Origin of the sequence: Rossellomorea aquimaris (assembly GCF_020171925.1) — a bacterium.
Classification (GTDB): Bacteria; Bacillota; Bacilli; order Bacillales; family Bacillaceae_B; genus Rossellomorea; species Rossellomorea aquimaris_F.
Genome location: NZ_JAIVAR010000007.1, coordinates 115,344 through 173,014, shown reverse-complemented (window position 1 = coordinate 173,014; position 57,671 = coordinate 115,344). Strand labels below are relative to the sequence as shown.

Here is a 57,671-nt window from a genome sequence, read left to right as displayed (position 1 = left end):
GCGACAATCATTCCAGTAATCGTATAAATGCGTTTAAGGCTCATAAGCTCCCTCCCTTTCTTATCTCTTTAGCTGTTCTGTACTATATACGGATACCAATACAAAATGGTTTCAGGAATATGACAAAAAGGGGAGAGAGAGGAAAAAAGGCAATGCGAAAAGGCGAGAACGGGGTTGGTTCTCGCCTTTTCTTCACTCCTTGGATGAAGGGGTTTCATCTATTATAGTATCACCTGTTTATTAATCCTTTTTTAACCCTTTGTAAATAGAATGTAAAAAAACAGAAATACTACCTTATTCTCCGAAGGTTTGTTCAGGGAATATTTTGTATAGAGAAACCGTGAATGACGTGCCTTTATTCACTTCACTTGTCACTTCAATTCTGCCTTCATGTGCTTCTATGATATGTTTGACAATCGCAAGTCCCAGTCCTGTACCACCAGAGTTACGGCTTCTTGCTTTATCTACCCTATAGAAACGCTCAAAGATCCGAGGCAGTTCCTCTTCACTGATTCCGATTCCGTTGTCGATGATGGAAACATGTACCTGATCAGCATCTTCGTCTGTAGAAATGGTGACATCCCCACCCATCGGTGTATACACGATGGCGTTTGAAATCAAATTGATGAATACTTGCTTCAATCGGTAAGGATCAATTTCCGCGACTCCTTCAGCCCTGAATCTGGTATGGATGGAAATCCCCTTTTTATCTGCCTTATCCTTCAAAATAGGAAGCACTTCACCAACAAGATCGGATACATTCTGCTTCTCGATGGAAAGCTCAAATCCATGTTTTTCGATTTTACTTAATTCAAGAAGGTCCTGAATCAATGATTGCAAACGATCGCTCTCGGTCAAAATGATTTCAAGGAAGGACTTCAATGTTTCCTTATCATTCATGGCTCCGTCCAGTAACGTTTCAGAGAACCCTTTGATCGAGGTGATCGGTGTCTTCAACTCATGAGATACATTTGCTACGAAATCTTTCCGCATTTGCTCAAGGTTCTTGAGCTCGGTAATATCATGAAAAACGACGACGATCCCTTTCCACTCATCATTTTGCCCAATGATCGGAGCACCATAGACTTCATAATGCTTTCTCTCAAGTCGGTGAGGCAGGAGGATCTGTTTTCTCACGCGATCTTCAGTCATGAATATTTCTTCTACCAGCTTGTTGACCTGCTGATAATGAATCACTTCATGGTAGCGTACCTTCTTCAATTGACTTTCCTTCAAGTTAAAGAATTCCCTGAATGTACGGTTCGTCAAAACGACAAAACCGCGTTGATCAATCAACAGCAGCGCACTTCCCATATTTTCAACCAATGTTGTCAATCGGTCATGCTGCATCTCTTGCGAAGTGACCATTTCCTGGAGGTTCCGCGCCAATATATTGATCGACGTACTCAGCATACTGGTTTCATCCAATCGGTCCTCATATGTTCTTGCCCTGAAGTTCCCCTTTGCAAGTTCGATTGCGACATTCGTCGCGGACTCGATTGGTCTAGTATATCTCGCCGTGATCCTGGAACCGAGAATAATGATGAGAATCAATGCGAGACCGAGGGAGATCGTCAGGACCAGCCAAATTTGACCGGTACCCTTTTCAAGGGCATCTACTTCCGTACTCATGATCAAAAGGCCGTTTATCGATTGATCTTGCTTTTTAAGCGGGTACCAATAATACCTATATTCTTTTCCGGAAATGACTAGTTTTTTATTCTTATCCTTCACATCCCATTTGTCACCGATCTGATTGATCATCTGCTTTTGGTGACTGTCAAGGACCGGATTAACAGACTCGGTATCCTCGATGACGCTGCCTGATTTATCAAGGATGGTGATCCGGACATCCAATATATCACTTAGTTCCTTGATCATGGACGGATCAATGTCGTTCAGACTGCCATTCTCCTGAATTGAGCTGGCCAGTAACCTCGATTCCTTTTGGATCCTTGAATTAAAGGTGTCCATGTAGAAGTTCTTGAAGATTTGTCCCAAAACGATTCCGAGACCGATCAACACGATGATGATTAACGTAATGAGTGCAAAAAGCAGCTTGGTCCTGAATTTATTCATCGAGCTTTTGGCTCCTCCAGCTTATAACCGAGACCACGGATTGTTTTGATGTAGACTGGCTTCTTCGTATTAGATTCTATTTTTTCCCGAAGGTGGCTGATGTGCACATCGACAATCCTTGTATCGCCTGCAAAGTCATAATTCCAAACGGCACTTAGAAGCTGGTCCCTCGTAAGGACCCTTCCTTTATTGTTCGTCAAATACAGCAGCAGTTCAAATTCCTTCGGTGTAAGCTCCAGTAGTTCACCTTGGAAATATGCTTCATACTGCTCTGGGTATACCTTCAATTCTCCTACTTCTTTATAGTCATCCGTCTCCTCGACTGCCTCAGCCGGTTCCACTGGCGTCTGACTCCTCCTCAAAATCGCTTTTACCCGGGCGACAACCTCTCTCGGACTGAATGGCTTTGTCATATAATCATCAGCGCCAAGTTCCAGGCCTAGGACCTTATCGAACTCATCATCCTTTGCTGTCAGCATGAGAATCGGGATATTGATTTTTTTCTGTCTCAGTTCCTTGCACACTTCAATCCCATCCATTTTAGGAAGCATAAGGTCGAGGATCATCAAATCAGGCAGCTCATCGACCGCCATATCCCTCCCTGCTTCACCGTCATTCGCGGTAATGACCGAATAGCCTGATTGCTCCAAATTATACTTCAACAGTGTCGCGATCGATTGTTCATCTTCTACTACAAGGATTTTTTTGCTCATTTAAAGTGCCTCCACATACCAAAGAATTAACCCCATCATCCAACGTATTTATGTAATTGTATCTTCATTATAATACAAACCTGCAAGCTGACCATACCATAAAGTTATGATTAGTATGTGCATAATAAAAAAGAGCTATGAATTCATAGCTCTTTTAATACGATGGGCCTCCATTATCAATGGACGTTGATGCACTGATGTGATTAAAAATTCTCCAGCGTATGACTGTTCATCTTCTCAAGTTTATGCGGAGGACACACCTTGATAGTCCCATTTATCACTTTCTCGTCGTCTTCATTCACTGCAGTCACTGTTATCGTGACAGTATGGGAAGAGGGCTCAATTTCTGTCACTTCGAACAGGAATTGGATCGTCGCATAATGGTAAACGGGCTTCGGGAAGTCAATATTCTGTTCGATGATATGGGAGCCTGGTCCCGGTAAGTATTTGGATACTGCAGATGTGATGATTCCTGTAAGCATGATGGATGGAACGATTGGTTTCTTGAATGGTGTCTGGGAAGCATAGTCATGTTGGATGTATAATGGGTTTGCATCATTGGTTAATCCAAGATAGAGAAGCAGTTCATTGTCCTCTATTTTTTCCGTAAGGGTCAATTTCTCCCCGATCGACATTTCCTCGATTTTTCTTCCCAGTTTTCTTTTCTTGCCCAATAACATAAGAAGCACCTCCATATGTAAACGCATACATTTTATAATAATGAAAATTATCATTATTATCTGTATATTACTATAATATCACTTTTAGCGTTTCCATACAAAGGGATTTTACACATAAATATCCCCTTCGAACACCGCTGTTGATTTCCGTGCAAGATTTCGCTTTCCGCGGGTGACCCGTGAGCCTCCTGGGTCTCACATTTGCCACTTCTCCCGCAGGAGTCTTCGTCTTGCACTACAATCAACAGCTGGAATCTATTTATAACAATTTTCAGTTCGTTGCTCTATTGAATAGCTTCTCATTAAAACATACAAAAAAAGCCAATTCCATTTCAAGTGAGTGGAATTGGCTAATTTATGATTTTTCACGCCAATGACGACATGACGTTTTTGACGGAGTCTGCAGATTTGGCCAGGGCAGCCTGCTCTTCTTCAGTAAGCTCCAATTCGATGATTTTTTCGAGTCCGTTACCACCTAGGATGGTCGGGACTCCTAGATAGATCCCTTCGAAGCCGTATTCTCCTTCAAGGTATGCGATTGCCGGGATGACCCTGCGCTGATCTTTCAGGATGGCCTCCACCATCTGAACCAGGGAAGCAGCCGGGGCATAGTAGGCTGACCCATTGCCCAGCAGGCCGACGATCTCACCCCCGCCTTTACGGGTGCGCTCAACGATGGCATCCAGACGGTCTTTCGGGATCAATGTTTCTAATGGAATTCCACCAGCATACGAGTAACGGATTAACGGGACCATGTCGTCTCCATGTCCACCTAAAACAAATCCTGTCACATCCTTGACGGACAGATTCAATTCTTGTGCAACGAACGTACGGAAACGCGCGGTATCAAGGACACCTGATTGACCGATTACGCGTTCCTTAGGGAAACCTGATTCTTTGAAGACCGTGTATGTCATGGCATCCACCGGATTGGTCAGTACGATGATATAGCAGTTCGGAGAATATTTGACAATTTGCTCTGTTACAGATTTCATGACCTTCTGGTTTGTCTGAACCAGGTCGTCACGACTCATTCCAGGTTTACGCGCGATTCCGGCCGTGATGACGACAATATCAGAATCCTTTGTGTCTTCGTAGCTTGAAGTACCAATGATATTTGCATCAAACCCTTGAACCGGACTTGCTTCAAGCATGTCCAAAGCCTTCCCTTTTGTGGGATCTTCATTTTGAGGAATATCAACGAGCACAACATCACCAAGTTCTTTTTGCGCTAGCATGAGAGCAGTCGTTGCACCGGTAAAACCTCCGCCAATCACTGAAACTTTTCTGCGTTTAATTGTCATCATGGTTCCCCCTGTTCATTTTAAATTATGTAAGACAGAAGCACTCCTAAAAAAGGAATGCTTCTGATGTTAGGTTTATTCCATATTTTCGATTAATGCAGTTCCGAATTCAGAACATTTTACTTCCGTTCCACCTTCCATCAGACGGGCAAAGTCATATGTCACGACTTTAGAAGCAATGGTCTTTTCCATTGATTTCATGATTAGGTTAGCCGCTTCAGTCCAACCAAGGTGTTCAAGCATCAACACTCCTGAAAGGATGACTGAAGATGGATTCACTTTATCCATGCCGGCATATTTAGGAGCCGTTCCGTGAGTCGCTTCGAAGATGGCATGTCCAGTCTCATAGTTGATGTTCGCACCAGGCGCGATTCCGATTCCACCCACTTGTGCTGCAAGTGCATCAGAAATGTAGTCACCGTTCAGGTTCATCGTAGCGACTACATCGAACTCTGCAGGACGAGTAAGGATTTGTTGTAAGAAGATATCAGCGATTGAGTCCTTCACGATGATCTTGCCAGCAGCTTCAGCTTCTGATTGCGCTTTGTTTGCTGCTTCGATCCCTTCAGCATCCTTGATCTTATCGTATTGAGCCCAAGTGAATACTTTATCCCCGAACTCTTTCTCTGCAAGCTCGTAACCCCAGTTCTTGAATGCACCTTCAGTGAACTTCATGATGTTCCCTTTGTGTACAAGCGTCACTGATTTACGTCCTTCTGTGATGGCATAATTGATCGCCGCACGTACAAGACGTGAAGTACCTTCTTCAGATACAGGCTTGATACCGATTCCTGATGTTTCAGGGAAGCGGATTTTGTTTACTCCCATTTCATCTTGCAAGAATGAGATCAGTTTCTTGACTTCATCAGAACCGCTAGCATATTCGATACCAGCATAAATATCTTCAGTGTTTTCACGGAAGATGACCATGTCAGTGTCTTCTGGACGCTTGACCGGTGAAGGAACACCTTCGAAGTAGCGTACAGGGCGCAAGCATGTGAACAGGTCCAATTCTTGGCGAAGGGCAACGTTCAATGAACGGATTCCGCCACCAACAGGCGTTGTAAGTGGTCCCTTGATCGCAATGAAGTACTCATTGATTGCTTCAAGTGTTTCATTAGGAAGCCATTCACCCGTTTTGTTGAATGCTTTCTCCCCTGCATAAACTTCCTTCCACTCAATCTTACGCTCACCTTTGTAAGCTTTTTCAACAGATGCATCTAATACTCGCTGAGCAGATGCCCAGATATCTGGACCAGTACCGTCACCTTCGATAAAAGGAACGATTGGGTTGTTTGGCACGTTAAGCTGGCCGTTTTGGTTTGTAATCTTTTCACCTTGTGTCATTATGTAACCTCCATTTTTCTTCATGGTCAAAGGGGGATAACCCATAAGTGCTACTTGGCAATCAGAGTCATTCCCCTTTCTATTTATTACACCAATATTTTTACTATTTGTAAATATCGATGATCAGCTTCTTTGATCTACAGGAACATATTGTTGCTTACCAGGCCCGATATAATCGGCACGAGGACGGATTAGACGGTTGTTTGAATATTGTTCAAGGATATGGGCAAGCCATCCGGATACACGGCTCACAGCAAAGATCGGCGTGAATAAGTCATGATCGATGCCAAGGCTGTGATAAACAGATGCCGAATAGAAATCAACATTTGGTGGAAGGCCTTTATTCGCCGTGAATACCTCTTCGATCTTCGCGGACATTTCGTAATACTTGCTTTCCCCTCTAAGCTCGGTAAGCTTCTTGGACATTTCTTTAAGATGCTTGGCACGCGGATCTCCCTGACGGTAAACACGGTGTCCGAAGCCCATGATCTTTTCTTTCTTATCAAGCTTATCCAAAATGTAGGATTCAGCATTTTCGACTGATCCGACTTCCGTGAGCATCTTCATGACCTGTTCATTGGCTCCACCGTGAAGAGGTCCTTTCAATGCACCGATTGCAGCGGTTACACCTGAATAAACATCAGAAAGTGTAGCCACACAGACACGTGCAGTGAATGTGGAAGCGTTTAACTCGTGGTCCGCATGAAGGACAAGCGCTTTATTGAACGCCTCGATTTCGATTGGTTCCGGCTCTTTCCCTTTCAGCATGTACAGGAAGTTAGCAGCAAATCCTAAGTCTTTGCGTGGTGCAATCGGTTCCTGTCCATTACGGATGCGTGCAAAGCTTGTCACGATTGTAGGGATCTTAGCCTGAAGGCGGACTGCTTTCATGTAATTCGCTTCTTCCTCCATCACGTCTGCCTGATCATCATATAATCCGAGCAATGACACTGCAGAACGCAATGCGGCCATTGGATGCACTTCTTTGATATTGTACATCTTGAAGTGTTCCAGTACTTCTTGAGGAAGCGCCATATTTTCCGCAAGCTGATCCGTGAGCTCCTGAAGCTCTGATTTCGTTGGGAGTTTCAGATGCCAAAGTAAATAAATTACCTCTTCGAATGTAGCATTATTTGCTAGATCATCAATGTTGTAACCGACATATGTAAGGGTGTCATCGATGATGGAACTGATGGACGATGTAGTCGCTACAACTCCTTCTAATCCGCGAGTCGCTGTCATAATAATCTCTCCTTTGAATATATTTCCCTTCTACCCATTTTCATATGAGTATGAAACCCCGAAAGAAAATTTGGTTCGGGCTTGTTTAATAAAAGTAAATGAATTACCTGTAGTGGGTCCTTGATCATTTCAATTCGCACGCTGAGCGATTGCTCAATCCCGGCACAAAAAATGATTCCCTGTGCCATAATCAACGCTGGCAGGGAAAACAACGAATGGGATGCGCTTACATTTTCTATTATAAACAATTATCTGACATTTGTGAACGGAAACGCTCGAATTTATATGAAATTATTTTACTAGAAAAATAAACCTTTTGAACTTCAGTGAACTAAAACATCATCGGATCCGCACTTCCAAGGTACATTCAGCACTACTAAAATAGCATTCGCTCACCTACTTTAGAAAATTAGAACTTCCTTTCATTTCCTGTCTCTTATAAAATAGAAAGTAATAGAGAAACAGTAGGGGGATCTTCCGTTGAATGTAGATTATGTGTATAGGACCATCCGCTTCTTCGTTGTCGTCTGCATCATGATAGTATCGATCGTTTCCTTGTATTACATCTGGAAACTTGCCTATCCCTTCGTCATTGCAGTAGGGATATCCTTAATGATCAATCCATTGGTGAACTGGCTCGAATCCAAGGCCAGGCTACCGAGGGTATGGGCTGTCGTTTTATCCCTTTTCTTGATTGTAGGCGTATTCGCCGGCCTCATCACTTTATTGATTGCAGAAATCGTGTCTGGTGCAGGCTATCTATCCGAAGTGTTACCCGATCATGTTCAAACGCTGGTGACATACGCAGAAAACTTCATCGTCGGGCAAGTGATTCCTTTTTATCATCAACTTGCAGGTTTATTCAATAATCTTGATTCAGGTCAACAGAACACCATTTTGACTAATATCCAAACAGCTGGAAGCAAGATCGCACAATCAGCCGGTGACTTCCTGCAGAATTTTTTCGAAAAGCTTCCACAGCTTATTTCATGGATACCGAACGCAGCTTCTGTTCTTATTTTCTCAGCATTGGCGACATTCTTCATCAGTAAAGATTGGTATAAATTGTCCGCCAAGGCTGAAAAGATTATTCCGGGAAGAGCGATGTCCAGCGGCAGAACGGTCTTCATCGATCTAAAAAAAGCTCTATTCGGCTTCATCAGGGCTCAATTCACCTTGATTTCCATTACAGCGATCATCGTCTTGATCGGGCTGATCGTTCTACGTGTTGACTATGCCATTACGATCGCCCTGGTTAGCGGACTCGTGGATATCCTGCCTTATTTGGGGACAGGGGCGGTCTTTGTCCCTTGGATTGCGTATGAGTTCATCATCGGGAATGTCGGACTCGGAATCGGACTGTCGGTGCTCTATCTCATCGTTGTCGTGCAACGTCAGATCATGGAACCAAAAGTGTTATCATCGAGTATCGGCCTGGACCCACTCGCGACCCTGATCGCTCTTTTTGTCGGATTCAAGTTAATTGGGTTCCTGGGCTTGATTGTTGGTCCGGTCGTCCTTGTGATCCTCTCCACCTTGAAGCGAGCCGGTGTATTTGAAGACACATGGAAATTCATCATGGGGGCTAAATGAGGTACAGGAAATGCACCAAGTAAAATATGGGATTGATGTTCGTCCATGATAAAAAAGGCACCGTTTCGGCAATATGAGCCGAAACGGTGCCTTTAAATGTTATCGGTATATAATGATGTTCCCCTTGTTGAACCATCTTTTGAAAAGCTTATAAATGAAAGGCTTGAATAGTTTACGAGTCGGTGGCAGGAGTAGCAAAAATCCTGTGGCATCTGTAATGAATCCCGGAGTCAGAAGCAGCACCCCTCCAACCAATATGCATAGTCCGTCAATGATGACATCTCCTGGGAACTGTGCATACTGCATGTCTTGCTGAGCTTTCCTGATTGTTTCTAGACCTTGTTTCTTTGCCAGATAAGCTCCTGCAATCCCAGTAGCAATGATCAGCAATACGGTCGGCAGTACACCGATTGTCTGGCCGGCAAGAACCAGGATCCCGATTTCCAGTGCAGGAATCACGATTAAAAACGGAAGTATATATCTCACGAGGAATTCCTCCTGTCATTTATTACTTACTTCTCTATTATATCATATTGGACTGGACAGGTATTATTACGATAGTTGTGACACATTTAGTAAGCACCAAGTTTAAAGTTCCATGTAAACGAAGCCCGGTCCTCCTAAAAGAGGACCGGGCTTCATTTGTTACTGTTTAAAGGACACTCGCATGTCCGTTATAAATAACGCCACGAGTTGCATCAACTGTGATTTCCTGACCATTTTCAAATAGGGATGTGGCATTGTCCACCCCGACTACGACAGGAATGCCAAGGTTGATCCCAACAACGGCTGCGTGGCTTGTCAACCCACCTTCTTCGACTATCAAAGCAGAACATTTCTCGAGTGCAGGCATCATTTCTTTATCCGTTCCGATTGTCACAAGGACAGAACCAGGCTGTACGTTCTTTACGGCTTCCTCTGCGCTAGTCGCGACTACGGCTTTACCATAAGCAGATTTACGTCCGATTCCTTGTCCTTTCGCAACGATATCACCGACGACATGGATTTTCATCAAGTTAGTCGTTCCTGATTCACCAATTGGAACACCGGCAGTGATCACAATCAGGTCACCGTGCTTTGTCATTCCAGAGTTCAGGCTTTCTTCCACTGCCATATCAAGCATTTCATCCGTTGTGGATACCCTGCGACCAACTGTAGGATATACACCCCAAACGAGTGCAAGTCTTCTGGAAACAGATTCTGTACCGGTAACGGCCACGATCGGAGCTTTTGGACGGTATTTAGAGATCATGCGTGCAGTATGACCACTCTCCGTCGGAGCCACGATGGCATTCACATCCAGATTGATGGCAGTGTGAGCCACTGACTGTCCGATGGCATCCGTCATGTTATGATCGCTTTCCTTGCTGCGAGCTGAAAGGATTTCATTGAAATCCAGTGCAGTTTCCGCTCTTGATGCAATATTATGCATCGTTTGAACCGCTTCAACAGGATACGTCCCTGCAGCCGTTTCACCCGACAGCATGATGGCGTCCGTACCATCAAAGATGGCATTGGCAACATCACTTGCTTCCGCTCTTGTCGGTCTTGGGTTGCGCTGCATCGAATCAAGCATTTGCGTAGCCGTGATGACAGGCTTGCCTTGTGAGTTACACTTCTTGATCAGTTGTTTTTGAACGAGAGGTACTTCCTCAGCAGGAATTTCCACACCAAGATCCCCACGTGCAACCATCAAACCATCGGAAACTTCAAGGATTTCATCAATGTTGTCGACACCCTCTTGGTTTTCGATTTTTGGGATGATTTGAATATGAGGAGCATTGTGCTCTTCAAGTAGCTGACGGATTTCAAGTACATCGGATGCACGGCGTACAAAAGAAGCCGCGATGAAATCAACTTCCTGTTGGATACCGAAGATGATATCTTTTGCATCTTTATCCGTGATTCCTGGAAGGTTGACGGATACACCAGGTACGTTCACACCTTTTTTATTCTTCAGCATACCTGTGTTTAGCACTGTTGTATGAATTTCACCATTCGCTTTATCGATGCCAGTCACTTCAAGTCCCACGAGACCATCATCCAAAAGGATCTTTGAACCTTCATGAACGTCGTCGATCAACCCTTCATATGTGACGGAGAATTTCTCTGGAGTACCCAATACTTCCTTCATGGAGACAATGACAGAAGACCCTTGTTGCAGTTCGAATCCATCATTCTCCATATTATTCGTGCGGATTTCCGGACCTTTAGTGTCAAGGAGGATCCCTACGTTTTTACCCGCTTTCGCAGCTGCTTCACGAATGTTTTTTATGCGTTGGCCATGTTCATCATGATCACCGTGCGAAAAGTTCAATCGAGCAACATTCATCCCTGAATCAATCAGCTGTGATAGCTTCTCTACACTCTCACTGGCTGGTCCAATGGTACATACAATCTTAGTTTTTCTCATATTTCTTACCTCCTGAATCTTTCAGCAATTATTAAATAGAAAGTTCTTTTGATAGTCGATACATGTCAAGGTCGATTCTGTGTGGCTGAGCCAGTGCTTCAATGATGTCATAATCAACCAGGGCATTCTTCACAATCCCCACTGCCCTGCCGCCTTTTCCATCCATCAATAGCTCAACGGCACGAGACGCCAGACGGCTTGCAAGCACGCGGTCGGCAGCTGTTGGCGTCCCTCCGCGTTGGATATGGCCAAGGACCGATACCCTTGTATCCATACCGGTCGCTTCTGTAAAGCGGTCGGCAAATTCATTCCCACTCATTACGCCTTCAGCAACAATGATGACACTGTGCTTCTTACCGCGCTCTTGACCTTTTTTCAAACGACTGACGACATCATCCATATCGAAATTCTCTTCAGGGATCAATACGGTTTCTGCTCCACCAGCAAGTCCGGACCAAAGTGCGATATCCCCCGCGTTACGCCCCATTACTTCGATGATGAATGTTCTTTCATGCGAAGTAGCCGTATCACGGATCTTATCGATCGCATCAATCACGGTGTTTAGTGCCGTATCGAACCCGATTGTGAATTCAGTCCCGGGAATATCATTATCGATTGTACCAGGTACGCCAACACATGGGTAACCCCATTCAGTCAATGCTTTGGCACCTTGATAGGAACCGTCTCCACCGATTACAACAAGGCCTTCGATCCCATGTTTCTCAAGCTGTTCAATCCCTTTTTTCTGGCCTTCCTTTGTCTTGAATTCCTCGCAGCGCGCCGTATAGAGCATCGTTCCACCACGGTGGATGATATCTCCGACAGATCCAAGCTCAAGCTTTTTGATGTTACCATTGATCAACCCATTATACCCTTGGTAGATCCCGTACACTTCAACGCCATGGAAGATGGCTTTACGGACAACCGCTCGGACTGCGGCATTCATCCCTGGGGAATCTCCACCACTCGTTAATACTCCGATCTTTTTCACTTTCATCACCTCATGAAGAAATATATGTACTGAAATTGATTTGTTAATGCTTTCACATATTAACGGTTCAATTCATTATGGAAGAGTTATTCTACCCATTTATTATGGACCAATAGACCATTGATTATTTCTAAAATAACATGAAGAGTCAAGCTTCTCAACAGGTTACCCCTTGAAGGGTCAATAGACGAAATAATCTATTAAATGAAAGCGTTTCAATTGCTAAAACTTTCAAAAAATTGTCAGGATTGGTTCCTGCCACACTAAACAAAAGGACTGACAACAGGCATGTCCTATTTGTCAGTCCAAATCGTTTCTTTATGATTGTACCCCAATATATTCATTTAAAACAGAATAATCGCCCATCGCTTTGAATTTCTCATAGCGGTGCTGGATCAATTCTTCCTTACTCATAGGAACCAGCTCCTTCAGTGATTCCTTAAGTACTGCCTTCATGAAGTGAGCCTGTTCCTCGACATTTTTGTGAGCTCCACCCTTTACCTCGGTAATGATCTCATCGATGATTCCAAGCTCCTTGAGATCCGGTGCAGTGATTTTCATGGATTCAGCCGCTCTTTTCGCCTGGGTGGAATCCTTCCATAAAAGGGCTGCAGCCCCTTCAGGTGAAATGACGGAATACGTTGAGTTCTCAAGCATGTGGATGTGATTTCCCACACCGAGCGCAAGTGCTCCTCCGCTTCCTCCTTCACCGATGACGATGCAAATGACAGGGACGGTCAGGCCGGCCATTTCAACAAGATTTCTTGCAATGGCTTCACTCTGGCCCCTTTCTTCTGCGGCTTTCCCCGGGTAGGCACCTTTTGTATCAATGAAACAAACGATGGGGCGATTGAATTTCTCTGCTTGTTTCATCAACCTTAAGGCTTTTCGATACCCTTCAGGATGCGGCATACCGAAATTCCTTCTGATATTCTCTTTCGTATCTTTACCGCGCTGGTGTCCAATGATGGTAACGGGAACCCCATCAAATTTGGCAAGACCGGAAACAATCGCTTCATCATCGCCATATAAGCGGTCACCATGCATCTCCATAAAGTCGGTGAATAGATAGCGGATATAGTCCAGGGTGGTCGGACGGTTCGGGTGACGCGCCACCTGCACCCTTTCCCACGGCTTCATGTTTTCATAGATATCATTTTGAAGCTTTTCTAGACGCGTTTCCAGCTTTTCGATTTCTTTTGATAAATCCACTTCCGAATGTTGAGTGAACTCCTTAAGCTCTGCAATCTTCTTCTTCAATTCCACTACAGGCTTTTCAAACTCCATCTCATTTACCATGGTAGATCACCATCCCACTGATGTATATCTAGTACAAGGCCGATCTTCTCTTTCAGTTCCAAGCGGGATACCACTTCATCCAGCTGACCGTGTTTCAATAGGAATTCCGCTGTTTGGAAATCTTCTGGAAGGTCTTCCCTGATTGTTTGCTCAATAATTCTTCTTCCGGCGAATCCGATCAATGCCCCCGGCTCTGCGAAGTTATAGTCCCCTACAGAGGCAAAGCTCGCCGATACCCCGCCTGTCGTTGGATGGGTCATGATGGATATGAATAGGCCCCCATTTTCACTGAACCGTTTAAGTGCCACACTGGTTTTGGCCATCTGCATGAGGGATAAAACCCCTTCCTGCATTCTGGCACCGCCTGAAGCAGTGAAGATGATGAACGGGACGTTTCGTTTGTCCGCTTCCTCGATGGCACGGGTAATTTTCTCACCGACAACCGATCCCATACTCCCCATCCTGAATCTAGAGTCCATGATGGCTACGACAATGTCGATGCCGTTCACTTTACCTGATCCAGTCAGGACCGCTTCGTTCAAGCCGGTTTTCTTCCGGTCTTTTTCAACTTTCTCCAAATAATCGGGAAAGCCCAGTGGATTGACGGAAACCAATCCCGAATCTAATTCTTCGAACGTGCCTTCATCGATGAAACTGTCCACTCTCTCATCCGAGCTCATCCCATGATGGTAGCCACAATGGATGCAAACCTTTAAATTTTTGCGTAATTCCTTTGTATACATGATCTTTTTACAGTCGGGGCATTTTGTCATGATTCCTTCAGGGACATCATGTTTAGCTGCTTCAGATGGTATGGTTGCATATTTTTTCTTTTTCGGTTTATTGGATTTGTTGAACAGTTCCTTAAGCAAGGCTGAAACCTCCTTAACTAATTACAGTCGCTTTTGTTTTCTTATAAGTTGGTTGATCGAAAGTATGATAAGTGCTGAAGCCGGCTAGATGGGCTCGGCTTTGTTCTCTCTTGCATGATCGGTATATGATCTTGCAAGTAAACTGCTTGTCTACCAGTTTAACGGAAAGCTTTATAAAAAGATGTTGGAATTTGTCAACTCAAGTTCACCAATTTCACAAATCTTTTTGTATGCAGCCTGCACCGATTCTTTATCTTGCTTTTCCAATCCTGTAAGCAGGTCTAAAAGCTTTTCTTTAATTTCGGGTGTGATTTTTTTCTCTCCGATAATGAAAGTCTCGTAATCATTCAGGATGTTCCATATTCTATGTGATAAGTAGTTGTTGCTGATAAGAATGATTTCTTCAAATATTTCTCTCCATGTCAGGGCCCCGTTATCTTTTTTCACCTTCATGATCAGATCGGATACGTCCAGTTCCCTGCAAAAAATACTCCTGAGAGCTTCTTTTTCAATCATCGTTTTTGTACATTTGATATCCTGTAGGGCCTTATCGTCCTGAAGGATGAACATTCCAAGAAGGTCGATCAGATTATGATTCCGAAAATCCTTCAGGAATGTCCCCTCCCCCCTTCTTGTTTCAATCAAGCCCAGAAGTTCAAGGGCACGGAGCGCTTCCCTAACGGAGGAACGCCCGACATTCAGCCTTTCAGAAAGCTCGCGTTCGGAAGGGATCTTATCCCCCGGACCGAGCCCATCTTTCGATATCATTTCTCTTAGTTGGTGAACAATTCCAATATATACTTTTGACTGAGAATGGAGAGAGTTCACGTTCGTCATCATTCACCTTTCCCAATGACGGCTAATTCTTCCGTTTTTCTCCGGATTTCCTCAGGATCGACCTTTAATCGCGCGACGCCGGTTTCCATGGCCGTTTTCGCAACAGCTGCTGCAACTGCAGGTGCGACCCGTTTATCGAAAGGTCCAGGGATCACATAATCGGCATTCAGTTCACTCTCACTGATCAGCTCAGCAATCGCTTCTACAGCCGCCTGTTTCATCTTTTCGTTGATATGGGTGGCGCGTACATCCAATGCACCCCTGAAGATTCCCGGGAAGGCAAGCACATTATTCACTTGGTTAGGGAAATCGGAACGGCCTGTCCCCACCACTTTTGCACCCGCTGCCTTCGCCTGTTCGGGCATGATTTCAGGCACAGGATTCGCCATGGCGAAAATGATTGGATCTTCTTTCATCGAGGAAACCATTTCTTCCGTCAAGGCACCGGCTACCGAAACCCCTATGAATACATCAGCGTCCTTCAGTACATCACTGAGGCCGCCTTGAATACGGTCGCGATTTGTGAATTTCGCCACTTCATCTTTGATGGCATTCATACCTTGTGAACGACCTTCGTAGATCGCTCCCTTGGAGTCACACATGATGATGTCCCTGACTCCGTAACGATAAAGAAGTTTGATGATGGCAATCCCTGCTGCACCTGCACCATTCGCCACCACTTTGATTTCGGACATCTTCTTGCCCACGATCTTCAGTGCATTCACCAGTCCCGCCACTGTGACGATTGCAGTACCGTGCTGATCATCGTGGAATACCGGGATATTCGTTTCTTTCTTCAGGCGTTCTTCAATTTCAAAACAATTCGGAGCGGCAATGTCCTCAAGGTTCACCCCGCCAAATGTCGGTTCAAGAAGCTTTACGGTTTCAACAATCTTGTCCACTTCCGTCGTATTCAAACAAATCGGGAAGGCATCGACACCTGCAAAGCTCTTGAACAATACAGCTTTCCCTTCCATTACTGGAAGAGAGGCTTCCGGACCGATATTACCAAGCCCAAGAACAGCCGTACCGTCAGATACGACTGCAACCATATTGCCTTTCATCGTATAATCATAGACCGTTTCAGGCTTGTCATAAATCACTTTACATGGTTCTGCCACCCCAGGGGAGTAAGCCAAACTTAAATCTTCGGCGTTCCTTACCTCCACCTTTGATTTGGACTCAAGTTTCCCTTTATTTACTCGATGCATATGCAAAGCTTCTTCGCGTAATGACATCATCATTCACTCCTTATCAAGTTCCGTGCACGTATTTTCTAATTTGTAGATTCATTAAGGTTCGGTCATCCATCGTATGCAGAATCAATAGTGGTCAGACCACCTTTTTCTATTAAACAATAATACAAATATGAATTGAAGTAAAGTATGTTATTGTAAAACGACATTCCGTTCTCCTAAAAGGCGTTCCAATTCTCCCAACACTTCAGGGGTCGCCGCACTTTTATAGGAGTCTGACAGCTTGATACTCTTCTTGTCCTGTTCAATATAGACAATGACGGGATGGCCCCCACGATTCCGATGAAGGAGTTGCTGAATATCCCTCATGCAAGCTTCACGGTCCAGCCCCAGTGGGATTTTGATGAATAATTTTTTTTCGTGCCCATTCTTCTGTTCCTTCAACTGTTCGATTGTTTGCACTTTATTCACGATCAGCTGCAGCTTGCCCATCCGTTCTTCTATCTTTCCTTCAAACCACAATACATTCCCCTCTTTAAGGTGGATCATGATCTGTCGGTACACAGCCGGGAATACGACCGATTCCAAATCACCCGTCTCATCGCTGATTTCCAGGAATGCCATCACTTCCCCTTTTTTTGTACGGATCGACCGGATGGATGTGATGTAGCCTCCGACCGATGTCCTGCCCCCCTGTTTTGCGTCTGAGATCAGTGTGGTCCCGAGGTGTTCGAGGATTGACCGATATGATGACACAGGATGATTTGACAAGTACAGTCCGAGCACTTGTTTCTCGAAATTCAGCTTGGTTTCGACTCCCATCTCTTCCACTTCTACATATTTCGGTTTAAGGAGGAATGCCTCTTCTTCCTTGAACAAATCATGATCATCCTCTGGGTTGACAAGCTCAGCATGTTGTATGGCCACATCGAGGCTAGCAAGCAGGGTGGCCCGGTCGATATTGAACTCATCGAACGCACCTGCCAGGACCAGATTCTCCAATATCTTTCTGTTGATGATTTTAGAAGACACCCTCATGCAAAAATCAAATAGGTCATCAAATGGCTTATCATTCCTGACAGAAACGATTTCCTTCAATGCCTGCGCACCAATTCCCTTGATTGCCCCCAAACTGTAGCGGATCCTTCCTTTTCCTTCGACTGAAAATGAAAATTTACTGACGTTCACCGATGGAGGCAGAATTTCGATCTTGTACTGTTTCGCCTCTCTGATGTATTGAGATAGTTTCGTTTCATTTCCGACGACAGAAGTCAGGAGCGCCGATAAAAAGTACTCCGGATAGTGTGTTTTCAAATAAGCCAGCTGATAAGCAATCATACTGTAAGCAACTGCATGTGAGCGATTGAATCCATAATCGGCGAATCGGACGATCAAATCGTAGATGCCATTCGCCACTTCCTTGGAATATCCCTTCCCTGTTGAGCCATGAACGAAATGCTCCCGCTCCAGGTCGAGCACGTCTTTCTTCTTTTTCGAGACGGCCCTTCGCAACAGGTCGGCTTCCCCAAGTGAGAACCCTGCCATCTTGGAAGCGATTTGCATGATTTGCTCCTGATACACGATGACCCCGTATGTTGTTTCGAGGATCGGCTTTAAATCAGGATGGGCAAATTCAACTTTTTCCTTTCCATGCTTCCGATTGATATAGGTGGGGATGTTATCCATCGGACCCGGCCTGTACAGGGCATTGACGGCTACGATGTCTTCGAAGGAAGTGGGTTTCAGCCTCGTAAGCACATTGCGCATTCCGTCCGACTCAAGCTGAAAGATGCCATTTGTCTGCCCTTTACTGAGAAGTTCGAAGGTCTTCTGATCATTTGCGGGGATCCTGTCCAAGGAGAAGTGTTTATCCCTTCCTCTCTTGATGTTCTTGACGATCCTTTCCAGGATGCTTAAATTCCGGAGTCCCAAAAAGTCCATCTTCAATAAGCCTATCTCTTCAAGGATGTCCATCGGATATTGTGTAAGGTGGATGCCCGACGCACTTCCTTGAATGGGAATCCACTGAACAAGGGGATCCTCACTGATGACAACACCCGCAGCATGAGTGGATGTATGTCGCGGAAGACCTTCAAGCTTCAAGGCTGTATTGAATAATCTCTTATATAACTCATTTTCTTCAATGAACTCCCGGAGCTGCTTCGATTTCGCGTATGCTTCACTCAAGGTGATGCCCAATTGATTCGGCACCAGCTTCGATAGCTGCTCCTGCTCTTTCATATTCAACCCAAACACCCGCCCGGTATCCCTCAAGGCAGCCTTTGCCGCAAACGTACCGAATGTAATGATCTGTGCAACATGGAGGGGTCCGTATTTCGCCTCCACATATTCGATCACTTCATCCCTGCGATGGTCAGGAAAGTCGATATCGATATCCGGCATCGATACCCTTTCCGGATTGAGGAATCGCTCAAACAGCAGATGGTGCTCCATCGGGTCGACATCCGTGATACCGAGTGAATAAGAAACGAGGGACCCTGCAGCAGAACCCCTTCCCGGTCCCGTCAAGATGCCCCTTTCTCTCGCAAACTTCATAAAATCCCAAACGATGAGGAAATAATCACTGAATCCCATCTTTGCAATCACTTCAAGTTCATAATCCAATCGCTCGAGGTAGGCAGGCGTTACCTCTGCAAGCTTTCCGCTCAAGCCCTTTTCACAGAGATGGGTGAGCTCCTGCTGTGCCGTGATGCCTTCTGGCAATGGGTATTTTGGAAGCAGCTGCTGGTGGAACGGGATGTTCACGTTGCACCTGTCGGCGATTTTCAATGTGTTCTCCAGTGCATCCGCATCATCTGTGAACAGTTCGACCATTTGCTCTTTTGTTTTGAAGTAATATTCCTCCGTTTCAAGCACGGCCCTGTCATCCTCTGATAGCTTGACGCCGTCCCTGATCGCACTCATACATTCATGTGCAAAATGGTCTTCCTTGTCTAGATATTGGACATCATTCAATGCAACCATTTTGACATCATATTCCACGGCGATCCGTTTAATGAGCGGGTGGAGAGATTCTTCCGTTTTCACACCATGTTTTTGAAGACTGATATAAAAGCAGTCTTTACCGAACATGGATTGATATTGTCCGATTGCTTCCTTCGCCTTCTCCGCTTCACCTTCCATCAGAAGGCTTTCGATTTCCCCATCTGGACCGGGTGTGATCGCAATCAACCCTTCACTGTAAGAAGCCAGCCATTTAAGCGGGATGCCATCAGAAGCCTTCGCTCCGATGGCACTCGATATCTTCAAGAGATTCTGATATCCTCTATTATTCTTGCTTAACAGCACCAAAGGGTAAGACTGCTCATCGCTGACCGCTACATCTGCCGTCAATCCGATGATCGGTTTGATCCCTTCCTTCATGCAAGCCTTATAAAAAGGAATGGCACCATACATCATATTTTTATCCGTTAACGCCAGGGAGGTATATCCGAGCGCCTTTGCCTTATGTACGAGTCCATTTATGGAGATTGTGCTTGAAAGCAAACTATAAGCGCTCGCTACTTGTAAATGAACAAACGACATATTCTGCACACCCTTTAAATTTCAATTATAGTTTCATTATAGGTAAGAAAAGCAAAAAAAGAAAATATGTTCTCCCTCATATCCCGTCCCAAAAAACCATATAGTTATGAATAAGAACAGCTGTTAGTAAATACAGGCAATGCGAATGGATCTATTTATGTGGAGATGATGAAATGGCTGAAGCCTTTTTTCCTGAGTTATTTAAAAGTTTCTTTATCGCTCTCGGCGTTTTACTGGGTGGATCATTACTGGGGGGGTTGGCATCGTTCGCAATGGGGCAGCCTCTATTCATCGAGATGTGGCGGCTGTCCAATTTTTTGCGCATATGGGCGATCATCGCTGCCATCGGGGGTACATTCGATACGGTCTATAGCTTTGAAAAAGGATTCCTGAATGGTGAAACAAAAGAACTCTTCAAACAGTTTCTATTGATCCTTTCCGCACTCGGAGGGGCAAACACAGGCGCGATGATCATATCCTGGCTGACCCAGGAGCATATTTCATCATGAGGATCCCCCCACTTTACAAGCTTCCTTCATGGCAACGATTCTTTGCCGGCATGGTCATCGGGGGGATCATCAGTTGGATGATCTTCATCTATATGTTCGGTGTGATGCATGAAAAACAGACCAAATTGATCGAAGAACAGAAAAATGAGATAAACAAATATAAAAATACCCTTTCCTATTTGCAGGAAGAGTACAAGCAACTCAACGAGAAAAATGAAAATCAGTTGACCATCCAGGAGGTAAAGATCAAGATTGTGAATCCAACCAAAACGAAAGTAGAATTGCTCAGCATCCATGAAACCGAGGACCGCTTAAGCGGTGACCTGCGCAGCCTGATCAATAAGGATCTCGAATCCGTTTATGGAACCCGCGATCTCATCAAGAAGATCATTGAAAATAAAACCGTGAAATTAAATGACAAATCGTTCACCTTTAAAGTGCGTGAAATCTATTTCTGGACGACCACTCAGATTACGCTGGAACTTAAATACGAAGAATAGTTGGAGGCGCTTGGATGTGAGGCGGGAAGTTGTGGGCGGGACACAGGCATGAGGAAGTTGGTTAATGGTGTCGAATTATTATGAGATCGCACTTATATCCTGGATTTCGCACTTAAATTTTGGATTCCGCAACTTATATCCTGGATTTCGCACTTAAATCTTGGATTCCGCACTTATATCCGAATTCTCGCACATAACTCCCTGACAGCACCCACCAACACATTAATATTGGCATAAATCACAATCTGTTTTCACACATTATGATTTACTTCAGCAAAAATTAAAAAAGCTCCCTTCAAAAGGGAGCTTCTATTACGAAATCATCCAAAATCCTTAATGATTCCTGCAAGCCTCACGCAAATCCCTCAGCACATCTTCTTTCTCTTCCCATGAATAGATGGATGCCCCTGCGGCAAGCGGATGCCCTCCGCCGTTGTATTTCTTTGCGATTGTGTTGATGACAGGACCCTTTGAACGGAGGCGAACACGGATCTGATCATCCTCTTCGATAAAGAATGCCCATGCTTTGATCCCCTTCACATTCCCAAGCGTGCTGACGAGCAAGGACGCCTCAGAAGGAACGACGTCATGCTCTTCAAGAATCTTCTTGGACATGATCATCTGCGCACAGCCATCCTCATCCATTTCAAAGTTCTGAAGCACGTAGCCATGGAGCTTCAACACATTTTTATCGACTTCATACATCTTATTGAACAGTTCATTCCGGTCAAAATCAAAACGGATCAATTCACCTGCGATGTCAAACGTCTTCTGGGTGGTACTCGGATAAAGGAACCTGCCCGTATCCCCGACGATTCCTGCAAAAAGCAGGCGCGCCGCGGCATCGGGAAGGACCAATCCTTTGTCTTTGCCGAACTGATAAAATTCATAAATCATTTCGCTGACAGAGCTTGCAGATGTATCGATCCACAGGTGATCCCCATAAGGATCTTCATTCGGATGATGGTCGATCTTGACCAATTTATCCCCCAGCTTATAGCGGCTGTCACAAATACGCTCTTCATTGGCCGTATCGCAAACAATGATCAATGATCCTTCAAATACATCGTCTCCGATCGTATCAAGGCGATTCAGATAATGAAGGGTTTCTTCTTCGAGACCGACTGAATAAATGTTTTTATCAGGGAAAGAGGCTTTAAGCATTTCTGCGAGCCCACCTTGGGATCCGTATGCATCGGGATCTGGACGGACATGTCTGTGGATGATGATGGTTTCATATTGTTTGATTAATTCAAGGATCTGTTCTTTCATGGCGATCTCCTTTATTCACGAAATTTTCATTTGGCATTCTGTTCTCTTACCTGTAAAATAGTAGCGAGAAAGCCAGCACTGGAGGACTATGATTATGTATTTTCTCGCATTTTTCATTACGTTAGCGTTTACCTTCTATATTTTTTATAAAGTCAAGCAAGTGAGAAGCAATCGACCGATGGAGAAAAAATGGCTTTCTGCCAAAGCCAGCATCGCTCTCGGACTGTTCGTCTCTCTCTTCGGAATCAATCAGCTAGTGTTGTTCCCCGGTACGGTGACTTACATCGTGGGAGCCTTGTTCATTCTGATCGGAATCGGGAGTACCTGGGCAGGCTTCAAGCTATACAAGCACGTGCTTCCTTATGCGGAACGAGAAGCGAAGGAATTGAACGGCAACTGACCTTATTTAAGGACCGGGATGGTTTCCCGGTCTTTTTCATGTTCTAATGACGGTCGATCAATTGACAGATCATCAGGGATTTCCCGACAAGAACGCCCTCACTGTAAACTTCGACATCCACTTTACCGAATTTCCTCCCGACATCAAGCACTTTTGGGTGAATATCCAGCATGCTTTCCATCTGTACCGGTTTAATGAAGTAGATGGTCATATTCTCTACGACGAGATCTCCTTTTTTATATGGTTTCAACACCCGGTTGGCCGCTTCGGTCATCAAGGTCGTAAAGACACCGTAAGACATCGTACCCAGCCCTGTTGTCATCTGAGGGGTTACCGCAAAATGATAGATTTCCTTATCCCCTTTTTTCTCACCGGCCTGGACTCCATTGCTGATCAAGTCATCGATCGTTTCACCGACCTGCGGTTGCCTTTGGATCATCTGCAGCGCCTTCAAGACATCCTGGCGGGAGATGATGCCCTGTAGTTTATTTTGCTCATTCACAACGGGAAGGACTTCGATCCCTTCCCAGATCATCATATGGGCCGCTGATGCAACACTGGTCTTTGAGCTGACGGTGATCGGCTGTTTGGTCATGATCTTGTCGATGCCGATATGCTTTTCCTGCCCCATGACGTCCTTCGATGTCACCATGCCGTGGACTTTCATGTTTTGATCGACGACCGGGAATCGGCTGTGAAACGTATATTGATTCTTCTCGTACCAATCCTCGAGCGTGTCGTTCACATATAAGTAAGCGGCATTGTCCACCTTCGTCAGGATATCTTCCACGAGGACAATTTCTTTTTTGATCAACTGGTCGTATATGGCCCTGTTGATCATCGCTGCAACGGTAAAGGTATCATACGAAGTCGAGATGATCGGGAGCTCCAGTTCATCTGCCAGCTTCTTCACCTCATCCTCGGTGTCGAATCCACCGGTGATCAGGACAGCGGCCCCCGCCCTCAAGGCATGTTCATGGGCTTTTGTACGGTTTCCGACAATCAACAGGTTGCCAGCTTCCGTATAGCGCATCATCGCTTCAAGCTTCATCGCACCGATGACAAATTTATTGAGCATTTTATGTAGTCCCGTTCTTCCCCCTAGAACTTGTCCATCGATGATGTTGACGACTTCTGCATAGGTCAGCTTCTCGATATTTTCTTTTTTCTTCTGTTCGATCCGGATGGTCCCGACACGTTCGATCGTACTTACATATCCTTTTATTTCGGCATCCTTGATTGCGCGATATGCCGTCCCTTCACTCACGCTCAGTGCTTTGGCGATTTGGCGGACGGAAATTTTTTCCCCTACAGGGAGGGAATCTATGTATTCTAGTATTTGTTCATGTTTGGTTGCCAAGCTTTTCACCCTTCTTTTGTACGTCCTGCTTAGCTACATTATAATGTGAAAAGCTTGGGGTTTCAATTTAATCAAAGGTCCCGTGCCGATATGCTCAAGATGGAATGGATCAGCCGAGTGAGCGCAGGCCTTTTTTTCTGGAATCCGAAGACTTGCCTTTGTGCCTTCCCGACGCTTTGACAGGACTGTATAAGAGTGCCGCGAGATTCCCGGCAATGACAAAAGTGGCCAATACGAGCCAACCGACCGCAAAGATTCCTTCGAGTCCTCCCGCTTCGATCGACAGTCGTGGAGCAGCGTAATACAATAACGCTCCTGTTACTAATAAACATAGAATATACCGTTGCTTTTTCACAAAAATCCTCCCCTCTTTGGACGTGCATATAGCATGTATATGCACAAAGGGACAAGATATTGTGTAAAAACATAAAAAGAGAGTGACGGGCCGGCAACCACGTCCGGCTTCCATCACTCTCCGCTCTCATCAATATTCAATCATGTCCCCCGCTGACATGACCTGTCCTTCACAACCATCGAGCATGTCCACGAATTTATGCGGGTCCTGTTTGATTGGAGGGAACGTATTGTAGTGGATCGGAACGACTTTCTTCGGTTTCAGGAATCGTGCCGCTTCTGCCGCATCCTCAGGTCCCATTGTGAAGTTATCCCCGATCGGCAGGAATGCGAGATCGATCGGATGACGTTCACCGATCAGCTTCATATCCGAGAATAATCCTGTATCCCCCGCATGATAGATCGTTTTTCCTTCAATGAATAAGAGAAGTCCTGCAGGCATGCCCATATAGATGATTTCATTTCCATCCGTTATGAGCCCGGATCCGTGAAATGCCTGAGTCAGCTTCACTTTACCAAAATCAAATTCATAGGCTCCCCCGATATGCATCGGGTGGGTCTTCACAAGCTGCCAGCTGAGATAGGTGGCAAGCTCATGATTCGCAATGACAAGGGAATCATTCTTCTTCGCAAGTTCCACTGTATCCCCGACATGGTCATTATGCCCGTGTGTCAGGATGATCACATCCGGCTTCACATCATCCACGTTCAAGTCGGTCAGTTCATTTCCGTTGATGAATGGGTCGATCAAGATGGTTTTTCCGTTCGTTTCAATTTTCACTACTGAATGTCCATGGTACGAAATTTTCATTGTATCTCCTCCTGCAATGATCTTTCATTGTATATCGTTTATATACCCAGTTTTTCAGGTTTTTAAAAGTACCCGTTATGAAATAAATGGGGGCTGAATAACACAGACCGTTTCTTCAACAGTGATGAGGCTCACCGCGGGCACGTGGAGAGCGGAGTCTCAGAAGTAAATCAACCTCGTTCTGTCATCGATAAACAAAAACCGGCCCAGAAACTTCTTCTGCGGCCGGCTTTGGTGTTTTAAAGCTGTTCTAATTGTGTTTTTGTATCTGAGTAATCAAGTCCGTGTGCTTCTGCAACCGCTTGATACGTCACATATCCATTAAGCGTATTGATTCCTTTCAATAGTGCTTCGTTATCCAGGCATGCCTTTTTGTACCCTTTGGAGGCAATCTGGATCGCGTATGGAACGGTTACGTTTGTCAATGCGATCGTCGACGTACGAGGAACGGCTCCCGGCATGTTCGCAACAGCATAGTGAACGACTCCATGTTTTTCATATGTCGGATCATCATGAGTCGTGATACGGTCTGTTGTTTCAAAGATACCGCCTTGATCAATCGCAATATCGACGACAACGGATCCAGGAGTCATTGATTTGATCATTTCTTCCGTCACAAGTTTCGGTGCTTTTGCCCCCGGAATAAGGACCGCTCCGATCACAAGGTCGGCTTCTTTGACTGCTTGTTCGATATTTAATGGATTCGACATAAGGGTAGTGACATCACTTCCGAAGATATCATCCAACTGACGAAGGCGATCTGGGTTCAAGTCAAGGATGGTGACATTCGCTCCAAGTCCGACTGCCATTTTCGCAGCATTCGTACCTGCAACCCCACCACCGATGATTGTTACCTTACTGCGGCGGACCCCAGGTACACCAGATAACAGTACGCCTTTTCCTCCATGAATCTTTTCAAGGAATTGGGCACCGATCTGTGTCGCCATGCGTCCTGCCACTTCACTCATTGGCGTCAGCAGTGGAAGCGCACGATTGACTTCGACCGTTTCATAAGCAATCCCTACGACTTTGTTTTCAATCAAAGCCTTTGTAAGTTCAGGTTCAGGCGCCAGATGTAAATATGTAAACAAGATCAATCCTTCCCTGAAATACGAATACTCACTAGGAAGCGGCTCCTTTACTTTCATGACCATATCCATTGACCATGCTTCTGAAGCAGAATCGACAATCTGTCCACCCGCTGCTTTATAATCTTCATCCGTAAAGCCCGATCCAAGTCCAGCACCGGACTCAATGAACACCTCATGTCCGAATTGAACAAGGTTCACAACCCCTGCTGGAGTCATTGCTACACGGTTTTCGTTGTTTTTGATTTCCATTGGGACACCAATACGCATTTATGTCTACCTCCTAATTTCCACTATTGCTCCATAAGAGCATCACTTCATAAATATAACACTATTCCTATATAATAGCTAAGAGAATTTCGCCTCTCTGTAAGCACTTACATTTTAACAAATAAAATCTAAAATATCTCTAGTTTATCGTAAAATTATTAATGTTTATTTCTTCGCTTTTTTGCAAAAATTCTATAAAATAAAGGCTGCAGGAATTTTTAAAATGAACTCTGTTAATTACCGGTGCGAGATTCCTCGCAACCACCGAAAATGTATTCGTTCAACCAGATCCTTCAACAGAGCCAAAAATAAAGGAGAGTAGTATGGCAAAACAACCCGTGATTGAACGGCTCGGCCTGGAGCCGGTGCCGGCAGAACAGAAAAACACAACGTGGAAGGAATATTTCATCATACAACTTGCTTTTTCAGTCAATGCAGGAAATTTCCTGATCCCTGCACTGGCCGTGATTGAAGGAGGCCTTTCATTCACAGCGGCTTTTTTCAGCACAGTCTTCGGTGCACTTGCCGCGTTTTTATGTGTTTCTTATTTATCCCTACCCGGTTCCAGATATGGTTTACCGGCACAATATGTCCTTAGGACCTTGATCGGAACCAGATTATCGATGCTCGTCGCCTCACCGATACGGTCATTGACTTCACTTTATTGGTTCAGTGTCCAAACAATCGGCGGTACATATGTCCTGCTATCGATCATGGAAAAGGTGGCAGGCATCACATACCCTTTCATCCCTGTCGCTGTCGTACTGGCGGTGATCATGACAATACTTGCCTTGGTAGGGTTCCATGCAGTAAAAAAAGCAACGAAATACTTCATCCCTGTCCTCGTCGCCGGGCAGATCGTCATTCTTTATTTGTTTCTCACAAAAGGGCTTTCAACAGGTACGCTCAATACACTGAACGATGGAACAAAGGATGCCAGCATTGCTACTTGCTTCTTTTATTCAAGCCTTGTATTTGTTCAATATGTTTCCGGTGTGAGTGCATCTTCGGATATGACAAGATATAGTAAAAGCAGTGCACATGGATTCTGGGGACTATATGCAGGAAATGTTGTAGGGTTTATGATGACCGCATTATTGGGGGGATTAAGCGCTGCCTTGTTCGGTGAACTCAATCCCTTTGTTGCAGCAGGAGAGATTACCTCTTCACTATTCCTGTTGATCATCATCACTGCATGCGCAATGGTATCAATGATCTCAATTAATTTGAGCAATGCATATACAGGAGGATACAGTCTGCTGAACGCACTACCTAAGCTGTCGCGCATCCAAAGCGCTGCTGTTTTCGGCTCTCTTGGGATCATCTTGAGTTCCATTCCATCTCTCGTAAAAAATGCACAGGACTATATTTCCCTTCTCGGCATTTTGATCATCCCGATTTCAGCGATTGTGACGGCTGATTATCTTTTTGTAAGGAAAGGGAGGATAGAGGAGGGCTCTCTGCTTCAATTATTGAATGGAACCTCGATGTTTAATAAAGAAGCGCTGTATGTACTTACAGCCGGGATGTTCGCTTATATCCTGATACCAGAACGTTATTCGCCAGGTTTTCTTTCCTTCATCATGACGTGTGTTATGTATGTACTCGCGAAGCGTCGCTCGAATTCTGTCGAACAACCCACTAACTATGAACATAATGTGGGATCATAAAAGGCTGACCCCCTGGGGGTCAGCCTTTTATTGTCGGGATTAAAGATCCTGCTCCCCATGATCCTCGAATGTGTTGTAATGTCCATTCTCCGTATCGATTACACCGCTCGTATAAGAATTCATGATTTGCTGACTCACTTGCTGGCTACCCTGTTCATCATACGTGTACTGTTCTTTCGGATCTTTTTTCTTCATCGGAAATCCCCCTGTAGATCGATTTTTTCATCTATATTGTTCGAATATTTGCCATAACCTATAAGTGGAAAAATGTAGTATTATAATAGTAAGGAGGGGATAACAAATGAGCTTAAAATATCAGAACATATTAGTAGCCGTTGACGGATCTAAGGAAGCGGAATGGGCATTCAAAAAAGCGATCGCCATTGCTAAACGTAACGACGCAACGCTCTCTTTGATCCATGTGATCGATACCCGTTCTTTCGCAGCCATTGAATCATATGATCGCACGGTCGGTGAAAGAGCGATCCGCTACGCCGAAGAACTTCTGCAGGAATACAAAGCTGAAGCTGCAAAAGCAGATGTGACAAAGGTAAAAACGTATGTAGAATATGGTTCTCCAAAAGTTATCATCCCTAGAGAAGCGAATAAGAACATCGGAGCCGATTTGATCATCTGCGGAGCAACAGGGTTGAATGCGGTCGAACGTTTTCTCATTGGAAGCGTATCAGAGCATATTACCCGTGCTGCACATTGTGATGTTCTTGTTGTCCGGACAGAAGAGAAAGAAGATTGAAGACAGTGGTGCATTCGTCATGCGATCCAGCGTTACGACTCTCCAAAAGTCTTTCCATTGCAATATAAGAAGAGAGGCCGGGTTCCCCCAGCCTCTCTTCTTATATCTACTGATTGATCAATTGACCTTCCCCCAATAAAGATCTGCCTTTTTCAATTTGATGCCTTACTTGTTGGAACCCCGTCCCACCATAAGAGTTCCTTCTCTCAACGGCAGCATAAGGCAACAAGATGGAATAGATGTCTTCTTCAATGAGAGCGGAGTATTCCTTATACTGATGGAGTGGCACATCCTTTAAGTAATATTTTTCCTGGATGCAATGCAGCACCAGCTTCCCGACGATTTCATGAGCTTGTCTGAAAGGAAGCCCTTTAGCAGCCAAATAATCCGCGAGCTCCGTTGCATTCGAGAAATCATTCGAAACCGCATCTTTCATTCTTTTTTCCTTCACCTTCATCGTCCGTACCATCCCATTAAAAATCTTCAGTGAGCCCGTGACGGTTTTGACGGTATCGAACATCCCTTCTTTGTCTTCCTGCATATCTTTGTTGTATGCGAGCGGCAATCCTTTTAATACTGTAAGGAGTGAGATAAGATTCCCGTTCACTCTTCCCGTTTTTCCCCTGACAAGCTCAGCCATGTCAGGATTCTTCTTCTGCGGCATGATGCTGCTTCCGGTTGTGAAGCTGTCATCGAGCTCGATGAACCCGAATTCCTCCGTGGACCATAAGATGAATTCTTCAGCCAAACGCGAAAGATGTGTCATCAAGAGGGCGCCATTACTCAAGAATTCAATGATGAAATCACGGTCGCTTACTGCATCGAGACTATTTTCATAATAGGCACCGAAACCTAGTTGTTCAGCAGAGTACGCCCGGTCGATCGGAAAGGTCGTTCCGGCTAACGCTCCAGCCCCAAGCGGTGAAAGGTCGATTCGTTTAAGAGAGTCTTTCAGCCTTTCCTTATCACGCTGAAGCATCCAGAAATAGCACATAAGATGATGGGCAAAAGAAATCGGCTGTGCACGCTGCAGGTGGGTATAACCAGGGATGATGGTTTCTACATGATTGTCCGCTTGAAGGATGATCCCTTCTTGCAGTTCATCGATTAAGCTGATGATTTCCTTTACCCGGCGCTTCAGGAACAAATGCATATCCGTAGCAATTTGGTCATTCCGGCTTCTTCCTGTATGAAGCTTGCCCCCCACTTCGCCAATTTCATCAATCAACAATTTCTCCAGATTCAAATGAATATCTTCGTATTCAACTGAGTATTGTAGTTCTTGATTCACCGCTTTTTGATACAGCACTTCGAGACCTTGAATGATCTGGTCGGCTTCTTTTCCAGAGAGGATCTGGCATTTCTTCAGCATGGACACATGGGCAATGCTTCCTTCAAGATCCTCTAGGACCAGCTCCTGATCGAATGGGATGGATGCATTGAATTCATCCACCCATTCTTCAGGCTTTTTCGTGAATCTCCCTCCCCAAAGCTTACTCATATCGTCACTTTCTCCTTCTTCTCATTGTTGATGATGGATGATACTTTCGTCGGAAGTCCCCAAAGCTTGATGAAACCAACAGCTGCATCATGGTCGAACTCGTCCGCTTTTGTGTAAGTTGCAAGATTCTCATCATACAGTGAATTAGGTGATTTTCTTCCTTCAACGATGGCGTGCCCTTTGAATAGTTTCACGCGTACAACGCCATTGACATACACCTGCGTTTGATCGAGGAATGCCTTCAATGCCCCATTTAGCGGAGAGAACCACAAGCCCTCATAAATCAATTCAGTCATTTTCTTTTCAATCACAGGCTTGAAATGGGCAAGCTCTTTTACAAGCGTGAGGTCTTCAAGTTCTTTATGTGCCTTCAGTAACGTAACCGCCCCCGGACATTCATACACTTCACGGGATTTGATTCCGATCAAACGATTTTCCACATGGTCGATGCGTCCGACCCCGTGCTTCCCGGCCATGATATTCAGCTCTGCAATCAGTTGATCGAGCGAGTAAGCCTGACCGTCCAATTCGACCGGTACGCCCTGTTTGAATGTGATTTCAACCACATCCGCTGTATCAGGTGCTTCTTCAATACTGCTTGTAAGATCGTACGCATCCTCCGGCGGCGCAGTCCACGGGTTCTCCAGTACACCGCACTCGTTGCTTCTGCCCCACAAATTCTGATCGATGCTATACGGGGAATCGAGATTGATTGGAATCGGGATCCCCTTCTCCTTCGCATACTCAATTTCTTCTTCACGCGACCATTTCCATTCCCTTACCGGAGCAATGACTTCAAGATCAGGATTTAATGCAGCAATGGCGACTTCAAAGCGGACCTGATCATTCCCTTTCCCTGTGCATCCATGCGCCACTGCCGTAGCGCCTTCCTTTTCAGCGACCTCGACGAGCTTACTCGCAATCAATGGACGTGAAAGAGCAGAAACGAGCGGATATTTCCCTTCATACAATGCATGGCTTTGCAGGGCAAGAAGCGCATATTCATTTGCGAACTCTTCCTTTGCATCAATCACATAGCTCTTTGAAGCCCCAACCTTTAATGCTTTTTCTTTTACAAAGTCCAAATCTTTCCCTTCTCCGACATCAAGGCAACAAGCGATGACTTCATACCCTTTTTCTTTAAGCCATTGCACCGCCACGGACGTATCCAAACCACCTGAATAGGCTAATACCACTTTTTTATTCATTCGTAATCCCTCCAGCTGTTATTGTATTTCGTAATCTTCTATTTTAATGAATAATTATTCTTTTGAATGAATTTATATTAACAATTACTCTTGTTTTTATCAATACTTATTCATAAATTTGTATAATTATTTTTTGGAGGCTTTGAATGGGGATGTGGTACTGACGATTTAATACCGACTTTGAGGCAGGAAAGTCTCGAATAATGGCTGGCCGGTGCAATCATCAAGGAACAGGTGCAATTCCCACTGAAGCGTAACGATGCACTTGATCCCAATTAGTTCTACAGGTCCATACAGGCCATATTCAAGTCAATGGATTAGGAATCGAAATTGGTGTAGGATTTAAGTAAGCATTTCATGTAGAGAAGGGGTAATTTAGCCAGTATGTGTACAACGAACAGATATTTTACATTCGACAACCGATTGAAGATCGACTTGCCCCGATTGGAAAAGGATTGGTCCTTTTATTCGTCTGGAGTCCGGGAAGCCATTTTATTCGATTGGGAAAGAATAAGGGGACAGATCCCTGATCGCATCGCGGAAATCGAAACGGAAATAGAAGAATTACAGGACGCTCTTGGAAGGGAGGAAGATTTCGAGGAGTCATTCCGGTTGAACCATGAAATTTCGGAGAGGGCTTCCGAGATCAATGATTTGTGGCTATGGTATCGAACGCGGCCGGATCTATAAAAAAACGCGATGAAGCCACTCGCTTCATCGCGCCACGCATTTATTGAGTTTTCTTGGATCTCAAATAACGATATTGATAGTACTTCTCCGCAAAGTCTGTGATCTTCCGGGAAAGCTGATAGTTCACTCCCGCCCCGATCGCCATACTGATCAGCGGCAGGCCGGACCATTTCTTCCCCTTGAACAAGGTGATAGCCATCCCTTTCAAGGCATGCTTCATAGGGCCTTCCAGCCACGTATAATCCGTCAATTTTTCTGACCCATCATAGAAATAATGCGAATCCTTTTTATTCAGATCCTCCATCAAATCCTCCCAAGCAAGGGCACGGAGCCTTGATGGCAGGGTGGCGGCATGGAACACCTTCAAAGCCGTCATCATTTCAAAAGGGGTCTGCACATCAAATCCGTATGCGATGGCAATCAACTGAACAGAGCGGACGTTTATGACTGCCATTGCCGGTAAATCCGAGCCAAGCGCGACTAAACCGCCTGTCCCGGTGATTCCCCCCTGAAATAATGAGTAAATCCTGTGTCGGCCTGCGTGTTGCTCTGCAATATAATGCAGCTGATCGATGGTGAGATAGTGCAGATCTTCGACCGTTTCGATATCCCCGTTGAATGCTCTTGCCGTGACAAGGATCCTCTCCCGTGCATCATTTTGCATCTGGGAACCCTGGATGAGGGAATGCATGTGGAATAGCCAGCCATCCAGCCTTTGGAAGAATTGTTCCTGAACTTCTTCCGGAATCGATTCAAAAGCGTAATCCAACCATTTAACATATGTATGTTCCAAATCATTCGCTTCGTACTCATATAAGTTCTCTTTCCAAGCTTTGATTGACTGCCATACTTGTTTATCTCTTTCTGACCAGCTCATGACTTCCCACTCCTTACATCAATTAAATTAATTTCAGTATATCATAAATGATTAGCAGTCAGGCTCTCCATCGCTTCCACAGTCCGAATTTTCTGAAATGGAGACATAAAAAACAGGATTGCCCTTATGGCAATCCTGTTTAAAAGAGAAGCACCCTTTTTGAAGGTACGTCCCTCGATGCTTTAAAGCATTAAATATTTCCTTTTTCCATTACGTCTCGTGCGATCATGACTTCTTCGTTCGTCGGGATGATCATGACTTTAACAGGGGAGTGCGGGTAGTTGATGAATGTTTCTTCGCCGCGCACGTTGTTGCGTGCTGGATCCCAGTATACGCCCATGAATTCAAGACCTTGAAGGACTTTCTCACGTACAAGGCTGCTGTTTTCCCCGATTCCTGCAGTGAAGACGATCGCATCTACACCGTACATGCGGGAAGCATACGATCCGATGTATTTATGGATACGATTGGCGAATACTTCAAGAGCCAGTTCCGCGCGTTCATTTCCTTCGGATGCCTGCTGTTCGATGTCACGAAGGTCGCTTGAGAACCCGGAAACACCAAGCATACCTGATTTTTTGTTCAGGATGTTAAGGACTTCTTCAGCGGTCGAACCTGTCTTTTCCATGATGAATGGGATCAATGCAGGGTCGATGTTACCGGAACGGGTACCCATTGCCACACCGGCTAGCGGAGTGAAGCCCATGGATGTGTCGATTGATTTCCCGCCTTCGATCGCCGCGATACTCGCACCGTTACCCAAGTGACAAGAGATCAGGCGCACTTGCTCTTTCGGGCGTCCAAGCATTTCCGCCGCTCTTTCAGACACATACTTGTGTGATGTCCCATGGAAACCGTATTTACGGATACCGAAATCCTCATAGTACTCATAAGGAAGGCTGTATAAGAATGAGCTTTCAGGCATCGATTGGTGGAATGCTGTATCGAATACCGCGACTGCCGGTACATTTGGAAGTACATTTTGGAAAGCTTTGATTCCTGTCAGATTTGCCGGGTTATGAAGAGGGGCTAGATCCGAAAGTTCCTCGATTTTTTCGATTACTTGATCGGTGATGAGTACAGATTCATCAAAGACTTCCCCACCGTGAACCACGCGATGGCCGATTCCTTGGATTTCATCCAGTGAGTCGATGATGTTGTAGCCTGTCAACTTTTCAAGAAGCATCTTAACCGCTACTTCATGATCCGGGATATCCGTTACTTCCTCTTTCTTCTCACCATTAACCGTTATATTGAAGACCGCATTGTCCAAACCAATACGCTCAATCAGACCTTTCGTGATTACTGTTTCTTCAGGCATGTCGAATAACTGAAACTTCAAAGAAGAACTCCCAGCATTGATCGCAATAATTTTGTTTGCCACGTCGTATCGCTCCTTTACGTTATGGATCTTAACTATCTATATTGTGTTCATAGAAACGCTTTTTATCTCTCAATTCCCCATTTAAACACTGTATACCATCTATTTCAAGATAAAGCTTGAAATGACATCGTTTTCATGTTAAATTAAATATTTTCGCAAAATTCGAAACGGAACTTTTCTCTTGCTACCGCAATCTTTATCTCTGGTCAAACTGTATGATAGATAAGTCTACAATCAAAAATACATCTGTAATCATAGTCCGTTCCTTTTCGCTGCAGGCACTTGCTTTCCGCGGGGAGGAAGTCGAGCCTCCTCGGCGTTCCGCCTGTGGGGTCTCGACTTTTCCTCTATTTCCCGCCGGAGTCAAGTGCCTTCCGCTCCAATCCACTCCGTAATTATTATTTAGAGTGTTAAAAGCCTTTATAATAAATAAAAAGACTGCTCTTGAAATAAGAACAGTCTCGATGAGTTTGTCATTTATTTTCGACCAACCATTGATCGATCTTTGCAAGGATATCCTCGAGTGCCCGTTGGTTTGAGAGGCTTGGAAGATTTGCGAGTAGAACTTCTTTCGGTGCCTTTAGACCCTCTTTCTTCTTTTGTAGGATCAGGATGCTTTTCGCTGAGTTCTTATTTTTAAACAAGGAAAGTGGCAGCTGAAGGAAGCCCTGGATGTTCACTTTATCTTTTAAGAATAAATGAAGCTGGCTGCTCAGTGGGGATTCGAATAGTGCATTGGGAACGATAAAGAACAGGTAGCCGCCTTCTTTCGTATGCTTCAAGCTTTGTTCGATGAATAAGTGATGCGCGTAAGAATGTCCTTCCTCTGCTTTCAGCTCATAATCCTGAGCCCTCAGATCATTCGGGTAGTACCCTACAGGAAGGTCGCTCAAAACGAGATCGACAGGGTCGATGAACAACGGCTCCAATGCGTCTTGATTGAACAGCTGTAACGGGTGCTTCTGTAGATTAGCCCCCACATACGCAAGCTTGATCAGCACATCATCGATTTCCACACCGACCGATTGCGACTCAACATGGGGCATTTGATTCAGAACGGTCGTCAGCAGGTTCCCAGTACCGATGGCAGGATCCAAAACCGTCAGCTTCTCCCTGTCACCAGCAAATTTATTGACCAGGAAGCTGATGAATAACCCAAGGGAATCCGGAGTCATTTGGTGATTCGGCTGTACATTTTCCTTCATACCTTTCAATATGGCAAACTGGAAGGCTTTGCGGATATCTTCATTTTCAACACTGCCGATCTTTATTTCTTCATATTTCTTATGTAGACGTTTTTTTGTCAGTTCGCTCAACTCATCTTGAAGGATCTCATCTTGAAAAAGGTTCTCACCTGTTTCAGCCACCGCTTCTAGATAGCTGCATGCTAGCTCCTCTTTTAGAAGCTGTGACGTTTCATCGATGATTCCGAAAAGTGATTCGACTGGCGAATTCATCATATGCATTCATTCCTTTACCAACGTTTTCTGTCCCCTATTTTACCCGTCAACGGGCACTTTGTAAAAAAAACAATGCTGACCATACATCTAGGGGCAGGTCAGCATGTCTCTATTTCTAATCGTGTGGAAGATTATTTAGCGTTCTTAACCGCTTCTACCGCAGCATCGTAATCAGGATGATTAGTGGCTTCGCTCACATATTCCACATATGTGACTTCATCGTTGCTGTTTACAACGAATACCGCGCGGGCAAGCAAGCGCAGTTCCTGAATGTGCACGCCATATGCTTCGCCGAATGAAAGGTCACGGTGATCGGAAAGTGTCTGGACGTTTTCGATTCCGTTTGCTCCGCACCAGCGCTTTTGTGCAAATGGAAGATCGACTGAAATCGTCAGCACTTCAACGTTATCGAACTTTGTTGCTTCTTCATTGAATTTTCTTGTTTGCGCGTCACAAACACCGGTATCAATTGAAGGAACGACACTGATCAAACGAACCTTACCCTTTGAGTCATTCAGAGTCACTTCTGATAAATCATTTGCCAATACCGTGAAATCAGGTGCTTTATCCCCAACCTTCACTTCGTTGCCAAGCAGCGTTACAGGGTTGTTCTTAAATGTAATGTTTGCCATCATTTGTTCCTCCTCAATAGTAATATGTACAATTTTATAGTACAGAAAATCGCATGTTCAACGCAAATGATAAGGGTCGGATATCCATTTCTTTGCCTCCCCCAAATAGATTGAGGGCAGGGTAGGTCACCACGAGGGACTAGCGGTCGGAATCAACTTCCATCCGCTCCCGTTCACTTGGTGGTTGATATTTTCCATAAAAAAAGGGACTGACAATACGATTCTTGATTGGAGTCAGCCCCTTTCACTATGTTTCTAAAAATCCATCTTATGGTTGGATCCGTTCCCTTGGTTATTTTGGTTGTTTCCTTGATCATTCTTCTTCATCATGCCCTGGATTTTCTCAATCGCACCAGGTGCCAAATCAAGCAGGCGATCCAGGAGATGTGTGCTCTCATCAAGATGAAGCATCTTGATTCCTCTTGAGCTGACGATGAGGAATGCGATCGGTGTGATGGAAACCCCTCCACCACTACCTCCGCCAAACGGCTGCTTTTTGGACGAGCCACCGTTTCCGCCATCATTCCCGCCTTTGCCGCCTTCTGCATCTCCGCTCTTGCTTTTGCCATCGATGCTGAATTCACTTCCTCCTGCAGCAAAGCCAAAGCCAACTTTGGATACAGTCAGGATGACACTTCCATCAGGTGTTTCAACGGGGTCACCTATGATGGTATTGACATCGATCATCTCTTTTAAGTTTTCCATTGCAGTGGTCATGAGACCTTCGATAGGATGTTCAGACATGTTTAGTCCTCCTCTTAAACGGATTGTTGTTCTTTATCGGAGATAGGTGAAAAGGCTTTTGTCTTAAAGTCCGCTTTTCCGCCCCTCCAGTACCGGAGTATCTTTAAACCTACTAGGATAGCATTCCCTATCCGGAACTGGATAATACACGAAAAGTGTGTCTGTATGACGGCTTTCTGGAAGGACGGAACCACCTCGACCGCAGGCATTGACTGAAGCCTCATATAGCGGCTTATCAGCCCGATGATACTTCCTTTCAATCCCCATATCGCTCCTGTCATAGTTCCTGTCGACGCCGCATCCCCCGTCCCGAATAACGTTTTCCAAAAGATCTTGTCGATTTTGACTTTCTTCAAGAAATGACGGATGATCCTGTGCATCGCCTGCACATGTGTGATGATTTCTTTCGTATCATGTAAGCTTTTGATGAAATCATTTGGCGTGACTTTCTTTTTTGATTCTTTCGTTTTACTCGGCTGCGTTTCCTTACCGCGTTTGGTCTTCTCTTCAAATACGATGTTCGGGCCGTCGTCATCCAGCTTGACCAGTGGCACATCTATCGTATATTTCAACAAACCGAACCACGCCCTCAATTTCACCTTGAAATGGTCATTATCATTTCCATGATAGAGGGACAGGGTTATGGTTAGTTTCGTTATGATTATTAGGATAATAAGAAGAAATATAACTGCTAGTGTAATGAGTAACGCCCACATCCAACCACTCAATTTTTTTCACAACCCTTCAACTTGTTAGTATGGACGATTATGGAAAAAATAAACCGAGCCAAATAAAAAGAACCCGTCCTGGTCATTCAGGTCGGGTTCGGTTCAGTAAGAGGATGAAACTCCTATACAGAAGAGAGAGAAAAATAGAAGCAGATAAGAACATCAAGTATGTGTTTGGATTAAAATACTCCTTGTTAACGTGTATGGACATGAAAGAAGTGATGCTATCAATGTACTCCCAGTCAATCAACCCAAAATTTTGCCTGTATGTTTCCGCCAAGATATTTCTATACTCAATAAATTCATTCCTTTGATATAAAAATGAAGCCACCAAATGAATCAAGGTGACAATGAGTCCTGCCAGCAAGTAGAAAGGTGTGATTGTGAGTTCACTCAATACTCTGGTCCATAAATACAGTAAACAGCAAAATAGAATAATGATGATAAACAGTAGTAGAATTGCCGGATTCCCGTTGCCCGACGACTGCCCGGGCTCTGGTGTCATGACATTACAAAGCCAAAATAAAGAAATGCTCATGAGACTTACGATAATGATGGAAATGATTCTCCTCTTTATAAAAATCCCCCGTTCTTACCAAAAAAGCAGGCTCCTCTCCAGATTCGCCTGCTTTTTTCAAATTCCCGCTCAACGCCCCCATTTGCTCTAGAGGGCAGGTGTGAATTCAAGTTTTTTCTTTTCTTGGACAACGGTCGTGTCTGCAAATAAATCATGTATTCCCTGTTTTTTCGTCGTGAACGCAACAACGATATAGAGGATGAAGATGGTCGATGAAATGAAGCGGCCGATCAATTCCCGGAAAAGGACTGTCCCCCAGGACGGGCGGCCTCCTTTCAAATCAACCACCTTGATACCGAGCACCATCTTTCCGATCGTTTGGCTGAAGTATTTCGTCATCAGGACAAAATAACCGTAAAAAACGATGGCTGAAAGAATTGAAATTGGTGCAAACATAGAGCCATCCACTAGCGAGATATCCAGTATCTTGAAAACCGGTTTGACGATCAGCCTGGTGATGCTACCGATGACGACTAGGTCGATCAAATACGCCCATACCCGCAGCCAGAAACCTGCTAGGAAAAATCCTGAGGCCTCTTTGTAAGTAGGCGGCTGAACATCGGAGTGTGTATGCATCTCATCCTGTTTCTCTATTGTATCCTCGTGTACACGAGTTTCATCTTGATATTCACTCAATTCAATCACCTACCTTACTCAGAGTATAGATACATCAATCGCGGCGCATTAGGTTTCGAAAGTAGCTTCATAAGGGCAGTAGCCTCAAAATCCTGGCCGATCATCTTCTTGGCGCTCATGCTGAAGAACTCGGAGAAAGGATCTCCACTTGTATATTCAAATACTTCTGCATCTTTCAGTTTATAATCTTTCTTCATCGCAGCAATGACATCCTCCACATACCCGAAGTCATCGATCAGATTCACTTCTTTAGCCTGCTGACCGTCATAGATCCTGCCATCGGCGATTTCTTTCACTTGCGCTTCCGACATGTCACGGCCACTTGCGATGACATCCACGAAACCTTCGTATGAATTATTGATCATCGTTTGAAGGATCTTTCTTTCCTCCTCTGTCATCTTACGGGTCGGGCTCATGATATCCTTATACGGACCGCTCTTGATTGTAACGAAGTCGACACCGTACTTTTCAGCAAGCTCAGAATAATTGATGCTTTGCATGATCACGCCCAAAGATCCTGTCAACGTCTCTTTACTGGCAAAGATCTTTGTTGCCGGTGCCGATATGTAATATCCACCTGACGCTGCCATGCTTCCCATTGAAACATAGACAGGCTTTTTTGACTTCTCGATGATTCCTACGAGCTTGGAATGGATCTGAGCACTCTCAACCACTCCTCCACCAGGGGAATTCACCTTCAGGACAATCCCTTTTACAGAATCATCTTCCTCGACTGCATCCAGTTTTTCCATGAAAAGTTCATGGTTATATCCCGGACTCTGGAACATGGAGGCAGCATCTCCTGTATCCTGGATGACCCCATCCACTTCAAGGACAGCAATCCTCTTCTGCATATTTCCATCTTCAATGATTTCTTCCCCGAAAGCCTGTTCCGTGCCGCTGAACATCTCATCAAATGCCTTGTCAAAATCCCCAGTCAATGCAGAAGTGGCAAAGTTCACCACGACAGAGACAAAAAACAAGCCTGCGGCAATCGCAAGAGCAATCCATCTTTTCGCATTCATAAGTATAATCCTCCCTTGTTTATCCTATCTTATGTAAGGATATGAATATCATTCTCATGCGTAAACATGATAGAATATTCACAAAGTAATTTTAGCAGACTTTTCATGGAATGGGAAAAATAATCCTACTAAATTTTGGGAGGTACATAGAATGAATAACCGCCGAAATATTTATTTTTACGTACTGAAAGATGAAGCCATCCAAACAAAGCTCGAGAATGTATATGAACTGGCGAGACGATATGATTTCAACATCGTGCAATCCCCTAAAGACGCGAACATCATTGTGAGTGTCGGTGGGGACGGTACATTCCTTCAGGCTGTCCGCAAAACAGGGTTCAGGCAGGATTGCCTATACGCAGGAATCTCGACGGGTGGAACGCTCAGCATGTATTGCGATTTCCACATTGACGATACATCCAAAATGATCGATGCAATGACGAAAGAACAAATCGAAGTGCGGAAATATCCTACCATCGAAGTGACGGTCGACGGACAAACATCGTTTCACTGCTTGAATGAATTCAGCATCCGCTCAGGAATCATCAAGACGTTCGTGATGGATGTCTTCATTGACGACATCCACTTTGAGACGTTCCGGGGCGACGGAATGATCATTGCCACTCCAACGGGAAGCACCGCTTATAACAAATCCGTCAGCGGAGCAGTCGTCGATCCGATGATCCCATGCCTTCAGGTCAGCGAGATGGCTTCCCTGAACAACAACCGCTACCGCACACTGGGCTCATCTTTTATCCTTAGTGATAAACGCAGGCTGGAATTAAGGATCGTGCAGGATGGCAATGATTATCCTGCAATGGGGATGGACAATGAGGCGCTGAGCATTCAGCATGTAGAAAAGGTTGAAGCACGATTAAGTGAAAAAGTCATCAAAACGGTGAAGCTTAAAGATAATTCGTTCTGGGAGAAAGTGAAACGATCGTTCCTGTAATCCTCAAACAGAAAGCTCCAGCGAATCCTTCGCTGGAGCTTTCTTCATTGTTATGCCGATAGTTTGGCTTCACGTCTGCGTTTTCTAGAAAACCCTATGCGTGATGCAGTGAATATTGCGAGTGCAACCCAAATGAACATGAACGATACCAGATGTGTCGTTGAAAAGGTTTCTCCGTATACCATGACACCGAGGATCAATGTAATGGTCGGAGCGATATATTGCAGGAAACCGACCATATAGAGAGGGATCTGCTGAGCTCCTTTGGAGAAGAACAATAATGGAATTGCAGTTGCCGCTCCAGCCCCCATCAACAAAAGGTCCGTCCCCCATGATATGTTGAACAGTGAAGGTGTCCCTTCAGCAAACATGTAAACCATATAAATCAATGAGACTGGCGCGATCGTCATCGTCTCGAGAGTCAGACCAATGGCTGAATCCACTTTGATCATCTTCTTCGCAAGGCCGTATAACCCAAATGAGAAGGCAAGACCCATCGCAATCCACGGAAATTCACCATATGAAAACGTAAGAATCAATACGCCTGCACCTGCCAGTATGAATGAGACAATCTGTGCTTTTGACAAGCTTTCTTTTAAGATGAATACACCTAAGAGGACACTAACAAGCGGGTTGATATAATAACCAAGGCTCGCTTCCACCATTTGATCCGTATTCACTGCCCAGATATAAATGAACCAGTTGGCGCTGATCAATAATGATGCAAGCAATAAAGCAAGCATCTGTTTTTTCTTTGTCAACGAAGATCTTATGTAGGAAGTGAACGCGTTCCATCTCTTCGTGAAAAATAAAAATAAAAGCATGAACCAGAAAGACCAAAAGATCCGGTTTGCGAGGATTTCATCGGCTGAAACATGATGTAACCATTTCCAGTAGATCGGGAGTATCCCCCATAAAAAATAGGAAAATGCTGTGTATATGATTCCTGTCTGTTCATTCTGTTTCACAAAAACACCCCCAAAACTATTTCCGTTTCCGAAATAACTTCATTATATCGGGGAACCGTTTCAGGGGCAATCTTTTTATTTTTTCGAGTATACGATTGTGTCGTCCACTACAGTCAGGCTAACGATTTTCTCTAACAGTTCATCAGGATCGGATGTGAATGGGTCTTTTTCAAGGACCGTAAAATCGGCTGTGTATCCTTCCTTGATCATTCCACGATCGTCTTCATGGTGGCATGCATAGGCACTGCCTCTCGTGAAAAGAGAAATCGCTTCAAACATTGAGAGTCTCTCTTCCGGCATGTATACCGTCTTTTCTCTATCCATCGGATTTGTCCTTGTCACCGCGGCGTGAATGCCCCATAAAGGATTGACGGGCTCGATCGGCGCGTCCGATCCCCCTGCACAATGGATACCCCTTTCAAGCAACGTTTTCCAAGCGTAGTTGTACTTCATGTTTTCTTCACCCAGTCTGTCGATGACCCAAGGGAAATCAGAGGGGACAAAGCGTGGCTGGATGTCCAATATGAGAGGCAGTCCTTTGATTTTCTCAATCAATTCTTCCCTGAGGATCTGGGCATGGATCAATCGGTCACGCCTCAATTGTTTTGAAGGATGGACGTTGATCGCATCCACGACATTCTCAAATGCCTGATCCCCGATTGTATGAACGGCAATCGGCAGCTGCAGGCTTCTTGCCTTCTCAACGAGCTCTAGTAGGTTTTCCTGCGAATGGATGCTGACACCTTTCGTACCCGGATCATCGGCATAAGGATAGCTAAGCAGGGCGGTCCTCCCTCCCAAAGCACCATCGGCAAAGATTTTCATGGCTCCGAATTCAATGAAGTCATTTCCACCAAGGAATTGGTGGCCTTCTTCATGCCAATCATTGATGACTTCATGGTGGACGAGAAGATGTGCCCTGAATTTTTTATTGTCATTGTTGATTGTCTGTTTGAAGGCATTATACGTTTTGTTGAAATTACCGTAATAGCTTAAATCCTCTGTATGTCCCCCGACAAGACCATTTTCCCAACAGCTCTCGATTCCTTTTGATAAAGCCGCTTCAAGATAGGAAGAGGAAATGGCGGGAAGCGCTTCAGTCATGAGGTCTTGTGCTTTATCTTTTAATAATCCATTCAGGCGGCCTTCATCATCTTTTTCAATTAACCCTCCAACTGGATGCGGTGTGCGTTCACTGATGTTTGCCTCTTTCAGCGCGAGGGAATTGACGACCATCGCGTGCCGGCAGATCCTTTTTAAAAGAACAGGATGGTTAGGAACCACGCTGTCCAGTTCATGTTTTGAAATGACTTCTGCATCGTCCCACAGATTTTCATTCCATCCTTCCCCGAAAATCCACTGGCCCTCAGGAAGTATTTCTGCTTTTTCAGCTACGGCATCCAGTACCTCTTTCTTACTCTTCATTTGTGATAAATCGAGGCGTAACAGCGTTTCCCCGTGGCCGATCAAGTGCATATGGCTGTCCACGAAGCCCGGGAACATGACGCGATTATGTAGGTCGATGGTTTCTTCTATTGTGTACTTGTTTCGTATTTCTTCAACTGAACCCAATTCCCTGATCGTTCCATTCTCCGTATAAACAGCTTCGACCATATGGCCTTCCGACTGCATTGTATAAATTTTTCCGTTTGTCCATAGAGTACCCATCTTGGAAGCTCCTTTTCTACTTATAAAAATGTTGTTTCAAATGTACCATATAATAGGAGGGGACGGGAAGTGGGAGAGATTTTAAATGGAATATTGTTTTCAACCCAGCTTTTGATTCCCATGCTAGGCGTTACTATTCCAGAGGAACAAGGAGTCTCAAATGAAGACTGAACGCTAACCGACTCTTATGACAATTGCTTCAACATACAATAAGGGGGCCGATCCCTCTGGCCCCCTCTTTGCATCCATATACGATTTAACTCTTGACTGAACTCATCTCTTTTTGACGCAGTTCAATTCTCCTGATTTTGCCGGATGTTGTTTTCGGAAGTTCCTTGACGAATTCGATCTTGCGTGGATATTTGTATGGTGCCGTCAATTCTTTTACGTGCTCCTGAAGCTGCGGCACTAAGTTTGCATCCTGTTCATCCACACCTTCACGCAATACGATGAATGCTTTAACGATCAGCCCGCGCACTTCGTCCGGACTTCCGACAACAGCGCACTCTTGGACCAGTGGATGCTTGACGAGCGCATCTTCCACTTCAAATGGTCCGATTGTGTATCCTGAAGAGATGATGATGTCATCGCCTCTCCCCTCAAACCAGAAATAGCCGTCTTCATCTTTCTTTGCTTTGTCGCCCGTAATATAATAGTCTCCCCTGAACTGCATCGCTGTTCTTTCGGGATCCTTGTAATAGTTCTTAAACAGAGCAGGCGTTTCGACATGCACGGCAATATCCCCTACTTCTCCGACTGCACATGGAAGTCCTTCATCATTGATGATTTCCACCCTGTTCCCAGGTGTCGGCTTGCCCATTGAACCCGGCTTCAGCTCCATGCCTTTCATGATGCCGACTAGAAGCGTATTTTCTGTCTGTCCGTAACCGTCCCGTACCTCGATGCCGTGGTGTTTCTTGAATGCATCAATGACTTCCCTGTTTAACGGTTCCCCTGCAGAGACGGCGCTGTGCAATGGCGATAGGTCATAAGCTCCGAGATCCTCTACCTTAGCCATCAGCCGGTATTCCGTCGGTGTACAGCAAAGGACGTTGACACCGTTATCCTGTAGTAATTGCAAGTATTTATTAGGCTCGAACTTCCCTTGGTACACAAGGCCAGTCGCTCCTGAGCCAAGAACCGACATGAACGGGCTCCAAATCCATTTCTGCCAGCCCGGTCCTGCCGTTGCCCAAACCGTATCTCCTTCTTCGATTCCCAGCCAGCCTTTTGCCGCTGTTCTTAAATGAGCGAACGCCCAACCATGTGTATGTACGACGCCTTTAGGATTACCCGTCGTGCCTGAAGTATAGGACAAGAAAGCCATATCATCCCTTGTCGTTTCAGCAAATGCCATTTCCTCAGAAACGGACTTCATTTCTTCTTCAACGGTAATCCATCCTTCCTGTTGAGCGCCGATGACGAACTTTTTCAGTTTGTCCATCCCACGTACATGTTCAAATTGCTCGATGAAAGGAGAGTATGCGACGATTCCTTTTACATCCCCATGATCGATCCTGTATTCCAAATCCTTTGTACGTAGCATTTCGGAGCTTGGAATGACGACCATCCCTGATTTTAAAGCGGCTAGATAGACCGCATACGCTTCAACTAATCTCGGTACCATCACAAGGATGACATCCCCTTTTTCCAAGCCGGCTCCCGAGAAAACGTTTCCAATTTTATTCGCATTCTTCATCAGATTGTTGTACGTAATGTCTTTCTTTTCTCCCGCTTCATTCTCCCATTTGATCGCGAGTTTGTTTTCATTTCCTGCAAACTTCTCCACTTCCTCAACCAAGTTGTACTTTTCAGGTGCAATTAATTCTTGTCTGTCCATCCGAATTCCCCCTTGTTTGTACTTACACCTCCATTATACAAAATAATTTTAATTTTTTAAATTGTTCATTTATTAACTTTGAATAAGAAAGTAAAAATAGTTATGATAGCTAGTTCGTGTAAAGGAGTCGTCCGTTCCTTTCCGCTGCGATCCACTCAGCTGTTCATATGATTTAACAGACTCATGGTCTCGGGTGAGAATTTATTGATACTACAAATAATTCTTTTAACAAGTGAGGACTTACTGGTTTGCGGCAGATCCAGCTGTTGATTGGAGTGGAAGACGAAGACTCCCTCGGGAAAAGTAGCTAATGTGAGACCCCACAGGAGCGTAAGCGACGAGGAGGCTCACGCGTTACCCGCGGAAAGCGAAGTCTTCCACGGAAATCGGGACAAAATTAAAAGGAGCGGGTCATCCCCGCTCCTTGTAGCCATTGTATTCAATTATTTTTGGTATCCGCCACCGATTTGTTGTTCAGCCATTTGGACTAAACGCTTAGTGATTTCACCACCTACAGAACCGTTAGCGCGTGCAGTTGCATCTGGGCCAAGTTGAACTCCGAATTCAGAAGCGATTTCGTATTTCATTTGGTCGATAGCTTGTTGAGCTCCAGGAGCTACTAGTTGGTTTGAACTTCTGTTTGCCATGTGTTTTCACCTCCTTGTTGCTTGTTGAGTATAGAATGTGCGAAAACACATGGCTTCATGCAACGATATTCGTTGGTAAATGTTCCTAGTTAGAAAAGGTCTTCAAAGTCTTCTTCCATTGAAGCATCTGCCGCTCCATTGAGGGTGATGGTCTCTGTATCATTGACTGCATCCTGTATCAACGAATCGAAGTCGACAAAGCTTTCGTAGTATTGGACTTTTTCTTTTTTCGGCCTTGTTTTTGGTGCAGGCGGTGTAAAGATCGTACAGCAATCCTCATATGGAAGGATGGAGATATCATGTGTATCGATTTTTTGCGCGATATCGATGATTTCCAATTTGTCCATGGCAATGAGCGGTCTCAGCACCGGGGTGTTGGTGACATCATTAATCGCCTGCATGCTTTCAAGAGTCTGACTTGCCACCTGTCCAAGGCTTTCACCTGTGACCAATGCAAGACCTTCATGCTGCTGGCGGATCCGATCCGCTATCCTCAGCATCATCCGTCTTGTTGACGTCATCGTATAATTTTCAGGCACTTGATCGTGGATTGTCTGCTGGATTTTTGTGAATGGGACGATATGCAATTTGATGCTTCCGCTAAAAGCGGAAAGCTTCTTGGAGAGGTCGATGACCTTCTGCTTCGCCCGTTCGCTTGTAAATGGAGGGCTGTGGAAATGGACCGCTTCGATTTCCACACCGCGCTTCATGGTCAGATAACCCGCCACCGGGCTATCGATTCCCCCCGATAGCATCAGCATCGCCTTTCCACTTGCTCCCACTGGCATACCCGTCGATCCAGGATAGATTTCAGAAGAAAGATAAACGCCTTCCTTCCTGACTTCTACATTTAGTTTAATATCAGGATTTTTAACATCCACCGACAATCCTTCAGTATTCCTTAACACGTATGAACCGACTTCATAGTTGATTTCATTGGTTTCAAGCGGGAAATGCTTATCGGCACGACGGGCAGACACTTTAAACGTTTTACCCGGTTCAAAGCTCTTATGCACCAATTCGACCGCCGCTTTACAGATTTCATCCATATCCCGTTCAACCTTTACCACCGGGCTGAATGATTGAATTCCAAAGATCTTTTGGAGACGCGGGATGATCTCTTCCCCATTTTCTTCCCCCAAGAGGATATGCAAACGGTCTCGGCTTGCAGAAACGGATACTCCAGGAAAGTCCTTTAATGCTTGTACAATATTGTCCCTGAGTTTTGACGTGAATTTCTTTCGGTTTCTTCCTTTTGTGGAAATCTCACCGTATCGGACTAAAATTCGATTATATTTCATCGTGATCTCCTCATTGTTTTCTGTAGTTGGTCTGCTTCTTTTTCCAGAATCTGAATGAACCGCTCTGCCTCTTCCATTGTATTCTGATAGGACAAGCTTATCCTGAGCGCCCGGTCAGCACGGTCTTCCCCGACTCCCATTGAAAGGAGGGTCTGACTCGGCTTGCTTTTCTTTGACGAACATGCACTTGTAGTGGAGACATACACTTCATGCCGATCCAAGGCATGTACGACCACTTCACTCTTGAAGTCCTTAATGGAGAAATTAAGGATATGAGGCGCGTGTCCATGCTGTGGTGTATGGATCTTGACTCCAGGTATCGCTATAAGTTCTTTCCTTAAATAGCGTTGAATATCCTTCATCCTGGCCAAGGATTCCCTACTTTCTTCCATATACATCCTCATCGCCTTCGCAAATGACACAATTCCCCCTGTGTTCTCTGTACCACTCCGCACATTCCCCTCCTGTTCTCCGCCTGTCAGGAGCGGGGACAGATTCACACCTTCCCTTACATAAAGCATGCCTGTCCCCTTCAGGCCGTGGATCTTATGTGCGGAGATACTGTATAAGTCAATTTCACTTTCGTGCAGAGAAGTCGGGATTTTCCCGAACGCCTGCACGCCATCTACGTGAAAAAGGACCTTGGGATGCTGTTTTAAAAAGGAACCGATCTCTTCGATTGGCTGAATGGAACCCACTTCATTATTCACGTGCATGATTGACACGAGGATGGTATTGCTCTGGATTGCTTCTTTAATATCATCCGGGTCGACGATTCCTGCTTCATCGACATCCAAATAAGTAATGTCGTACCCGATTGATTCCAGTTGCTTCATGGTGTTGGATACAGAGGGATGCTCAATCTTTGTCGTAATTAAATGATTCCCCCTGGTCCGGTATCCCATGGCGACACCCTTAATGGCCAGGTTATTGGATTCCGTCCCACCTGAAGTGAAGAACACTTCCTTTTCCTTCACACTAAGTAGTCCGGCGATTTGCTTTCTCGACTGGGCAATTAGTTTTTCAACCCTTCCTCCAAAGGAATGGATGGATGAGGGATTGGCGTAAAACGTTTCATTCACTTTCAGGAAAGCATCCAACGCTTCCTTATATGGTCTTGTGGTTGCTGCGTTATCAAAATATATCACGATATGCACCTTCTTTAGTTCTATCCAATCACTAATCTTATCACAAATTCTTTTTTTCCCAAATGATATTGAATAATTGAGCACCTGATATTATTATCCTAATAATATTTATGAAGGATAATTTTCAATTTTTTAATATTTTATAAAAATAACCATTGATAACTCTAGAGAAATTTGCGACAATCATCTAGGTGATAAGCGAAGTAAGTTATTTAAATATACTAAATTGTTAGACTATTTAGTTATTCGACACTATTCTACACGAATATGATAAGATGGTTTTGCTTATGATATCGTTTACAGACGGAGGGGTATATATGAACGAGAAAACGCTTTCATTTGGCGGTATTTTGACTGTAGGGCTAATGCTATTTGCTCTTTTCCTTGGAGCAGGAAATATGATTTTTCCTCCATTCCTTGGGCAACAGGCTGGTGATCATGTATGGACCGGAATTACCGGATTCCTGATTACTGGCGTAGGACTTCCGCTGATGGGAGTCATCGCCATAGCAAAGTCCGGAGGTGACCTGCAAACACTCGCAAGCCGCGTGCATCCAGTATTCGGATTAATTTTTACTATTGTTATGTATCTGGCAATCGGTCCGTTCTTCGGTATACCGAGAACCGGTACTGTTGCCTATGAAATCGGAATTATTCCTTTCTTATCCGAAGATGCAGCGAAATATGGAGTTTCACTGCTTATCTATTCGATTGTATTCTTTGCACTTACAGCCTGGCTTGCGATGAATCCTTCCAAGCTGGTTGATCGAATCGGGAAGATTTTGACTCCTTCCCTGCTTATCATCCTGACAGTATTAGTCGTGAAAAGCATCGTCACTCCAATGGGGAGCTTTGGTGAACCGAATGCTGCTTATGGAAATGGTGCACTCTTTAAGGGATTCATTGAAGGCTATCTGACGATGGATACGATTGCAGCGTTAGTCTTCGGGATCGTTGTCATCAATGCCATAAAGGATCGTGGCATAACGAATCGGGCTAGCCTGACAAAGATCACGATCATTGCCGGCGTCATCGCTGCAGCAGGGTTGGCGCTTGTCTATCTGTCCCTTAGCTATATCGGGGCGACGAGTACGGATTCAATCGGAGTACAAGCTAACGGCGGAGCGATACTATCAGCAGCCGCTAATCACTTATTCGGTTCTTTTGGTGCAGTGATCCTGGGTCTCGCCATCACATTTGCCTGCATCACCACGTCCGTTGGGTTGGTTTCTGCTTGCGCACAGTTCTTTACGAAAATTATACCGATTTCTTATCCTAAGCTTGTGATTGTACTGTCTTTATTCAGCATGCTGATCGCCAATATCGGGTTGACCCAGCTGATTGCCGTGTCACTACCGGTACTCATCATCATTTATCCATTGGCCATAGTGCTGATTCTACTTTCATTCATGCATAATTGGTTCAACGGATATTCCCTTGTGTATGTTTTTGCTTTGGTACCGACCGGATTGATCAGCTTGATCGACGGACTGAAGACAGCAGGGATGGATGTCTCTTCAATAAGTAATGCATTAAGCTTCCTTCCTTTCTACGCTGAAGGAATTGGCTGGCTCTTACCTGCATTAGTCGGGGCGGTCATTGGCTTTGTCATTGCAAGTCTGTCTGGTGCATCCAAGCGCATGATTGAAGCTTAACGGCAACATTGGAAATTACCTTAGCAAGAGAGACTTCTCTTAAAGAAAGAGTGGCCCGTTGGACCAGAAGTATCTGGTTCGACGGGCCTTTTGTTTTCGATCACTTCCGTTTATCCGATGTGTGTATTTGATCTGCATAACATACAAAAGCCAACGCACCTTTTCAAAAGGTACATTGGCTTCTATGCTCATTGTTCTTCTAGGTTGATCATTTTTTCAATTTTCTTCAGTGCACCCGGCTCCACTTTCTCGATTGTGGTCGCTGCTTCTTCCAGGGCTCTTCGGTAGTCGTATTGCCTGAAGGCCTCCTCCGCCATCTGCAGTCCTTCCTGTACTGATTGATAACGGCTTCTGTATCGATTTCCGTACTGAATGATCTTCTCTGAGAGCAGGACATTTTCAATCAATTCTTGCGTCTTGTTATAGAAATGATCGACTGTATCTGCCGCTTCCAAAAGTGTTTCCTGGATGAATTTCATATTCAACGGCTTTTCTGTCAGGCTCGCGTTCACTTGTTCAATCTTCCTGTGTACTTCAGTCAGAAGGTCATCGTAATCCGCCGGTAGGCCTGGCACATTGCTTTTCGCAATCATCCTGCTTGCTTCTGCGGTTTTTTTCTTAAGCTCCGCTATCTTTTCACGGGTGGTGATTTCATCTTTTCTTAAGTTTTGCAAGAACAGTGCGAATTCGGTCTGTTCACCATGAAGGGTCTCAAGTACGCTTCTGATCTCCTTCAGTTCTTCACTCAATGAAGAGTAAGCTGTCTGATTGGTTTCAATTTTATTGATGACCAGTTCATGACGCTTCGATAACTGAATGATCTTCTTCTGAAGCTCCTGAGGCGCTTTCAAATCGGATTCATGTAAGTGGTACCCTTGCTGCACAAGATTCACTTCATATTGAATATCATCGTTTTCCTCTTTGGCCTTTATTAATCCCTCTGTCGTTTCGTCCTTGAATTGAAGGACAAAATGCCTTGCATGAACTTCTTTTTCGAGTAGATCATACAGCATTTCAACCTTACCCTTGATTTCCTGCAACCCTTGCTCCACTTCTTCGACTTCGAGGGACTGTAGGCGACCAGTGAACCCGTCAAGTGTCTCTTTCAGCGCCTCCACTTCCTTCTCGACATCGATATGATCGAGTATGTATCCTTGCTCCTTCATTTCGTCGTATCCCGCTTCCAGCTCGGAAAGCTGAGAAGGAAGGATATTTTCGCAATCAGCGGTCAATTTAGGGATGCTCTCCATCTTGTACGCAATCGACTTCATTTCTTGACCAAGATTCAACACGATTTCTCGTGCATCCAGATAGTTCCCTTGTTCCGTCAATTCATTGAATTGATTGATTTCATCGGAGAGGGCATCAAGCACGGATTCAATTTTCTTTGCTGCCTGACCATATGTATGACGATAAGCAAGCAATTGCTTTTTACTATCCCTATACTCTTGCTGTAAAACTTCTATCTCTTCACGGTTCTTTTCTTCACTGCCGACCAGATCATTGAGCTCCCCCAAAATCTTATCGATTTTCGTTTCTGTTTGGGAAAGGACCCCGTCGATCCTTGAAAGGGTTTCTTTTGTTTTTCCGAATCGGAATCGATCCGTATATTCCTCTGCATCAAAAAGCAATTCTTCTATATCAGGAAGCTGTACGGCAACAATCTCGTCCCAAGCCTGTCTCCAGCCTTCAAAGAGCTGTTCTGTCTGACCTGTCATATTGAGCTGTTTGACCTTTGACAGTTCTTCTGGAATCGGACGGTTCATGATATCCACCTTCCAGGATTCGTACCGGTCAATTTCCGTATAATATTTTCTTCTGGATATAAATCCAACTAGGAATAAAATTAAGATTAGTATGATTCCAGCGATGACATATTGCATCTTAAGCCCCCTGTTCACCTATTCAGTAGACATCTATATAGAATTGAAAGTTTCATTAATAAATCCTCATTGTTATAATGATACCATGAGAACGACAATTTTTGACTAATAAATTCTATTTTTTCAACGGTAAAAGTTAAATTTTAGTGTTTTCTCTAAAAATAGTGAAAAATCAAATGAAATTCGTTGATGAATTCTTAAAGAAGGACGTGTTTTATGATGAAAAAGGTCGATGGCCATATTCATACTCCTTTTTGCCCTCACGGAAGTTCGGACTCATTCCATCAATATATTGAAAGAGCCATCTCCCTTCAATATTCCCATCTGACATTTACCGAGCACGCCCCCCTTCCTGAAGGCTTTATTGACACAACACCGGACCAGGACAGCGGGATGGACCCGGTAGATGTTCCCGCATACTTCGATACACTAGATGAACTGAAAGAGACATATAAAGATCGAATTACGATACGTTCCGGATTGGAAGTGGATTACATCGAGGGGTTTGAACAGGAATCAGCTGCTTTCTTGAGCAGATGGGGAACGCGAATCGATGATAGCATTCTCTCTGTTCATTTCTTACATCATCAAAACCAATGGGATTGCCTTGATTTCAGCCCTGAGGTTTTTAAAAGCATGATCGACCGTTACGGTTCCGTCGACGCTGTATACACCCATTACTACCGGACAGTAGTGAAATCGATCGAATCCGACCTCGGCGCTTTCAAACCCGGTCGCATCGGTCACATCACACTTGTAAAGAAGTTCCAACATCTATATCCTGCCTCAAGGCCATTCACTGAGGAAATCGAGGCGATCCTTAAGGCAGTGGCAGCAAAGGGCCTAGAACTCGATTATAACGGGGCAGGCTTAACCAAACCCCACTGCGGTGAGTCCTATCCCCCTGTGGAAGTCATCGAAAAGGCCCGGTCACTCGGCATCGTGACCGTCTATGGATCGGATGCCCATACAGCAAACGGCATCAATCAGGGAAGAGATGAGATGAAAGTATAAAAAAAAGAGATTGCCAGCTTTCAACTAGTGGCAATCTCTTCTTTAATTAGCTCACGGTTCTAGATAATCAGTTCCTTCTTATAGTCCGTCGTACCTTCAGGGGTCATCAGCAAATTGATCCATTGATCGATATTTTGATAGTACTGATCGACAAAATAATATTCCTGCGGGAACATCTGCCATACTTCCCTCAAGTGTTGACTATTTAAGAATGGCATCGTCAGCATGGATTTCAACTGAATGACAAGGAAGCTGATCGGTTGCTTTTTAAAGGAGCGATCGATCATCCCTTGTTCAAACAAACATTTCATATAAAACCTTTCCTTCATGAGGTAGGATGAGATGATTTCCCTCACTACTTGTGAGTCAATGGATACTTCCCTCCAGATGAACCGTGCTAATTGATGGTGCTCACTCTGGAATTTCAGTATTTTAAAAACGGCTCGTTTCAGGCACAGATCGGCACGGATATATTTAAGCGCATCGACTTCTTCTTGGAGGAATTGAAGATATTGTTCGAAGAATTTGGTGAAGCATGCCTCCAAAAGCCCTTGTTTGCCTTTGAAATAGTAAGAGATGGTTGCTGGATTCACATGGGCTTTTCCGGCAATGTCCCTAACGGAAGTACCATCGTACCCATGATCATAAAACAATGAAATAGCTGCTTGAAAAATGGCTTCCTTTGGCGAAGTAGAGGTTTGTCCTTTTTTCATCATATCCCTCTTTTCCCTTCTTTTAAGTTGTCCCTTAGTGCACCGTAATCAAAGCGAATCTATTGAAGCTTCCTTGAAAATATGCTAAAAATGGTCTAATAGAGTTTTCACTTAGTGTATAACAAAGATTTCGATTTAACCGGTGGAATTCCTTTAAGTATTTCTCGACAGTTTCCCCTGATTCAGGGCGATATCGACGGGAATTCACGCTGATTTTGTAGAAATGGGGGAAATGATGATGTTTCAAGTAGAAAAATATAAAGGATCGAAGAAGGATGGCTACGGCCTTGTCACAAAGCAGCTTAATGCATTATTGGAAGGCGAAAGGAATGCCATCGCCAACTTAAGTAATGCCTCTGCCCTGCTGAATCAATTTTTGGATCGCATTAATTGGGTAGGGTTCTATCTATTCGAGGAAGAGAGCAATCAACTTGTCCTGGGACCATTCCAAGGCCTTCCAGCATGTGTCAGGATCCCATTGGGTCGAGGGGTATGCGGAACTTCAGCGGACGAAAGAAGAACACTAGTCGTTGAAGATGTCCACAGCTTCCCGGGTCATATTGCATGTGACGCTGCTTCTCAATCTGAAATTGTCATCCCGCTGGTCAAAGATGGCAAGCTCCTTGGGGTTCTGGATATCGACAGCCCGGAAAAAGCCCGTTTTGATGACGAAGATCGCCAATACTTAGAAGCATTCACGGCCGAGCTTCTCAAACACCTTTAAAAGAAGAGAGCGTACAGAATCCTCATTCTGTACGCTCTTTTTTACATTACATCGCTTGGAAACTTCACTTTATTCAATGCCTGTTCAAGGTCATTCCAAATATCTTCCGTGGACTCCAGTCCGACAGACAGCCTGAGGAGGGTATCAGTGATGCCCATTTTCACTCTCGCCTCTTCCGGGACGACAGCATGTGTCATCGTAGCCGGATGCTGGATCAAGGTTTCCGCATCCCCCAGGCTGACCGCAATCTTGATCAGTTCAAGGTCATCCATGAACTTTTGTGCATCTTCCTTTGAACCCTTGATGATAAAGGAAATCATTCCCCCGGGCTTTTTCATTTGCTTCTTCATGATCTCATGCTGGGGATGATCCTGACGCCCCGGATAAATCACCTGTTCGACCGCTGGATGGGTAGCTAACAGACCGGCGATCTTATCCGCACTATCACAGTGACGGTCGAGACGCACGGCAAGGGTCTTCAATCCTCTCAGTAATAACCAGGAATCGAATGGAGAAATGATGCCGCCGATATCCTTTTGTGTCGTCATCCTGATCTCGGACATCTTTTCTTGTGAACCGACCACGATTCCCGCAATGACGTCGCCATGGCCGCCAATGTATTTGGTGGCACTGTGGATGACGATATCACAGCCGAGCTCAAGTGGTCTTTGCAAATACGGTGAACAGAACGTATTATCGACTACGACGGGGATCCCCTTCTCCTTCGCTACTTTGGCAATCATCTGTAAGTCAATCAGTTGCATTGTAGGGTTGATCGGGGTTTCCACATAGATGCATGCTGTATTGTCCTTGATTTTTGCACGTATTTCCTCTTCAGAGTCCATTGCTGAAAAATCATGATTGATGGCAAACTTTTGATTCAGTAATTCCAAGAGACCGAATGTACAGCCATAAACCCCTTGGGAACAAAGGATATGATCGCCTGATTTAGTAAGTGAAAAGAGCACAGCTGAAACGGCTGCCATCCCGGATCCAAAAGCAAGGGCCGCCTCTCCGCCCTCAAGCGACGCCATTCTTTTCTCCAGTATTCCGACAGTAGGATTCCCAAGCCTTGAATAAATATATCCCTCTTCTTCACCTGCAAACCGGTTTTCTCCCTGCTTTGCATTGGCGAACGTGTAGGTTGAAGTTTGATATAAAGGGGGAGCTAAACTATCGTAATGCTGAGAAGACTCGTACCCCTCATGTATCACACGTGTCTCAAAATGTTTCTCGTCTTTCATCCAGTATTCCTCCCATTGTATTCCCTTAAATTCTGGCACTCTACTATTCTAGAATATGATAAACAGTCCCAAAAAGAAAGCGTTTACATTAACGTGTTAAAGAATCATCTCCAAACAAATACAAGGGCCTCGTCTATCATCATGTAAAAAACCCGGCAGCTGCCGGGTTCAAACTGGTTCATATATGATGGAGGCGATGGTCGGTGTCCTCCACCACTTGGTTTTTCCCATGATTCTTTGCGAGATAAAGGGCTTCATCCGCTTTTTTGACCAATTCCTTGACTGATTCCGGTGCAGTTGCTTCTTGCTTTCCCCATGCAGAAAGACCGCATGAAAGGGTCACTCTTGGCCTTGTGGAGTGTGCAATCCTCTCTACGATCCCTTCTGCAATGGCCAACCCTGATGCCCTTTCTGTCCGAGGTAGATAGATTGCCAATTCTTCACCGCCCCAGCGAGCCGCCAATCCACTTTCGCCCAGACTATCCTTGATTAGGTTAGCGACCTGGATCAAGACTTCATCCCCGATTTGATGGCCATAATTATCATTCACTGCTTTAAAATCATCAATGTCGATCAAGAGAAGTGTCCCAAGTTCATCTTCTTTCATCGCCTTTTCCATTTTGCCATCCAGATAATGCCGTGCGTATAATTTCGTCATATGATCCGTGATGACCATTTGCTCCAACTCTTCCCTCAAAATCGAATTCGTTATCGCCAATGCGGAATGATGGATGAATGACTGCAAAAGTTTATACATATCAAAAGAAAACATGTAAGGCTCCCGATGCAGAACGATACAAAAACCGATGAGTACTTCATTTTGCACCATTGGGACAGCCATGAGTGATAAATAATCAGGCTGCACGATCCGGTCCCGCACATCCCCGAGAAACACCGAGTCCAGTTCCAAATCGAAGCGCTCGTCAACGTATGCTATGTACTTAGCCCCTTCTTCGGAGAAGAATAAAGTTGAGCTTTTTTCATTGATGACAGACACACCGTTTTCCTTTAATACGAACCCTACGGCATGAGGTTGAAATGAACGCTGAATTTGGTGCTTCAGGAACTGGAGGGTGTCGGATAGACGGAACTTCACGTTCAATTGATGGGATGTTTCATTGATCAACTGCAAATCACTGATCAATCGTTTTGATTGCTCATACAGCTTGGCGTTTTCAAGGGCACTACCAGCGGTATAAGCGAGCAGTTTGATGAACTCCATCTTTTGTTCAGTGAACAGCGTATGAGAAGCTGATCCCACTTCCAGCACACCATAGATCCCCTGCTTTCCCTTTAAAGGTGCATATAGCATCGAATCTTCATCCACTTCGATGCTTCCATTTACAAAAGCC

General features: G+C 44.8%; 52 protein-coding genes (2 of these 52 cut by a window edge). 11 read left to right on the top strand and 41 right to left on the bottom strand.

Annotation, left to right across the window (positions count from 1 at the left end; all coding sequences use genetic code 11):
- The 7 genes from hflK to citZ form a co-directional block, all read right to left on the bottom strand.
- On the bottom strand, positions 1-44 hold the beginning of the coding sequence (gene hflK, locus LCM10_RS18385) for an FtsH protease activity modulator HflK (RefSeq protein ID WP_224877719.1). Its footprint begins 910 nt before the window's first position; 44 of the gene's 954 nt are visible here — the first part of the coding sequence; the start codon lies at positions 42-44; its stop codon lies beyond the left edge, outside the window.
- Between the two features lie 250 nt (positions 45-294).
- A complete protein-coding gene (pnpS, locus tag LCM10_RS18380) occupies positions 295-2,079 on the bottom strand; it encodes a two-component system histidine kinase PnpS (protein ID WP_224877718.1) in 1,785 nt (594 codons plus the stop codon).
- Positions 2,076-2,792, bottom strand: a complete 717-nt coding sequence (locus tag LCM10_RS18375; RefSeq protein WP_224877717.1) for a response regulator transcription factor — start codon at positions 2,790-2,792, stop codon at positions 2,076-2,078. Before LCM10_RS18375 ends, pnpS begins: the two co-directional genes overlap by 4 nt.
- 203 nt (positions 2,793-2,995) lie before the next feature.
- The gene (locus LCM10_RS18370) at positions 2,996-3,472 is read right to left on the bottom strand and encodes a MaoC family dehydratase (protein WP_224877716.1); all 477 of its coding nucleotides are present in this window, start codon (positions 3,470-3,472) and stop codon (positions 2,996-2,998) included.
- Between the two features lie 365 nt (positions 3,473-3,837).
- On the bottom strand, positions 3,838-4,776 hold the full coding sequence (gene mdh / locus LCM10_RS18365) for a malate dehydrogenase (RefSeq protein ID WP_224877741.1): 939 nt from the start codon (positions 4,774-4,776) through the stop codon (positions 3,838-3,840).
- A 75-nt stretch (positions 4,777-4,851) separates the two neighbouring features.
- Entirely contained in the window at positions 4,852-6,123 is a 1,272-nt protein-coding gene (gene icd, locus LCM10_RS18360; protein WP_224877715.1) for an NADP-dependent isocitrate dehydrogenase, read from the bottom strand.
- Between the two features lie 123 nt (positions 6,124-6,246).
- On the bottom strand, positions 6,247-7,365 hold the full coding sequence (gene citZ / locus LCM10_RS18355) for a citrate synthase (protein WP_224877714.1): 1,119 nt from the start codon (positions 7,363-7,365) through the stop codon (positions 6,247-6,249).
- A gap of 480 nt (positions 7,366-7,845) precedes the next feature.
- Here citZ and ytvI point away from each other — a divergent pair, with 480 nt between their 5' ends.
- On the top strand, positions 7,846-8,958 hold the full coding sequence (ytvI, locus tag LCM10_RS18350) for a sporulation integral membrane protein YtvI (RefSeq protein ID WP_224877713.1): 1,113 nt from the start codon (positions 7,846-7,848) through the stop codon (positions 8,956-8,958).
- Between the two features lie 99 nt (positions 8,959-9,057).
- Here the strand turns inward: ytvI and LCM10_RS18345 are convergent, their stop codons facing one another.
- The 8 genes from LCM10_RS18345 to dnaE all read right to left on the bottom strand — a co-directional run bounded on the left by LCM10_RS18345 (position 9,058) and on the right by dnaE (position 20,112).
- Positions 9,058-9,444 (bottom strand): FxsA family protein, encoded by a 387-nt coding sequence (locus tag LCM10_RS18345; RefSeq protein ID WP_224877712.1) that lies wholly within the window; start codon positions 9,442-9,444, stop codon positions 9,058-9,060.
- Positions 9,445-9,610: 166 nt separating this feature from the next.
- The gene (gene pyk, locus LCM10_RS18340; RefSeq protein WP_224877711.1) at positions 9,611-11,371 is read right to left on the bottom strand and encodes a pyruvate kinase; all 1,761 of its coding nucleotides are present in this window, start codon (positions 11,369-11,371) and stop codon (positions 9,611-9,613) included.
- A gap of 31 nt (positions 11,372-11,402) precedes the next feature.
- Positions 11,403-12,362 carry a 6-phosphofructokinase gene (gene pfkA, locus LCM10_RS18335; protein ID WP_224877710.1) on the bottom strand — a complete coding sequence of 320 codons (960 nt, stop codon included), beginning with the start codon at positions 12,360-12,362 and terminating at the stop codon, positions 11,403-11,405.
- Positions 12,363-12,680: 318 nt separating this feature from the next.
- Positions 12,681-13,661, bottom strand: coding sequence for an acetyl-CoA carboxylase carboxyl transferase subunit alpha (gene accA, locus LCM10_RS18330; RefSeq protein WP_224877709.1), 981 nt, complete (start codon positions 13,659-13,661; stop codon positions 12,681-12,683).
- On the bottom strand, positions 13,655-14,533 hold the full coding sequence (gene accD, locus LCM10_RS18325; protein ID WP_224877708.1) for an acetyl-CoA carboxylase, carboxyltransferase subunit beta: 879 nt from the start codon (positions 14,531-14,533) through the stop codon (positions 13,655-13,657). The genes accA and accD overlap by 7 nt, the downstream gene beginning before the upstream one ends.
- A gap of 171 nt (positions 14,534-14,704) precedes the next feature.
- Positions 14,705-15,301, bottom strand: a complete 597-nt coding sequence (locus LCM10_RS18320) for a FadR/GntR family transcriptional regulator (RefSeq protein WP_412103419.1) — start codon at positions 15,299-15,301, stop codon at positions 14,705-14,707.
- Between the two features lie 68 nt (positions 15,302-15,369).
- Positions 15,370-16,608 carry an NADP-dependent malic enzyme gene (locus LCM10_RS18315; RefSeq protein WP_224877739.1) on the bottom strand — a complete coding sequence of 413 codons (1,239 nt, stop codon included), beginning with the start codon at positions 16,606-16,608 and terminating at the stop codon, positions 15,370-15,372.
- A 150-nt stretch (positions 16,609-16,758) separates the two neighbouring features.
- Positions 16,759-20,112 (bottom strand): DNA polymerase III subunit alpha, encoded by a 3,354-nt coding sequence (gene dnaE / locus LCM10_RS18310; RefSeq protein ID WP_224877707.1) that lies wholly within the window; start codon positions 20,110-20,112, stop codon positions 16,759-16,761.
- Between the two features lie 173 nt (positions 20,113-20,285).
- Between dnaE and LCM10_RS18305 the strand changes: the two genes are divergently transcribed.
- Together LCM10_RS18305 and ytrI are read left to right on the top strand one after the other, a co-directional pair.
- Positions 20,286-20,621, top strand: coding sequence for a YtrH family sporulation protein (locus LCM10_RS18305; RefSeq protein ID WP_224877706.1), 336 nt, complete (start codon positions 20,286-20,288; stop codon positions 20,619-20,621).
- Positions 20,618-21,121 carry a sporulation membrane protein YtrI gene (ytrI, locus tag LCM10_RS18300; RefSeq protein ID WP_224877705.1) on the top strand — a complete coding sequence of 168 codons (504 nt, stop codon included), beginning with the start codon at positions 20,618-20,620 and terminating at the stop codon, positions 21,119-21,121. Before LCM10_RS18305 ends, ytrI begins: the two co-directional genes overlap by 4 nt.
- A 333-nt stretch (positions 21,122-21,454) precedes the next feature.
- On the opposite strand, the gene LCM10_RS18295 is transcribed toward ytrI, so the two are convergent.
- Positions 21,455-22,393: a DHH family phosphoesterase gene (locus tag LCM10_RS18295; RefSeq protein WP_224877704.1), complete on the bottom strand. Its 939-nt coding sequence runs from the start codon at positions 22,391-22,393 to the stop codon at positions 21,455-21,457.
- A gap of 94 nt (positions 22,394-22,487) precedes the next feature.
- Between LCM10_RS18295 and LCM10_RS18290 the strand changes: the two genes are divergently transcribed.
- The gene (locus LCM10_RS18290) at positions 22,488-22,793 is read left to right on the top strand and encodes a YtpI family protein (RefSeq protein ID WP_224877703.1); all 306 of its coding nucleotides are present in this window, start codon (positions 22,488-22,490) and stop codon (positions 22,791-22,793) included.
- A gap of 43 nt (positions 22,794-22,836) precedes the next feature.
- Here the strand turns inward: LCM10_RS18290 and LCM10_RS18285 are convergent, their stop codons facing one another.
- The 4 genes from LCM10_RS18285 to ald form a co-directional block, all read right to left on the bottom strand.
- Entirely contained in the window at positions 22,837-24,153 is a 1,317-nt protein-coding gene (locus LCM10_RS18285) for a CBS domain-containing protein (RefSeq protein ID WP_224877702.1), read from the bottom strand.
- Positions 24,154-24,262: 109 nt separating this feature from the next.
- Entirely contained in the window at positions 24,263-24,508 is a 246-nt protein-coding gene (locus tag LCM10_RS18280; protein WP_224877701.1) for a hypothetical protein, read from the bottom strand.
- Positions 24,509-24,637: 129 nt separating this feature from the next.
- Positions 24,638-25,318, bottom strand: a complete 681-nt coding sequence (locus LCM10_RS18275; protein WP_224877700.1) for a metal-dependent hydrolase — start codon at positions 25,316-25,318, stop codon at positions 24,638-24,640.
- A 239-nt stretch (positions 25,319-25,557) separates the two neighbouring features.
- A complete protein-coding gene (gene ald, locus LCM10_RS18270) occupies positions 25,558-26,676 on the bottom strand; it encodes an alanine dehydrogenase (protein WP_224877699.1) in 1,119 nt (372 codons plus the stop codon).
- Positions 26,677-26,999: 323 nt separating this feature from the next.
- Here ald and LCM10_RS18265 point away from each other — a divergent pair, with 323 nt between their 5' ends.
- Complete coding sequence (locus LCM10_RS18265) at positions 27,000-28,346, top strand: purine-cytosine permease family protein (RefSeq protein WP_224877698.1); 1,347 nt, start codon at positions 27,000-27,002, stop codon at positions 28,344-28,346.
- Positions 28,347-28,385: 39 nt separating this feature from the next.
- Here LCM10_RS18265 and LCM10_RS18260 read toward each other — a convergent pair whose 3' ends face one another.
- Complete coding sequence (locus LCM10_RS18260) at positions 28,386-28,541, bottom strand: hypothetical protein (protein WP_224877697.1); 156 nt, start codon at positions 28,539-28,541, stop codon at positions 28,386-28,388.
- 106 nt (positions 28,542-28,647) lie between these two features.
- Here LCM10_RS18260 and LCM10_RS18255 point away from each other — a divergent pair, with 106 nt between their 5' ends.
- Entirely contained in the window at positions 28,648-29,100 is a 453-nt protein-coding gene (locus LCM10_RS18255; protein WP_224877696.1) for a universal stress protein, read from the top strand.
- 106 nt (positions 29,101-29,206) lie between these two features.
- Here the strand turns inward: LCM10_RS18255 and argH are convergent, their stop codons facing one another.
- The gene (gene argH / locus LCM10_RS18250) at positions 29,207-30,601 is read right to left on the bottom strand and encodes an argininosuccinate lyase (protein ID WP_224877695.1); all 1,395 of its coding nucleotides are present in this window, start codon (positions 30,599-30,601) and stop codon (positions 29,207-29,209) included.
- The gene (locus LCM10_RS18245) at positions 30,598-31,809 is read right to left on the bottom strand and encodes an argininosuccinate synthase (RefSeq protein WP_224877694.1); all 1,212 of its coding nucleotides are present in this window, start codon (positions 31,807-31,809) and stop codon (positions 30,598-30,600) included. Before LCM10_RS18245 ends, argH begins: the two co-directional genes overlap by 4 nt.
- Before the next feature lie 384 nt (positions 31,810-32,193).
- Here LCM10_RS18245 and LCM10_RS18240 point away from each other — a divergent pair, with 384 nt between their 5' ends.
- On the top strand, positions 32,194-32,499 hold the full coding sequence (locus tag LCM10_RS18240; protein ID WP_224877693.1) for a hypothetical protein: 306 nt from the start codon (positions 32,194-32,196) through the stop codon (positions 32,497-32,499).
- 40 nt (positions 32,500-32,539) lie between these two features.
- On the opposite strand, the gene LCM10_RS18235 is transcribed toward LCM10_RS18240, so the two are convergent.
- The 8 genes from LCM10_RS18235 to sppA all read right to left on the bottom strand — a co-directional run bounded on the left by LCM10_RS18235 (position 32,540) and on the right by sppA (position 40,562).
- A complete protein-coding gene (locus LCM10_RS18235) occupies positions 32,540-33,376 on the bottom strand; it encodes an EcsC family protein (protein ID WP_224877692.1) in 837 nt (278 codons plus the stop codon).
- Positions 33,377-33,566: 190 nt separating this feature from the next.
- Positions 33,567-34,760, bottom strand: a complete 1,194-nt coding sequence (locus tag LCM10_RS18230) for an acetate kinase (RefSeq protein WP_224877691.1) — start codon at positions 34,758-34,760, stop codon at positions 33,567-33,569.
- Between the two features lie 473 nt (positions 34,761-35,233).
- Positions 35,234-36,220: a class I SAM-dependent methyltransferase gene (locus LCM10_RS18225; protein ID WP_224877690.1), complete on the bottom strand. Its 987-nt coding sequence runs from the start codon at positions 36,218-36,220 to the stop codon at positions 35,234-35,236.
- A 131-nt stretch (positions 36,221-36,351) separates the two neighbouring features.
- Entirely contained in the window at positions 36,352-36,852 is a 501-nt protein-coding gene (tpx, locus tag LCM10_RS18220; protein WP_224877738.1) for a thiol peroxidase, read from the bottom strand.
- Between the two features lie 255 nt (positions 36,853-37,107).
- Positions 37,108-37,596, bottom strand: coding sequence for a GerW family sporulation protein (gene ytfJ, locus LCM10_RS18215; protein WP_224877689.1), 489 nt, complete (start codon positions 37,594-37,596; stop codon positions 37,108-37,110).
- A gap of 14 nt (positions 37,597-37,610) precedes the next feature.
- On the bottom strand, positions 37,611-38,171 hold the full coding sequence (locus LCM10_RS18210) for a DUF2953 domain-containing protein (RefSeq protein WP_224877688.1): 561 nt from the start codon (positions 38,169-38,171) through the stop codon (positions 37,611-37,613).
- Positions 38,172-38,988: 817 nt separating this feature from the next.
- Positions 38,989-39,477 (bottom strand): RDD family protein, encoded by a 489-nt coding sequence (locus LCM10_RS18205; protein WP_224877737.1) that lies wholly within the window; start codon positions 39,475-39,477, stop codon positions 38,989-38,991.
- Positions 39,478-39,551: 74 nt separating this feature from the next.
- Positions 39,552-40,562 carry a signal peptide peptidase SppA gene (gene sppA / locus LCM10_RS18200; protein ID WP_224877687.1) on the bottom strand — a complete coding sequence of 337 codons (1,011 nt, stop codon included), beginning with the start codon at positions 40,560-40,562 and terminating at the stop codon, positions 39,552-39,554.
- Between the two features lie 151 nt (positions 40,563-40,713).
- On the opposite strand from sppA, the gene LCM10_RS18195 reads away from it, so the two are divergent.
- Entirely contained in the window at positions 40,714-41,514 is an 801-nt protein-coding gene (locus tag LCM10_RS18195; RefSeq protein WP_224877686.1) for an NAD kinase, read from the top strand.
- 50 nt (positions 41,515-41,564) lie between these two features.
- Here the strand turns inward: LCM10_RS18195 and rarD are convergent, their stop codons facing one another.
- The 6 genes from rarD to LCM10_RS18165 all read right to left on the bottom strand — a co-directional run bounded on the left by rarD (position 41,565) and on the right by LCM10_RS18165 (position 49,086).
- Positions 41,565-42,482 (bottom strand): EamA family transporter RarD, encoded by a 918-nt coding sequence (gene rarD / locus LCM10_RS18190; RefSeq protein WP_224877685.1) that lies wholly within the window; start codon positions 42,480-42,482, stop codon positions 41,565-41,567.
- A 75-nt stretch (positions 42,483-42,557) separates the two neighbouring features.
- Complete coding sequence (locus tag LCM10_RS18185) at positions 42,558-44,150, bottom strand: amidohydrolase (RefSeq protein WP_224877684.1); 1,593 nt, start codon at positions 44,148-44,150, stop codon at positions 42,558-42,560.
- Positions 44,151-44,406: 256 nt separating this feature from the next.
- A complete protein-coding gene (gene mbcS, locus LCM10_RS18180; protein WP_224877683.1) occupies positions 44,407-45,990 on the bottom strand; it encodes an acyl-CoA synthetase MbcS in 1,584 nt (527 codons plus the stop codon).
- Positions 45,991-46,433: 443 nt separating this feature from the next.
- Complete coding sequence (locus LCM10_RS18175; protein WP_224877682.1) at positions 46,434-46,637, bottom strand: alpha/beta-type small acid-soluble spore protein; 204 nt, start codon at positions 46,635-46,637, stop codon at positions 46,434-46,436.
- 89 nt (positions 46,638-46,726) lie between these two features.
- Entirely contained in the window at positions 46,727-47,938 is a 1,212-nt protein-coding gene (thiI, locus tag LCM10_RS18170; protein ID WP_224877681.1) for a tRNA uracil 4-sulfurtransferase ThiI, read from the bottom strand.
- Positions 47,935-49,086, bottom strand: coding sequence for a cysteine desulfurase family protein (locus LCM10_RS18165; RefSeq protein ID WP_224877680.1), 1,152 nt, complete (start codon positions 49,084-49,086; stop codon positions 47,935-47,937). The genes thiI and LCM10_RS18165 overlap by 4 nt, the downstream gene beginning before the upstream one ends.
- Positions 49,087-49,403: 317 nt before the next feature.
- Between LCM10_RS18165 and brnQ the strand changes: the two genes are divergently transcribed.
- On the top strand, positions 49,404-50,741 hold the full coding sequence (gene brnQ, locus LCM10_RS18160) for a branched-chain amino acid transport system II carrier protein (RefSeq protein ID WP_224877679.1): 1,338 nt from the start codon (positions 49,404-49,406) through the stop codon (positions 50,739-50,741).
- 188 nt (positions 50,742-50,929) lie between these two features.
- Here brnQ and ezrA read toward each other — a convergent pair whose 3' ends face one another.
- A complete protein-coding gene (ezrA, locus tag LCM10_RS18155; protein ID WP_224877678.1) occupies positions 50,930-52,624 on the bottom strand; it encodes a septation ring formation regulator EzrA in 1,695 nt (564 codons plus the stop codon).
- Positions 52,625-52,840: 216 nt separating this feature from the next.
- Here ezrA and hisJ point away from each other — a divergent pair, with 216 nt between their 5' ends.
- Positions 52,841-53,638 (top strand): histidinol-phosphatase HisJ, encoded by a 798-nt coding sequence (gene hisJ / locus LCM10_RS18150; protein ID WP_224877677.1) that lies wholly within the window; start codon positions 52,841-52,843, stop codon positions 53,636-53,638.
- A 59-nt stretch (positions 53,639-53,697) separates the two neighbouring features.
- Here hisJ and refZ read toward each other — a convergent pair whose 3' ends face one another.
- Positions 53,698-54,351 (bottom strand): forespore capture DNA-binding protein RefZ, encoded by a 654-nt coding sequence (gene refZ / locus LCM10_RS18145; RefSeq protein ID WP_224877736.1) that lies wholly within the window; start codon positions 54,349-54,351, stop codon positions 53,698-53,700.
- 238 nt (positions 54,352-54,589) lie between these two features.
- On the opposite strand from refZ, the gene LCM10_RS18140 reads away from it, so the two are divergent.
- Entirely contained in the window at positions 54,590-55,075 is a 486-nt protein-coding gene (locus tag LCM10_RS18140; protein ID WP_224877676.1) for a GAF domain-containing protein, read from the top strand.
- A 41-nt stretch (positions 55,076-55,116) separates the two neighbouring features.
- Here LCM10_RS18140 and megL read toward each other — a convergent pair whose 3' ends face one another.
- On the bottom strand, positions 55,117-56,319 hold the full coding sequence (gene megL, locus LCM10_RS18135) for a methionine gamma-lyase (protein WP_224877675.1): 1,203 nt from the start codon (positions 56,317-56,319) through the stop codon (positions 55,117-55,119).
- A 178-nt stretch (positions 56,320-56,497) separates the two neighbouring features.
- On the bottom strand, positions 56,498-57,671 hold the 3' portion of the coding sequence (locus LCM10_RS18130) for a sensor domain-containing diguanylate cyclase (protein ID WP_224877674.1). The gene runs 659 nt beyond the window's last position; the window shows 1,174 of its 1,833 coding nt (coding positions 660-1,833); its start codon lies beyond the right edge, outside the window; its stop codon occupies positions 56,498-56,500.

What these genes read in the sequence shown, in the direction of transcription:
- pnpS (WP_224877718.1), bottom strand. Translation starts at nt 2,079, where the DNA reads ATGAATAAATTCAGGACCAAGCTGCTTTTTGCACTCATTACGTTAATC.
- LCM10_RS18375 (WP_224877717.1), bottom strand. Translation starts at nt 2,792, where the DNA reads ATGAGCAAAAAAATCCTTGTAGTAGAAGATGAACAATCGATCGCGACA.
- LCM10_RS18370 (WP_224877716.1), bottom strand. Translation starts at nt 3,472, where the DNA reads ATGTTATTGGGCAAGAAAAGAAAACTGGGAAGAAAAATCGAGGAAATG.
- mdh (WP_224877741.1), bottom strand. Translation starts at nt 4,776, where the DNA reads ATGACAATTAAACGCAGAAAAGTTTCAGTGATTGGCGGAGGTTTTACC.
- icd (WP_224877715.1), bottom strand. Translation starts at nt 6,123, where the DNA reads ATGACACAAGGTGAAAAGATTACAAACCAAAACGGCCAGCTTAACGTG.
- citZ (WP_224877714.1), bottom strand. Translation starts at nt 7,365, where the DNA reads ATGACAGCGACTCGCGGATTAGAAGGAGTTGTAGCGACTACATCGTCC.
- pyk (WP_224877711.1), bottom strand. Translation starts at nt 11,371, where the DNA reads ATGAGAAAAACTAAGATTGTATGTACCATTGGACCAGCCAGTGAGAGT.
- accA (WP_224877709.1), bottom strand. Translation starts at nt 13,661, where the DNA reads ATGGTAAATGAGATGGAGTTTGAAAAGCCTGTAGTGGAATTGAAGAAG.
- LCM10_RS18320 (WP_412103419.1), bottom strand. Translation starts at nt 15,301, where the DNA reads ATGATATCGAAAGATGGGCTCGGTCCGGGGGATAAGATCCCTTCCGAA.
- LCM10_RS18315 (WP_224877739.1), bottom strand. Translation starts at nt 16,608, where the DNA reads ATGTCATTACGCGAAGAAGCTTTGCATATGCATCGAGTAAATAAAGGG.
- dnaE (WP_224877707.1), bottom strand. Translation starts at nt 20,112, where the DNA reads ATGTCGTTTGTTCATTTACAAGTAGCGAGCGCTTATAGTTTGCTTTCA.
- LCM10_RS18305 (WP_224877706.1), top strand. Translation starts at nt 20,286, where the DNA reads ATGGCTGAAGCCTTTTTTCCTGAGTTATTTAAAAGTTTCTTTATCGCT.
- ytrI (WP_224877705.1), top strand. Translation starts at nt 20,618, where the DNA reads ATGAGGATCCCCCCACTTTACAAGCTTCCTTCATGGCAACGATTCTTT.
- LCM10_RS18295 (WP_224877704.1), bottom strand. Translation starts at nt 22,393, where the DNA reads ATGAAAGAACAGATCCTTGAATTAATCAAACAATATGAAACCATCATC.
- LCM10_RS18290 (WP_224877703.1), top strand. Translation starts at nt 22,488, where the DNA reads ATGTATTTTCTCGCATTTTTCATTACGTTAGCGTTTACCTTCTATATT.
- LCM10_RS18275 (WP_224877700.1), bottom strand. Translation starts at nt 25,318, where the DNA reads ATGAAAATTTCGTACCATGGACATTCAGTAGTGAAAATTGAAACGAAC.
- ald (WP_224877699.1), bottom strand. Translation starts at nt 26,676, where the DNA reads ATGCGTATTGGTGTCCCAATGGAAATCAAAAACAACGAAAACCGTGTA.
- LCM10_RS18265 (WP_224877698.1), top strand. Translation starts at nt 27,000, where the DNA reads ATGGCAAAACAACCCGTGATTGAACGGCTCGGCCTGGAGCCGGTGCCG.
- LCM10_RS18260 (WP_224877697.1), bottom strand. Translation starts at nt 28,541, where the DNA reads ATGAAGAAAAAAGATCCGAAAGAACAGTACACGTATGATGAACAGGGT.
- LCM10_RS18255 (WP_224877696.1), top strand. Translation starts at nt 28,648, where the DNA reads ATGAGCTTAAAATATCAGAACATATTAGTAGCCGTTGACGGATCTAAG.
- argH (WP_224877695.1), bottom strand. Translation starts at nt 30,601, where the DNA reads ATGAGTAAGCTTTGGGGAGGGAGATTCACGAAAAAGCCTGAAGAATGG.
- LCM10_RS18245 (WP_224877694.1), bottom strand. Translation starts at nt 31,809, where the DNA reads ATGAATAAAAAAGTGGTATTAGCCTATTCAGGTGGTTTGGATACGTCC.
- LCM10_RS18240 (WP_224877693.1), top strand. Translation starts at nt 32,194, where the DNA reads ATGTGTACAACGAACAGATATTTTACATTCGACAACCGATTGAAGATC.
- LCM10_RS18235 (WP_224877692.1), bottom strand. Translation starts at nt 33,376, where the DNA reads ATGAGCTGGTCAGAAAGAGATAAACAAGTATGGCAGTCAATCAAAGCT.
- LCM10_RS18225 (WP_224877690.1), bottom strand. Translation starts at nt 36,220, where the DNA reads ATGATGAATTCGCCAGTCGAATCACTTTTCGGAATCATCGATGAAACG.
- tpx (WP_224877738.1), bottom strand. Translation starts at nt 36,852, where the DNA reads ATGGCAAACATTACATTTAAGAACAACCCTGTAACGCTGCTTGGCAAC.
- ytfJ (WP_224877689.1), bottom strand. Translation starts at nt 37,596, where the DNA reads ATGTCTGAACATCCTATCGAAGGTCTCATGACCACTGCAATGGAAAAC.
- LCM10_RS18205 (WP_224877737.1), bottom strand. Translation starts at nt 39,477, where the DNA reads ATGCATACACACTCCGATGTTCAGCCGCCTACTTACAAAGAGGCCTCA.
- sppA (WP_224877687.1), bottom strand. Translation starts at nt 40,562, where the DNA reads ATGAATGCGAAAAGATGGATTGCTCTTGCGATTGCCGCAGGCTTGTTT.
- LCM10_RS18195 (WP_224877686.1), top strand. Translation starts at nt 40,714, where the DNA reads ATGAATAACCGCCGAAATATTTATTTTTACGTACTGAAAGATGAAGCC.
- LCM10_RS18185 (WP_224877684.1), bottom strand. Translation starts at nt 44,150, where the DNA reads ATGGGTACTCTATGGACAAACGGAAAAATTTATACAATGCAGTCGGAA.
- mbcS (WP_224877683.1), bottom strand. Translation starts at nt 45,990, where the DNA reads ATGGACAGACAAGAATTAATTGCACCTGAAAAGTACAACTTGGTTGAG.
- LCM10_RS18175 (WP_224877682.1), bottom strand. Translation starts at nt 46,637, where the DNA reads ATGGCAAACAGAAGTTCAAACCAACTAGTAGCTCCTGGAGCTCAACAA.
- thiI (WP_224877681.1), bottom strand. Translation starts at nt 47,938, where the DNA reads ATGAAATATAATCGAATTTTAGTCCGATACGGTGAGATTTCCACAAAA.
- brnQ (WP_224877679.1), top strand. Translation starts at nt 49,404, where the DNA reads ATGAACGAGAAAACGCTTTCATTTGGCGGTATTTTGACTGTAGGGCTA.
- ezrA (WP_224877678.1), bottom strand. Translation starts at nt 52,624, where the DNA reads ATGCAATATGTCATCGCTGGAATCATACTAATCTTAATTTTATTCCTA.
- hisJ (WP_224877677.1), top strand. Translation starts at nt 52,841, where the DNA reads ATGATGAAAAAGGTCGATGGCCATATTCATACTCCTTTTTGCCCTCAC.
- refZ (WP_224877736.1), bottom strand. Translation starts at nt 54,351, where the DNA reads ATGAAAAAAGGACAAACCTCTACTTCGCCAAAGGAAGCCATTTTTCAA.
- LCM10_RS18140 (WP_224877676.1), top strand. Translation starts at nt 54,590, where the DNA reads ATGTTTCAAGTAGAAAAATATAAAGGATCGAAGAAGGATGGCTACGGC.
- megL (WP_224877675.1), bottom strand. Translation starts at nt 56,319, where the DNA reads ATGAAAGACGAGAAACATTTTGAGACACGTGTGATACATGAGGGGTAC.